The 57,671-nt window shown below is 50.4% G+C and carries 49 protein-coding genes (2 of these 49 only partly in view); 27 read left to right on the top strand and 22 right to left on the bottom strand.

Features of this window, described 5'->3' with window-relative positions:
- The 3 genes from BFC17_RS17325 to BFC17_RS17315 all read right to left on the bottom strand — a co-directional run.
- Window positions 1-622 carry the 5' portion of a maleate cis-trans isomerase family protein gene (locus tag BFC17_RS17325; RefSeq protein ID WP_070177734.1) on the bottom strand. It extends 125 nt beyond the left edge of the window, so 622 of the gene's 747 nt are visible here — the first part of the coding sequence; the start codon lies at window positions 620-622; its stop codon lies beyond the left edge, outside the window.
- 12 nt (window positions 623-634) lie between these two features.
- A complete protein-coding gene (locus tag BFC17_RS17320; RefSeq protein ID WP_070177981.1) occupies window positions 635-1,828 on the bottom strand; it encodes an FAD-dependent oxidoreductase in 1,194 nt (397 codons plus the stop codon).
- Between the two features lie 101 nt (window positions 1,829-1,929).
- Complete coding sequence (locus tag BFC17_RS17315) at window positions 1,930-3,453, bottom strand: aldehyde dehydrogenase family protein (protein ID WP_070177733.1); 1,524 nt, start codon at window positions 3,451-3,453, stop codon at window positions 1,930-1,932.
- A gap of 265 nt (window positions 3,454-3,718) precedes the next feature.
- Here BFC17_RS17315 and BFC17_RS17310 point away from each other — a divergent pair, with 265 nt between their 5' ends.
- Entirely contained in the window at window positions 3,719-4,255 is a 537-nt protein-coding gene (locus BFC17_RS17310; protein ID WP_070177732.1) for a VOC family protein, read from the top strand.
- The gene (locus tag BFC17_RS17305; protein WP_070177731.1) at window positions 4,252-5,013 is read left to right on the top strand and encodes a hypothetical protein; all 762 of its coding nucleotides are present in this window, start codon (window positions 4,252-4,254) and stop codon (window positions 5,011-5,013) included. The genes BFC17_RS17310 and BFC17_RS17305 overlap by 4 nt, the downstream gene beginning before the upstream one ends.
- Here BFC17_RS17305 and BFC17_RS17300 read toward each other — a convergent pair.
- Window positions 4,940-6,526, bottom strand: coding sequence for an alpha/beta fold hydrolase (locus BFC17_RS17300; RefSeq protein WP_070177730.1), 1,587 nt, complete (start codon window positions 6,524-6,526; stop codon window positions 4,940-4,942). The genes BFC17_RS17305 and BFC17_RS17300 overlap by 74 nt on opposite strands.
- Window positions 6,513-8,123, bottom strand: coding sequence for an FAD-binding oxidoreductase (locus BFC17_RS17295; RefSeq protein ID WP_070177729.1), 1,611 nt, complete (start codon window positions 8,121-8,123; stop codon window positions 6,513-6,515). The genes BFC17_RS17300 and BFC17_RS17295 overlap by 14 nt, the downstream gene beginning before the upstream one ends.
- 241 nt (window positions 8,124-8,364) lie before the next feature.
- Here BFC17_RS17295 and BFC17_RS17290 point away from each other — a divergent pair, with 241 nt between their 5' ends.
- From BFC17_RS17290 to BFC17_RS17270, 5 genes are read left to right on the top strand one after another with little or no spacing between them, the layout of a single operon-like run.
- Window positions 8,365-9,528, top strand: coding sequence for an FAD-dependent monooxygenase (locus BFC17_RS17290; RefSeq protein WP_070177728.1), 1,164 nt, complete (start codon window positions 8,365-8,367; stop codon window positions 9,526-9,528).
- 41 nt (window positions 9,529-9,569) lie between these two features.
- Window positions 9,570-10,973, top strand: coding sequence for an MFS transporter (locus BFC17_RS17285; RefSeq protein WP_070177727.1), 1,404 nt, complete (start codon window positions 9,570-9,572; stop codon window positions 10,971-10,973).
- Window positions 10,974-10,989: 16 nt separating this feature from the next.
- A complete protein-coding gene (locus BFC17_RS17280) occupies window positions 10,990-12,153 on the top strand; it encodes an iron-containing alcohol dehydrogenase (RefSeq protein WP_070177726.1) in 1,164 nt (387 codons plus the stop codon).
- A gap of 36 nt (window positions 12,154-12,189) precedes the next feature.
- Window positions 12,190-13,050: an isocitrate lyase/PEP mutase family protein gene (locus tag BFC17_RS17275; RefSeq protein ID WP_070177725.1), complete on the top strand. Its 861-nt coding sequence runs from the start codon at window positions 12,190-12,192 to the stop codon at window positions 13,048-13,050.
- A gap of 43 nt (window positions 13,051-13,093) precedes the next feature.
- Entirely contained in the window at window positions 13,094-13,717 is a 624-nt protein-coding gene (locus BFC17_RS17270) for an isochorismatase family protein (RefSeq protein ID WP_070177724.1), read from the top strand.
- 23 nt (window positions 13,718-13,740) lie between these two features.
- Here BFC17_RS17270 and BFC17_RS17265 read toward each other — a convergent pair whose 3' ends face one another.
- Window positions 13,741-14,523, bottom strand: a complete 783-nt coding sequence (locus tag BFC17_RS17265) for an enoyl-CoA hydratase/isomerase family protein (RefSeq protein WP_070177723.1) — start codon at window positions 14,521-14,523, stop codon at window positions 13,741-13,743.
- Window positions 14,524-14,646: 123 nt separating this feature from the next.
- On the opposite strand from BFC17_RS17265, the gene BFC17_RS17260 reads away from it, so the two are divergent.
- Window positions 14,647-15,546, top strand: a complete 900-nt coding sequence (locus BFC17_RS17260) for a hypothetical protein (protein WP_070177722.1) — start codon at window positions 14,647-14,649, stop codon at window positions 15,544-15,546.
- A gap of 102 nt (window positions 15,547-15,648) precedes the next feature.
- On the opposite strand, the gene BFC17_RS17255 is transcribed toward BFC17_RS17260, so the two are convergent.
- Entirely contained in the window at window positions 15,649-16,599 is a 951-nt protein-coding gene (locus BFC17_RS17255; RefSeq protein WP_070177721.1) for a hydroxymethylglutaryl-CoA lyase, read from the bottom strand.
- Between the two features lie 210 nt (window positions 16,600-16,809).
- On the opposite strand from BFC17_RS17255, the gene BFC17_RS17250 reads away from it, so the two are divergent.
- Complete coding sequence (locus BFC17_RS17250; RefSeq protein WP_070177720.1) at window positions 16,810-17,727, top strand: VOC family protein; 918 nt, start codon at window positions 16,810-16,812, stop codon at window positions 17,725-17,727.
- 14 nt (window positions 17,728-17,741) lie between these two features.
- Complete coding sequence (locus BFC17_RS17245) at window positions 17,742-19,022, top strand: MFS transporter (protein WP_070177719.1); 1,281 nt, start codon at window positions 17,742-17,744, stop codon at window positions 19,020-19,022.
- A gap of 64 nt (window positions 19,023-19,086) precedes the next feature.
- Here BFC17_RS17245 and BFC17_RS17240 read toward each other — a convergent pair whose 3' ends face one another.
- Together BFC17_RS17240 and poxB are read right to left on the bottom strand one after the other, a co-directional pair.
- Entirely contained in the window at window positions 19,087-21,000 is a 1,914-nt protein-coding gene (locus BFC17_RS17240; RefSeq protein WP_070177718.1) for a methyl-accepting chemotaxis protein, read from the bottom strand.
- Window positions 21,001-21,403: 403 nt separating this feature from the next.
- Window positions 21,404-23,128, bottom strand: coding sequence for a ubiquinone-dependent pyruvate dehydrogenase (gene poxB, locus BFC17_RS17235; RefSeq protein ID WP_070177717.1), 1,725 nt, complete (start codon window positions 23,126-23,128; stop codon window positions 21,404-21,406).
- A gap of 206 nt (window positions 23,129-23,334) precedes the next feature.
- Between poxB and BFC17_RS17230 the strand changes: the two genes are divergently transcribed.
- Window positions 23,335-24,681 (top strand): hypothetical protein, encoded by a 1,347-nt coding sequence (locus tag BFC17_RS17230; protein ID WP_070177716.1) that lies wholly within the window; start codon window positions 23,335-23,337, stop codon window positions 24,679-24,681.
- A gap of 93 nt (window positions 24,682-24,774) precedes the next feature.
- Here the strand turns inward: BFC17_RS17230 and BFC17_RS17225 are convergent, their stop codons facing one another.
- The 5 genes from BFC17_RS17225 to BFC17_RS17205 form a co-directional block, all read right to left on the bottom strand.
- Complete coding sequence (locus tag BFC17_RS17225; protein WP_229680917.1) at window positions 24,775-25,821, bottom strand: succinylglutamate desuccinylase/aspartoacylase domain-containing protein; 1,047 nt, start codon at window positions 25,819-25,821, stop codon at window positions 24,775-24,777.
- Between the two features lie 82 nt (window positions 25,822-25,903).
- Window positions 25,904-28,015, bottom strand: a complete 2,112-nt coding sequence (locus BFC17_RS17220; protein WP_070177715.1) for a TonB-dependent siderophore receptor — start codon at window positions 28,013-28,015, stop codon at window positions 25,904-25,906.
- Window positions 28,012-29,295: a DUF3526 domain-containing protein gene (locus tag BFC17_RS17215; RefSeq protein ID WP_070177714.1), complete on the bottom strand. Its 1,284-nt coding sequence runs from the start codon at window positions 29,293-29,295 to the stop codon at window positions 28,012-28,014. The genes BFC17_RS17220 and BFC17_RS17215 overlap by 4 nt, the downstream gene beginning before the upstream one ends.
- The gene (locus BFC17_RS17210; RefSeq protein WP_070177713.1) at window positions 29,292-30,734 is read right to left on the bottom strand and encodes an ABC transporter permease; all 1,443 of its coding nucleotides are present in this window, start codon (window positions 30,732-30,734) and stop codon (window positions 29,292-29,294) included. The genes BFC17_RS17215 and BFC17_RS17210 overlap by 4 nt, the downstream gene beginning before the upstream one ends.
- Window positions 30,731-31,453, bottom strand: coding sequence for an ABC transporter ATP-binding protein (locus BFC17_RS17205; protein ID WP_070177712.1), 723 nt, complete (start codon window positions 31,451-31,453; stop codon window positions 30,731-30,733). The genes BFC17_RS17210 and BFC17_RS17205 overlap by 4 nt, the downstream gene beginning before the upstream one ends.
- A gap of 363 nt (window positions 31,454-31,816) precedes the next feature.
- On the opposite strand from BFC17_RS17205, the gene BFC17_RS17200 reads away from it, so the two are divergent.
- A complete protein-coding gene (locus tag BFC17_RS17200) occupies window positions 31,817-32,995 on the top strand; it encodes a cytochrome P450 (protein ID WP_070177711.1) in 1,179 nt (392 codons plus the stop codon).
- Between the two features lie 152 nt (window positions 32,996-33,147).
- Here the strand turns inward: BFC17_RS17200 and leuD are convergent, their stop codons facing one another.
- From leuD to BFC17_RS17175, 5 genes are read right to left on the bottom strand one after another with little or no spacing between them, the layout of a single operon-like run.
- Window positions 33,148-33,762, bottom strand: coding sequence for a 3-isopropylmalate dehydratase small subunit (leuD, locus tag BFC17_RS17195; protein WP_070177710.1), 615 nt, complete (start codon window positions 33,760-33,762; stop codon window positions 33,148-33,150).
- The gene (leuC, locus tag BFC17_RS17190; RefSeq protein ID WP_070177709.1) at window positions 33,762-35,174 is read right to left on the bottom strand and encodes a 3-isopropylmalate dehydratase large subunit; all 1,413 of its coding nucleotides are present in this window, start codon (window positions 35,172-35,174) and stop codon (window positions 33,762-33,764) included. Before leuC ends, leuD begins: the two co-directional genes overlap by 1 nt.
- 43 nt (window positions 35,175-35,217) lie before the next feature.
- Window positions 35,218-36,153 (bottom strand): polysaccharide deacetylase family protein, encoded by a 936-nt coding sequence (locus BFC17_RS17185; protein ID WP_070177708.1) that lies wholly within the window; start codon window positions 36,151-36,153, stop codon window positions 35,218-35,220.
- Window positions 36,150-37,097, bottom strand: a complete 948-nt coding sequence (locus tag BFC17_RS17180) for a polysaccharide deacetylase family protein (protein ID WP_070177707.1) — start codon at window positions 37,095-37,097, stop codon at window positions 36,150-36,152. The genes BFC17_RS17185 and BFC17_RS17180 overlap by 4 nt, the downstream gene beginning before the upstream one ends.
- 11 nt (window positions 37,098-37,108) lie before the next feature.
- On the bottom strand, window positions 37,109-37,786 hold the full coding sequence (locus BFC17_RS17175; protein WP_070177706.1) for an isochorismatase family protein: 678 nt from the start codon (window positions 37,784-37,786) through the stop codon (window positions 37,109-37,111).
- A gap of 175 nt (window positions 37,787-37,961) precedes the next feature.
- On the opposite strand from BFC17_RS17175, the gene BFC17_RS17170 reads away from it, so the two are divergent.
- The 7 genes from BFC17_RS17170 (at window position 37,962) to BFC17_RS17140 (ending at window position 43,885) form a co-directional block, all read left to right on the top strand.
- Window positions 37,962-38,267, top strand: coding sequence for an REDY-like protein HapK (locus BFC17_RS17170; RefSeq protein WP_070177705.1), 306 nt, complete (start codon window positions 37,962-37,964; stop codon window positions 38,265-38,267).
- Between the two features lie 12 nt (window positions 38,268-38,279).
- Window positions 38,280-39,110 carry an SDR family NAD(P)-dependent oxidoreductase gene (locus BFC17_RS17165; protein ID WP_070177704.1) on the top strand — a complete coding sequence of 277 codons (831 nt, stop codon included), beginning with the start codon at window positions 38,280-38,282 and terminating at the stop codon, window positions 39,108-39,110.
- 26 nt (window positions 39,111-39,136) lie between these two features.
- The gene (locus tag BFC17_RS17160) at window positions 39,137-40,048 is read left to right on the top strand and encodes a polysaccharide deacetylase family protein (RefSeq protein WP_070177703.1); all 912 of its coding nucleotides are present in this window, start codon (window positions 39,137-39,139) and stop codon (window positions 40,046-40,048) included.
- A 2-nt stretch (window positions 40,049-40,050) separates the two neighbouring features.
- Window positions 40,051-40,884 carry an HpcH/HpaI aldolase/citrate lyase family protein gene (locus tag BFC17_RS17155; protein WP_070177702.1) on the top strand — a complete coding sequence of 278 codons (834 nt, stop codon included), beginning with the start codon at window positions 40,051-40,053 and terminating at the stop codon, window positions 40,882-40,884.
- A 48-nt stretch (window positions 40,885-40,932) separates the two neighbouring features.
- Window positions 40,933-41,451, top strand: a complete 519-nt coding sequence (locus tag BFC17_RS17150) for a MaoC family dehydratase (RefSeq protein WP_070177701.1) — start codon at window positions 40,933-40,935, stop codon at window positions 41,449-41,451.
- 62 nt (window positions 41,452-41,513) lie between these two features.
- The gene (locus BFC17_RS17145) at window positions 41,514-42,680 is read left to right on the top strand and encodes an acyl-CoA dehydrogenase family protein (RefSeq protein WP_070177700.1); all 1,167 of its coding nucleotides are present in this window, start codon (window positions 41,514-41,516) and stop codon (window positions 42,678-42,680) included.
- An 8-nt stretch (window positions 42,681-42,688) separates the two neighbouring features.
- Window positions 42,689-43,885: a CaiB/BaiF CoA transferase family protein gene (locus tag BFC17_RS17140; protein ID WP_070177699.1), complete on the top strand. Its 1,197-nt coding sequence runs from the start codon at window positions 42,689-42,691 to the stop codon at window positions 43,883-43,885.
- A 43-nt stretch (window positions 43,886-43,928) separates the two neighbouring features.
- On the opposite strand, the gene BFC17_RS17135 is transcribed toward BFC17_RS17140, so the two are convergent.
- Window positions 43,929-45,716 carry a sensor histidine kinase gene (locus BFC17_RS17135; protein WP_070177698.1) on the bottom strand — a complete coding sequence of 596 codons (1,788 nt, stop codon included), beginning with the start codon at window positions 45,714-45,716 and terminating at the stop codon, window positions 43,929-43,931.
- A gap of 106 nt (window positions 45,717-45,822) precedes the next feature.
- On the opposite strand from BFC17_RS17135, the gene BFC17_RS17130 reads away from it, so the two are divergent.
- The 8 genes from BFC17_RS17130 (at window position 45,823) to BFC17_RS17095 (ending at window position 54,369) form a co-directional block, all read left to right on the top strand.
- Window positions 45,823-46,239: a BLUF domain-containing protein gene (locus tag BFC17_RS17130; RefSeq protein WP_070177697.1), complete on the top strand. Its 417-nt coding sequence runs from the start codon at window positions 45,823-45,825 to the stop codon at window positions 46,237-46,239.
- Window positions 46,240-46,329: 90 nt separating this feature from the next.
- On the top strand, window positions 46,330-46,824 hold the full coding sequence (locus tag BFC17_RS17125; RefSeq protein ID WP_070177696.1) for a tetratricopeptide repeat protein: 495 nt from the start codon (window positions 46,330-46,332) through the stop codon (window positions 46,822-46,824).
- Window positions 46,825-47,102: 278 nt separating this feature from the next.
- A complete protein-coding gene (locus BFC17_RS17120; RefSeq protein WP_070177695.1) occupies window positions 47,103-48,332 on the top strand; it encodes a class I SAM-dependent methyltransferase in 1,230 nt (409 codons plus the stop codon).
- A complete protein-coding gene (locus BFC17_RS17115; RefSeq protein ID WP_070177694.1) occupies window positions 48,329-48,688 on the top strand; it encodes a hypothetical protein in 360 nt (119 codons plus the stop codon). The genes BFC17_RS17120 and BFC17_RS17115 overlap by 4 nt, the downstream gene beginning before the upstream one ends.
- A 168-nt stretch (window positions 48,689-48,856) precedes the next feature.
- Entirely contained in the window at window positions 48,857-50,218 is a 1,362-nt protein-coding gene (locus BFC17_RS17110; RefSeq protein ID WP_070177693.1) for an MmgE/PrpD family protein, read from the top strand.
- Window positions 50,215-51,600, top strand: a complete 1,386-nt coding sequence (locus tag BFC17_RS17105) for an MmgE/PrpD family protein (RefSeq protein ID WP_070177692.1) — start codon at window positions 50,215-50,217, stop codon at window positions 51,598-51,600. The genes BFC17_RS17110 and BFC17_RS17105 overlap by 4 nt, the downstream gene beginning before the upstream one ends.
- A gap of 2 nt (window positions 51,601-51,602) precedes the next feature.
- Window positions 51,603-53,000, top strand: a complete 1,398-nt coding sequence (locus tag BFC17_RS17100) for a phenylacetate--CoA ligase family protein (RefSeq protein ID WP_070177691.1) — start codon at window positions 51,603-51,605, stop codon at window positions 52,998-53,000.
- 4 nt (window positions 53,001-53,004) lie between these two features.
- Window positions 53,005-54,369, top strand: a complete 1,365-nt coding sequence (locus BFC17_RS17095) for an amidase (protein ID WP_070177690.1) — start codon at window positions 53,005-53,007, stop codon at window positions 54,367-54,369.
- Window positions 54,370-54,616: 247 nt separating this feature from the next.
- Here BFC17_RS17095 and BFC17_RS17090 read toward each other — a convergent pair whose 3' ends face one another.
- A complete protein-coding gene (locus BFC17_RS17090; RefSeq protein WP_070177689.1) occupies window positions 54,617-55,288 on the bottom strand; it encodes a hypothetical protein in 672 nt (223 codons plus the stop codon).
- Window positions 55,289-55,499: 211 nt separating this feature from the next.
- A protein-coding gene (locus BFC17_RS17085; RefSeq protein WP_070177688.1) for a winged helix-turn-helix domain-containing protein crosses the window boundary here: on the bottom strand, window positions 55,500-57,671 show its 3' portion. The gene runs 369 nt beyond the window's last position; the window shows 2,172 of its 2,541 coding nt (coding positions 370-2,541); its start codon lies off the right edge, out of view — the gene reads right to left on this strand; it ends in the stop codon at window positions 55,500-55,502.

The following is a 57,671-nucleotide window of genomic DNA, read 5'->3' as shown; positions in this document are numbered from 1 at the left end:
TAGCGGCCAGTTTAGCCATGGAAAGGTTAGTACCTACCTGCAAAATGGCGTCAACGCTGTCGTCGTCCATTTGCTTAACCACTTCACGGACCTGGTGGTTACTGATTTCAGCAATGGCTGTCCAGGTTGGCGCACGGAACGGATGGTCGGCCACGGCTTCGATGCCGTAGTCGCTTAAGAAGTTACGAACTTCGTTGTTGGCTACCGGGTAGTAAGGCGACAGGAATGCCACTTTTTTAATGCCACCAATGGCTTTCATGGCTTCCACTACCGAGACCGAACCGATAGACGATTGCACGCCAGACACTTCGTTAATGTTTTTCTGCCAGGTTTCAGCGCCTTTTGCGCCACCGTAGAACGTAATGGCCGACATGCCCATGACCAGATAATCCGGCTCACAGGTCATCACGCCTTTAACCGCATCCACGGTACCCTGATCGATTAACTGGGTGCCTTGTAAAAAGGTTTCATCTGAGATTGCCTGGGCGTTATCCACGATGATGCGGCTGTAGTGGTTGGTTACACCAGCCGGACGCATGGCTTCCATTTCAGGCTGCACCGTAGTGTTAGTTGAAGGGCCTAACACACCAAATTTTGCGCGGTATCCAAGTACATCAGTCATAGTGGTATCTCCTTATTTAATTGAACGTTCTTGATCAAGGCTGGCGTACATGGCCTGACGGCGCAGGAACGCTTTACGCTTAACCGGATCATCACGGGTGTCGCGCATTTCCTGCAGGCGCATGTCGTGATTTTCTTCCGGGCTGTGTTCAAGTAACTTCTTGTTCTGAATAGTTTGAGCCTGGATAAAGCTGTGAGTAACCGGGCGACGCTGACGGTCATATAACGCGAAGTTTTCGTCGTCGTGACCTTCTGTCAGGTTTTTGTAAATCTTGTCGCACAGGTTCCAGGCATCGTGGATACCACTGTTCATACCAAAGCCACCCAGCGGGTTGTTCATGTGACAGGCATCGCCTACCAGACAAACGCGGCCATGGTTAAATTGCTTCGCCACACGCTGGTGTACGCGGTAGATAGTACGGTGTTCGGTTTCAATGTCTTCGCGGCCAATCAGGTCACGGAATACCTGATTTTTCTTCTCGTCAGACAAAATGTATTCATCCGGCTGGTCCGCTGGTGCTGGCACCAGAATACGCCATACGCTTGGAACGCGTAGCAGCACCATCCACTCTTTAGGATCTGAGACATAGTTAACGTATTCCAGATCCGGGATGTAGTCTTTCAGCTCGGTTTTGGTGGATAACGTAAGGAATTTTTCCGGGTACGTGAAACCTTCAAACTCAACACCTAACCACTTACGAATAATCGAGTTACCGCCATCGGCTGCAACCAGATATTTGGCTTTGACTTTCTCGATTTCGAACGGGCCTTCAAGAGCCACTTCAACACCGTCGTCGGTTTGTTCGAAATGCACCACGCGGTGGCTGAATTTCACTTCGGCTTTAGGGTGCGCTTCGAGTTTTTCTGCCAGCATGCTGGCCAGTACGTGTTGCTCACACTGCAGGCGGTAGGGGAATTTCTCTTCGCCTTCCAGCTCAGATAAATCAAACTCCACCACTTCGCCCGATGAACGTTCACGGAAGTGATATTTGGGTGCTTTTAAGCCCCGTGCAATCAGGGTTTCTGCAATGCCCAGCTCGTCCAGCATTTCCAGCGTTGGCGGATGGAACGTTGAGGCGCGAAGATCGATTGCACAGTTAGGGCCTGCTTCACAAAGCATTACATCAAACCCCATAGTGGCCAGACGGTAAGCTGCGACCGTTCCTACCGGCCCAGCGCCGGCAACGATGACCTGTGTTGATTTCATAGTATTTTCACCTTTGTTTGTAGTACGCATGGATTCCCTTGCGTTTTCACCCGCCTGTCTGCGTAACAATACGCGCTGGCTTTTTGTTATCACCTACACGGTTACAGGCGTGCTGTAACTGCTTTGGTTTCCAGGTAAGCATCAAGGCCTTCCTGACCGAATTCTCGTCCCCATCCGGACTGGCCGTAGCCGCCAAACGGAATATTGGTACCAATGGCACCATGGCAATTAATCGACACCTGCCCGGCACGAATGCGTGCCACCAGCGAATGCGCCGTGGATAAATTAGTGGTCCACACGCTGCCTGATAACCCGTACTCGGTGTTATTGGCCATGGCAGCAATTTCATCTAAATCGGTAGTGTTAAAGCGCTGAACCGCCATCACCGGGCCAAAGATTTCTTCTTTAACAATCGCCATATCCGGCGTGCAGTTGGTAAAGATGGTCGGTTCGATAAAGTTACCTTCGCCCGCCAGCATGTTTCCGCCACATACCAGGGTCGCGCCTTCTTCGATACCTTTTTGGATATAGCCGTACACCTTGTCGCGGTGGGCTTTGGAAATCAGCGGGCCAATAAAGGTCTCAGGCTTAAGGCCATGACCAATAACAAATTGGCGCGCAAAAGCCGCAATCTGCTCGATGCATTCATCGTGAATGCTCTCATGAATAAAAATACGGGTACCGGCCATGCAGTTCTGGCCTTGCAGGAAAAATGTGGCCATGGCCACGCCGGGTACCACCAGCGAAAGGTCGGCATCAGGCATAATCACAACCGGCGATTTACCACCCAGTTCCAGCGAGACTTTTTTGAGGTTGCCCATGGCGGCTGCAATCACTTTGCGACCGGTTGCAGTAGAACCGGTAAAGGAGATTTTGTCGACCTGAGGATGCTCGGCCAGATGCTGGCCAGCGTCATAGCCGTAACCATTAACAATATTCACTACGCCCGGCGGAAAACCGGCCTCAATAATCAGTTCACCCAGCAGTAAAATAGACAGCGGCGTTTCTTCTGATGGCTTAACCACTACGGTACATCCGGCGGCCAGCGCAGGCGCTAACTTAAGCACCGCAGTAGAAATGGGTACATTCCAGGGCACAATTTGTCCGGCCACACCCACCGGCTCTTTTACCGTATAAGTTAAGGCTTCGGCGACTTCGGTAATATGCCGTGGCGGGTTGGTGGTAGTGCCTTCAATACGCTGGGCAGCGCCAGCGTAATAATCAAACATCTCTGAGATATTCTGAATGGTCAGCGCCGAGATAAAGCGCGGCATCCCGTTATCGAGAATTTCGAGTTCGGTAAAGGTTTCAGCATGATCTTCGATTAAGCGCGCCAGTTTGGATAAGTATTTGGCCCGCTCAAAGTGAGAAAGCTTTGACCAGGGGCTGATAAACGCGGCATTAGCGGCCGCAACGGCTTTGTCGATATCAGCCTGATGGCCAATCGCCACGGTGGCAATTTTTTCGCCGGTAGCCGGATCGAAGGTATCTATTGAATCGCCCTGCTCGCCCGCAACCCACTCACCGTTGATCAGTAACAGGTGCTCTTTGGCCAGGTACTCACGAGTTACTTCGCTGACAGTTGCCACCGACGAAAAACCCGGTTCAATAGGATTTGCTTGCATTCGACTCTCCGACATTCTGGTCTGCCAGCACTTTTCAAAAAGCGCAGCAGACACGCATTGATTGGAGAACCTTATAAGCAATAAAGCCATACCACTATGACAAAAGTCAATCACGCACCGGATGACGATATCGTGGTTAAACGGCAATTAAGTCATGGCGTTATTGAGTAACATTCCTTCGCTAAGTTGATAATTATCATAGCGACAGCAAGTTATTCTTTGCGTAAATAACCAACAACAGTTGGAGAAATCAGGAACCGAAGCAGTGCAAACGCCAGCCATTACGACACCACTGTCTGCACTAATACGCACCACGTTATTTGTGCGCGACCGACAGCGGGCTAAGGCGTTTTACGTAGCGCTGGGGTTTACCGAACTTTATTTTGAAGGTGTGCTGGAACACCCTTCAGCCAGCCTGGTGCTTGGCTTTACTGAAGTCAGTCCTTATCCGGTAACAATTCTAAAAGTACCGGGCCCGAATATGGGCATGCTGGGTTTATTTGAACTGCCACACAGTACCGCTGCACAGCCACCTAAAACGGGGGCAGCGCAAACGGGTGAAGCGGCACAGATTTTTTATGTTGCTGATTTTGACAGCGTACTGCCGCAGCTAAAAGCAGCAGGCGCAAGCTGGCTTCCTGAGCCGATAACTTTTGAACTTGGCCATTTTAAGCATCGCGAAATTTGCCTGCGCGATGCTGATGGCTTTTTATTGAACTTAATAGAACGCAATCCAGAGGACCAGCATCTAAGCGGCCCTGAGATGCCATTTACTCCCTTAGATGGGCTTATAAAACCATGACGACATTAGCATTAAACAGCCGCGTTACGCGTGGCACTATTGGTTACCGAAACCACCGCGACGAACTGGTAGGCAAAGAGCAGTTCGCGATTAATTATGGTCAGCACGGCATGACACTGGATGCCCGGTGTGAGTTGCAGGAATATGCATTACAGCGCCATGTCAACATTGCCATGAACGATCGCTGGCTACCTACCCATGGCGACTTAAGTCTCAAACGTCAGCGTAAATTTTTGCTCAACAGCGAATTTGCCGTAAGCAATGAACAGATTAAAATTCATAACCAGCGCGCTGGCGAACAAAGCATAGAACAAGCCATCCCCAATACACCGGGAATTAAGCACCTTGGCCTGCATCCGTTACAGGGCGATGCATTGATTACCAAACAACTGCCTAACATCCTGCGCGCCAATAAGTATTACTCTATTCCGGCGGTAACCAATTCTGTGTCTGAAAATGGAGTGGATGATAAGCAGGCCAGCCTGCTCAATATCGCGGTTGCCTATAGCGGTATTGAGCCAGTGAAAGTGGCAGCCGGGCAGTTTATTGCTCGCCGTTACAAGCTTTGCTGGCATCCAAAGTGGCCACCCGCCTATTTGTGGACCATGGTAGACGAACCGATATTCTTAAAGATGGTATGGCCCCAGGTGCCTTACTGGTATGAGCTGATGGAAGTCGAAAAGGCTACGCCTGCAATGCCTGAAGCAGCCAATGCCAGTCGCCTGCCGACTCATCTGATTCAACAACTTGCGGGGTAACAGGACTCGGCAAGTGGTTGTTGGTCAGCGCCAAATCTTTTAACTGGGCGTTGGCAACCCTGGCGCTAATCAGACTATCGAGCATCCGCTGCTGCAGTAATGCAGGCGTGATGGATTCAACCATGGGCAACATGGTGTTTTCACTGTGACACTGCCAGGGCGAAAACAGCGTTTTGTCCCGTTCCCAGTACCAGGCTTTTAGCAACTGTGTGCCAGCAAAATCCACAGTGAGATCCGGAACAACGGCGGTATTATTTCTGCCAACGCTAACCAGTTTGATTAGCGTAATTTCGCCTTCAGCAGCCAGCAGCGTGGCATACCCCTGGCTATTGCCCATCGCTATAATAGCGCACTCGGTTATCTCGTTAGCTGCCAGCAAACCATCCAGTGCATGACTAATCACCCGCGCTTCGCTACCAAAGTCGTCAGACATTCCATGCCCCGGCAAATCTGGGGCAATTACAAAATAATCCTGAGCAAGCAAGCTGATTAACGGGGTATAGCGGGCAGCACTTTGTCCGATATCATGCAGTATTAAAACGGCGGGCTGGCGATAGTCACCCGCAGTAATATAATGAATCGCACCAGAGCCCAAATTGAGGAGTTGCCTGCCGCTGCGACATTTATCGTTACCCGCCAGCGGGATTGCCAGCCCGCAACCGGTGCCATGGGCTCTGGCAAAGGCGGCCGTTGCAAGTGGAATATCGCTGAACTCAGCAACTACCTTTACCTCTGTAGAGTCAGCTAGTGGCGGGTAAAACGGCACATAGTGCACCAACGCGTCTCCCTCAGCCACAACTAACAAAGTGGGTACGGTTAAGCGGGTTAAATCCGGTGTAATGTCGTAATCCAGTACGGCACGGTAACCGGTTTTGTAGTGCTCACCTGCTCGCAGTATTTCCATCGCGCTTTCGTGCATCTCATCAATACTGGCAGGCCAGTGAATACGGGTTGCCGGGCTGCGCCGATACCAGGGGTAATAGCAGTGTTGGTCGCGAATGCGCGACCAGACTCTGGGTAAATGGGAGCCTTCCCAGTCGGGTGCAAAATCAGGAAAGTAATTTGCCACCAAATCATCTCGGGTAGTCTGATCGTTGATCAATATCCCGTTGGCGACTAATGCGCTGATTTTATGCGGGTAACGTGCTGCAAAGCGCACTCCGAATATAGCCCCGGAATGACTGCCAAATACAGTCGGTTTATGCAGACCCAGCGTATCGAAAAGAACAGCCAGCGCATCGACAAAGTCGTCAATACCGGCGTTCGTGTTCGCCAGTGGATCAGAATAACCGTAGCCTGGTGTGTCCGGAGCAAATACAGTGAAGTTCGTCGCTAACTGACGAATCATGCCAATCAGCTCGGCCGAGCTTTTCGGCGACTGGTGAATCAGCACAATCGGCGGACCGCTGCCCGCGGTACGATAATGCACCAGGCGCGAGCCCACCTTCACAAAACGGCGCTGCACGGTAACTTTATCCTGTGCAGCAATGTTGTTTGCGTTATTTTTTGCCAAAACCCAGATTACCCGGTGCGATGATACCGTTAGCATCGGCGGCCTTTTTCAGGCTATTCAGCAGTTCGTTGCCGGTTTCATCCAACCGTGAAAGGTAAGGATAAGCTTTGCCCAGCTGGAAGTTAATTGCACCGTGTTTTACAAACAGAGCAGTCATGTCGTCTTTAAGTTTATGAACGTAATGACGAGCCTCTTTGTTCGCGGCGTAACGCGGTAACTTAGCCAGGTAATCAGCGGGTACTACCTCTTTGTGATAAGGGGTAATTTCATCCGGCCAGTAGATTGCAATTTCGTACAGGAAGCCAGAAGACCCGACGGTAGCAAACATGCCGCCATACCATACACCATGTTTTTTCATATCCGCTTTGCGCGCCGCATAAAACTGTTCCAGCTCGGCGTGAAAGGCCTTTACCTGCGAGTGCGGCAAAATACCATGCAGCGGCACCCAGCGTTCACCGGCCGGGCCTAAGGTGTTATAAAACGGCGCAAAGGGCATACCGCGAACCACTGCCGGTACTGTGGCAGGGATTTCCTGCCCCAGTGACTGGTTGATCTCGCGAATACGTTGCAAACGGCTTTTCGCTTCAGCGTCGCTTACCCCTTCCACGATGTAGTGGGTCATGTAAGGCGTCTTACTGATAACACGTCGGGCAGATACGGCCGCGCTGACTAATTGTTTTACGCCTGAGAGCAATGACGGTGAGCTTTTAAGAATCGACAGCGCCATTTTAATCGACTGACCGGCTTTATCCTGACGGGCAATTTGCCCCTGTGATAACGCACCATCCAGCGCAAAATGGGTATCTTCCAGACGTTCCTGAGAGATAAGACGCATGGATTCATGCATGGCTTCAAAATCGTTAAACGCAAAGGAGATAGTCTGGTGTGACGGGCGCTGGCGAATCAGCGGCAAGGTAATTGATACCTTGATGCCTAACGCACTGCAATCACCGGTAAACAGGCCGGTTAAATCCGGGCCGAAGAACCGACAAAACGGTGAACTACCAGCGGCCGCCGAACCTGTGTTCAACACCTCTCCGTTACCCAGCACCACGCTAACCGACTGCACATTCTGGGCGGAAATACCATGGCTGCCAGAGCCGTGGGAAATGGTATTTTGTGATACTGAGCCACCAATAGTGGCATGCATGCCAGAGAATGGTCCCCAGAATGGTGTACGCCAGCCCTTAGCATCCAGCGTTTCTTTCAGCTGCGCCCAGGTAACCCCGGCTTCTACCGTCACATAACCGTCTTCTTCATTGAGCTCGGTAATGTGGTTCATGTGGCTCATATCCAGCAACACCTGATTACTGGTAAGCGGCAGGTAACCATCGGTATACGACGCGCCACCGCCACGCACAGATATAGCCAGACCAGCGTCGTTACAGAATTTGACCACGGCCTGAACCTGTTCAACTGATGTTGGCTGAACGACTGCCAAAGGCGTACTGAGCTTGCGATAAACATCAGTATGAATATGCTGCGATTCTGCCGGCGCTAAAATGCGCTCAACCCCAACCAAAGCCTGTAATGCTGCAAATTTTTCAGCGCTGTTGTCTGTTTCGACTGCCGGCGAAACGGCCACATTATTCGTCATAGCTCAACCTGTTTTCATTTGTGTTTTTGCACGACTTACTGCGCGCTTACTGTGTGATAGTGAGTCGATATTGCGGGCTTTAAAACCCTCGACAGCTACCCCGCGATGACAGCAAACATACTACTTTGCATCCCGCAAAGTCTTTGACAATTGTCATGGCTGACGGGCCTTGGATATGGAGACTTAGTAAGCACAAGATTTCCCTGTGGCGTGTCGCCGCGGATCAAGAAGGACAGTTACGATGCAAAATTTAACGATTGCTGTGGTGGGTGCCGGTATCGCTGGCTTAACTGCGGTTAATGCTCTGGCCAAGGCCGGTCACAATGTACACCTGTTCGAAGCAGCACCTGCTTGGGGCGATGTGGGCGCAGGTATTACCCTGGCACCCAATGCGATGCGCGGTTTGGACTATATTGGCGTGGGTGAAGAAGTTGCCAACACCGGCGTTGAGCCCACCAGCCAGAACATCAGCCACTGGGAAAGCGGTGAAACGCTGTTAACCGTGGTACGCAGCAACACCAAAGAACAATACGGTTCGGCCTATGTCTATATTCACCGTGCCGATCTGCACACGATTCTGGTAAAAGCCGCTGAACAAAACGGCGTGACCATTCACCTTAATAAACAGCTCGAAACGGTTAATACCGATGGCGAGCAAGCCAGTATTGTATTTGCCGACGGCGAAACCTTCGAAGCCGATTTAGTGATTGGTGCCGACGGCCTCAAATCCAATACCCGCAAGCTGTTTAAAACCCAGGCGCCACACTTTACCGGCCACATTGCTTATCGCGCACTAGCACCGGCCAGCCCGGCGATTCAGGCACTTATCGACCAGCCTGGTATGCACATTGGCCCGGGCAAAATGGTAGTGCGTTATCCGCTGCGTAAGGGCGATATTTTAAACCTGGTGTTCTTTACCCGTCAGGAAGGCTGGGAAGAAGACGGCTGGGCCATTACCGCGGATATCGACGAGCTTAAAGGCCAGTTTGAAGGCTGGTGTCCGGATATCCAGACCCTGCTTAACGAAGTCAAACCCGGCACCGTGTTTAAGTGGGCGATTAACGCTCACAAACCATTACAAGGCGGCTGGTCTAAAGACGCTAAAGTGACGCTGATTGGGGATGCAGCTCACGCCATGACACCATTCTTAGGTCAGGGCGCTGCAACCGGTATTGAAGACGCCGTGATGCTGAGCCGTGTGATCACCGACGCTGATTCACTGCACGAAGCGCTTGAGCGTTACGAAGCCGCACGCTTTGAGCGCACCAGCTTTATCCAAAAAGAATCCAACGAAAATGCCGACCGTCTGCAGGGTGAAGAATCCGAAATGTACGGCCTTGGCAATCTTCGTAACGAAGAAACCCTGGGCTTATTCAGCTACGACTGCGTGACCGAAAAAGTATAACCAGACAGAGCAACGTCACCGTCGCCTAGGAGAATAGCGCTATGACACAAGTTACCGATGTACCAGCAACGCCCATAGAGGATACCGATAACGATCGGGTGCCGATTAGTATCAAACTGCTGTTTGGTTCAGGTCAGATTGGCGCTCAGTTGTTTCGCGACGCACCGGCTGCGCTGCTGCCGCTGTTTATGACCACCATGCTTGGCGTATCTGCCTGGGTGGCTGGTATTGTTGTGCTGATCCCCAAGCTGTGGGTGATTTTTTGCGACCCTATGATGGGCGTTTGGTCAGATAAACTCAAACCCCGGTATGCGCGCCGCCCATTTCTGGCCATTGGTGGCTTGCTCACCGGTCTAGGCTTTATCGCGCTGTTCAGCTTTAGTGAGTTTAGCTCGCCGACCATGGCAGCTATTTCCATTGGCGTGATTTTCCTTATTGCTTCCACCGCCTTTAGTGCTTTCTCAGTACCTTACCTGGCGGTGGCCTCTGAGCTTTCCACTAATGCCCACGAACGTACCAAGGTACTGTCGGTGCGCATGATTTTTGTGGTGGTTGGCGTGATCATGGGCGTAGGTTTAGCCCAGCCACTGGTATTTAAACTGGGCGGCGACGCCGCGGCCTGGCAAACCATGGCAACCATTTTTGGCGTGATTTGTATTGTTGCGATGCTGGCAACTGCCTTTGGCGTGCCACGCAACTACGGTCAGGCCCAGGCTGATGACCCACGTAAGCTGTTCAGCCGTTTTTCTTCGGTACTGGATAACAAACCCTTTGTTGTCCTGACCACCACCTACTTTGTGCAAACCATTGCCCAGGCCTGTGGCTACACGGTAGTCGGTTTTATCTTTTTATACGCGGTGGGCGATATCAGCATGCTGCTGCCCTTTGTGATTGTTATGTGCTCAGGCTCTATTTTAAGTCAGCCAATGTGGGTCAAACTTTCCAGCAAATGGGGTAAAGAAAAAGCCTTCTGGGTAGCCTGTATCGGCTGGGCGCTAGTCACCATTACCTGGCTGTGGGTAGAACCCGGCGACGACGTATTGTTTACCCTGCCGTTTTGGGGTGACATGGCAACACAGCACTTTTTAGTGATGTGCCGGGCTATCTTAATCGGCTGCACTAACGCGGGCTTTGCGGTACTGATTTTCTCACTGCTGACCGACACCATCGACAAACAGCGCCGCTTAAAAGGCACCGTGGATGAAGGGCTGTTCTCTGGCTTTTTCTCGGCTACCGAAAAACTCGCTTTTGCTATCGGTCCGGTACTGGCTGGCTTTATTTTGAGTATGACCGGCTTTGAGTCTTCAACCGGTGGCGCTGTAGCGCAAGATGCCTCAGCCGTGCGCGGTATGGTGCTGGTGTACTCCGTAATCCCAACCATCATTATGGCGGTTAGCCTGGTGATCTTTACCCGTTACGCCCGCGCCCTGCGCGAGATGAAATAAGCCAGAGGAGCGATTTATGCAAAGCTTTGTTTATACCTCGGCACATAAGATTGTTTGTGAAAACGGCGCGGCCGCTAAACTGGCCGAACACTGCGCCGCGCTAAACATCAAAAAGCCCCTGTTGGTTACCGATAAAGGCTTAATTCAGGCAGGCATTATCGAGCCAGTACTGGCTGGTCTTAGCGCCGAAGGCTTTGAGCCAGTAATCTACAGCGATATTGTGGCCGATCCGCCGCAGTCACTGGTCGAAGCCGCCGTCGATAACGCTAAGTCACAAGGCGTGGATGGCGTCATTGGTTTGGGCGGTGGCAGCAGCATGGATGTGGCCAAGCTCATCGCGATTTTATGCACCGGCGAGCAGCCCATTACCGACATGTATGGAATTGATAACGTTAAGGGCGGACGCTTACCACTCATTCTGATCCCGACTACCGCTGGTACCGGCTCAGAAGTCACGCCCATTTCGATTATCACCACTGGCGAAACCACAAAATCCGGCGTGGTGTCAGCGCAGCTGTTACCTGACATTGCCATTCTGGATGCCACCTTAACGGTAGGCTTACCCGGGCACATTACCGCTGCAACCGGTATTGATGCCATGGTGCATGCTATCGAAGCCTTTACCAGCAAGGTGAAGAAAAACCTGTACTCAGACATGCTGGCCAAGGAAGCCCTGCGCTTACTTAGCCAGAACCTGCTGACCTGCGTGAAGGACGGCAGCAATCTGGAAGCGCGCAGCAAAGTGCTGCTTGGCGCAATGCTTGCCGGACAAGCTTTTGCCAATGCCCCGGTAGCGGCCGTGCATGCATTAGCCTACCCCCTTGGCGGTAACTATCACATTCCTCACGGTTTAAGTAACGCACTGGTGCTGCCTTTTGTGCTGCGCTTTAACGCCGAGGAACCATCTGCTGCTGCGTTATATGGCGAGTTGTTGCCCTGCATTTGCAATCACGCGCCAAGCGGCGACAGCCAGATCGACTGTTTAACCTTTATCGAGACCATCGAAGCGTTGCTGCGCGATGTAGCACTGCCGCGCAACCTGGCAGCCATGAATATTGACGAAAGCGATCTGCCTAAACTGGCTTCGGAAGCCATGCTGCAGCAACGCCTGCTCGTTAACAACCCGCGTCCGGTTGCCGAAGCCGACGCGCTAGCCATTTATCAAGCGGCCTACAGCTAAGTTAGCGCCGCCACACTTCAAGTTAGGAATTACACGATGTCCAGAGGCATTTTACGCGAAAAGATTGAGAAGGGTGAGTTTGTTTTCGCCCCGGGTATTCAGGATATGATCACCGCCGTGGTCGCCAACAAAGTTGGTTTCGACGTGGTTTACGGCACCGGTTACTGGCTAACGGCCTCAGCTTATGGCCTGCCAGACGCGGGCCTGGTGAGCTTTACGCAAATGCTCGACCGTATGGAAACCCTGGTGAAAACCAGTAACGCTGCGGTAATGGCCGATGCCGACACCGGCTTTGGTGGATTACTGAACGTGCATCACACCGTGAAGGGTTATCAGGAAGCCGGCGTTGCGGCTATCCAGATTGAAGATCAGGAATTCCCGAAAAAATGTGGCCACACCCCGGGTCGTCGCGTAGTACCAGCGGCTGACATGGTTGAGAAAATCAAAGTAGCCGTGGATGCCCGTACCGATCAGGACATGATGATCATCGCCCGTACCGATGCCCTGCAAGCCGAAGGTTTAGATGCGGCGATTGCCCGTTGTAATGCCTACCGTGCTGCGGGTGCCGACATCATCTTTTTAGAAGCACTGACCAATGAAGAAGAAATGCGCCGCGCCTGTGAAGCCGTTGATGCACCAATGATGGCTAACATGTCTAACGGTGGCTTAACGCCAATGTTCAGCGCCGACAAAATGCAGGATATTGGTTTTAGTGTCGCCATTGCACCGTCTTTACCTTCGCTGGCCGCAGCCAACGCTGTGGAAAAAGCGCTGATTGCCATGAAAGAGCAAGGCAGCCCGCAACCTGAAGGTGTGCCAATTAACGACTTCAAGGAATTCTGTTCACTGATCGGCTTTGAAGATGTATGGGCTTTCGACAAGAAATGGGCACGTTAAGCCACTGGCTTAACGATACCTGCAACCAGCGAGCAGACGTATTATGAGTGACAATTTAGATGCAAATTACGCCGGTGTGTACAACAACCGCATCGGCTTTGGCAAAAAGCCCGCGCTAGTATTAATCGACTTTGTGGAAGCGTATTTCGACCCGGAGTGTGATTTGTATGCCGATGTAGAAGATGAACTGGCCTCAGCCATTCGTCTGGTAGAAATTGCCCGGGCTAAAGGCATTCCGGTGATTTACACCAATGTGGTTTACAACAAAACCGGCTTTAACGGTGGCCGCTTTTTCCAGAAAGCCAAACCACTGCGCCACATGGTAGAAGGTTCTCCGTTAGGTGCCTGGGCGAAAGGGCTGGCTCCTGCCGAAAATGAACTGGTGGTTTCCAAACAATACCCCAGTGCCTTTTTTGGTACCTCGTTGTCTTCGACCTTAACGGCGGCAGGCATTGACAGCGTTATCTTAACCGGTCTGACAACCAGTGGTTGTGTACGCGCTAGCTGCGTGGATGCGTGCTCTTACGGGTTTATTCCGATTGTGGTGGCCGATGCCTGTGGTGACCGACACGAAGCCCCGCACAATGCCAACCTGTTTGATATGAACGCCAAATACGCCGATGTGGTTTCAGAGCAGGAAGTGTCTGAGTACATGAACTCACTGTAAACTGATAACCTGGGGTTGAGTATTTAACCCCAGGTAAATTTGGCCGCGCGTTTATCTAAAAATGCCGCCAGTCCTTCCTCGCAGTCTGCGCTGCTAAACGCATCATCAAACAGCGTTAAATATTCACTTTCACTTAAATCGGTCACGCCTTCTAACCCGGCCAGCATGGTTTTAATACCGCGTATGGCAGACTGGGAATTTGCTGCAATGGTGGCAGCCAGCTCATCTGTTACCGTCTGCACATCGTCGGTGGTTGCCAGCTTATTGATAAAACCACACGCCAGAGCCGCCTGGGCAGATAAACGCTGGCCGGTAAACAACAACTCTTTGGTTTTGGATGGTCCCACCAGCGCCAGCAAACGCCGGGTATCACGGTGACTGTACAACAAGCCGAGTTTGGCTGGGGTAATGGCAAAGAACGCTGACTCCGCAGCAACCCGCATGTCACAAGCCAGCGCCAGTCCACAGCCGCCGCCAACACAGGCACCTTCAACCATAGCGATGGTCGGGCGGTTTAGCATTTCCAGTTTTAACTGGGTTTGCATAATCTGCGCGTTACTGGCTTTTAAGGCTTCGCTGTCACTGGCAAATCCGGCAAACTCTTTTATATCGGCCCCGGCACTAAAGCAGCCGCCACTACCGGTAAGCACCACAACCCGCACTTCAGGGTCTTGCTCAACTTCGCACAACAGCTCATACAAACGCAGCCACATAGCCTGGCTCATGGCGTTTTTGCGCTCCGGGCGATTAATACAAATCGATGCAATATTATCGTGAATACTGAGCGTAACGGCGGAGTCTGTCATAGCGTGTTTCTGCCTGTAAAAATAAACGAAATAATGGATGCTGCATTACCCGTAGAAAAGGCTAGCACCCACGACACAATATGATATATTTATATATCATTATGATGTTAAAAGCTACTTCCTATGCCCCACACATCGACCAGACTGCAACAGCACAGTGGCTTCACCGCTACCCTTATCTGCCCACAACTTGAGCCGGTTTTAGCTGCCTACCAAACGGTGTTTAATCTTGAAGCCGGTGCAATCAGCACGTTATCTTCACTGATTACAGATGCCTGGAACAAACCGGAATTAGCTAACAAACGTTACACGGTATTGCGCAATCATGCTGGCGAGCCCTGGCTTAGAATCATTGAATTGCCAGACGCCACTACGCCTATTCCGGTCAACTATTTTGGCTGGATGGCTTTACAATTAGGTATTAACAATCTTTCTGCCATTTTACCGGAACTGGTTAAACACGATTTTCATATCATCGGCGAACCACTGTTTCAGGATCTCGGCCAGCAACTGGAGATATACCAGTGTATCGGTCCGGCCGGTGAAGTACTTTACCTGGCCGATAACCAGCAACTCTGCCATGTACTGAGCAGTAGTGCCTACCGACACAACAATTTGCTTATGCCGGTGCTTGCTACCAGTAATCGCCAGCACAGTGCCGATTTTTATGCCATTTTATCCTCAACGGCCAGGCGCTATCGGGACAGTCGTTTAACCGTGGTGAGTCGCGCACTGAATAAATCCATTGATTCAACCTACCCGGTTGCCAGCATACCCTTTGGTAACAGCAGTATTCTGGAAATCAACGAAATTAAGGCACTCTCGTCCATGCCCTCCGCACCTCAGCCACTGCCTTCCGGATTAGGTATGCTTACCCTCAACGTGTATGACCTTAGCCTGATAGCTAACCTCACCTACCAGCAAATCTACCGTATCGAAGACGACTTTTACCAGGGACGACGGGCGGTATTACTGCAAGGGCCGGAAGGCGAATGGGTGGAGTGTATTGAGCAGCAAATGTAATTTTGACTCTACACTTGGCAAAGATTATGAAATTAACCGAGACTAACGCATAAAACAAAGAACCGAAGTAACATCACCTCGGTTCCCTATCGATGGTTTGCATTAAACCTGTGGCGTCGCCATGGTAAAGCCTTTTGGCAGGCCAGCATCCGGCGTAAAGCCATACAGCTCTACATCTGCCGGTAAGCTGTCGCGCAGGATCTGGCGCGCCTGCATCAGTCTTTCAAACTGAATACCAGTTTTAAGGCCCATGCCTTCCAGCAGGAAAACCAAATCTTCGGTAATAATGTTACCTGATGCGCCCGGCGCAAAAGGACAACCGCCAATTCCCGCCATGGACGAGTCGATGGTGGTTAAGCCTACTTCAAGTGCTGCCATGACGTTTGCCAGACCCTGACCACGGGTGTTGTGCAGGTGAATACCAGTGAGCTTGTCTTTACCCACAGCTGCCCAGATACCTTTGGTCATCGACGTAACCTGATTAGGCGTACCAAAACCCGTAGTATCGGAAATACCCACTTCGTCGCAACCGGCTTCAATCAGTTGTTCTGCAATGCTAATCACTTTGGACTCGGGAACGTTACCTTCCAGCGTACAACCAAAGGCGGTCGACAAACCCCCTTCAAATACAGGACGCTCATCAACTGGCAAGGTATTAATCAGCTCACGAATCTTACGCACTTCATCCAGCATTTGTGCATGAGTACGGCGCACGTTCTTAAGACTGTGGGTTTCAGATACCGAAAGTGGAATAGTGATTTTATGCGCGCCCGCTGTTACGGCACCTTCTGCGCCGCGGTAGTTAGGCACCAGTACCGCTACGGTTAAATCAGGAATGCTACGGGCATAAGCCACCAGCTCGGCCGTATCTGCCAGCTGTGGCAAAATTTTAGCCGGTACAAAAGAGCCCACTTCTATTTCTGGCATGCCCGCCTCGGCCAGCGCGCTAATCCAACGCTTTTTATCTGCAGTGGCCATAATGGGTTTAATACTTTGCAGGCCATCACGGGGGCCAACTTCGCTGATTTCGATATCAATATTCGCAGCTTTCATGGATATAACTCCTGACAAATTTTATTGTCATAACATTATATCATTTGAGCGATAAAGGAAAGGCTTTGCAACTGAGAAAATCCAGCTGGCGCTTCGTCGTATTATGACGATTTTATCTTGCATTTTTGAATTTATTGTTATAACTATATATCTTTAAGGATGACGTCATTGCCTCGGCTCCTGCGCAGGCAAACTGGTGAGTGATACCCCATGAAACAGCCCGACACTGCTGCTCAACTCGAGGATCTCTATATTAAAGAGATCGTTATTGCGACTGCTGACTATGCCGCCGCAACAGCGTTTTGGTGCGAGCAACTGGGCTATCAGCAAGTAAATCAGCAAACCACCACAGATCCCGCTTTGCTGAAACTCTGGCAGGTCAGTGCAGAACGCATCGGGCGTCGTGCGCTGTTGGGCTTAGCCAATGCTCACACCTCGATACACCTTGTTGAAGTAATCCAGCCCGCCTCACCACTAAAACAACACGCAAGTAATCTCGACGCCATCCCCAAAACATTAAACCTGTTAGTAAAAGATTTACCCAACCTATGGCTGCGTCTCAAAGAGGCCGGCGTAACCATGAAGACGGACTGGGTAGAATACGAGCAGGATGGCCGTCGTTACCGCGATGCTCACATTACCGGGCCTGATTACACTGGTATTGGCCTGTTAGAGGTGCTGGATGAAGAATACCCGGTAAATCACCTGGGTATTGGTGAACCCGCCTCGTTTACCTGTACTATTGAAGATATCGCCACAGAAGCGAACTTTTATACCCAGCTTGGCGGACAAAAAGTGCTGGACGAGCACTTTTGGGGCCAGGCTATCGAAAAACTCGTTGGATTGCCTCCTGGCGGCAGTCTACATATGCAATTATTTGGACCGAGGACAACCCATTCACGGATTGAGTTAGTGAGTTACGGTATCCCCATGACATCGCACTATGAACGCGCCCGCTTTCCACATACCGGCGCTTTATTTACGCATATTGCCAGCGGTGCATTAACTCCGACTCTTCCAACAGACGGCGATACCGAGCTCACAGCGGTCAAAGTCTGGAATACCCCTGTACAGATGGCTCGCCTGCAATCCCCCGCGGGAGCCACTGTGTTAGTCTGTAAAGAATAAAAAGGTAACGCATCATGCAAACAGGCAAGCAAGAATTTAAACGGGGCTGGCAAATTATATTTGCTTCCTCCATCGGCATTGGACTGGGTTTATCGCCCGTGCCGTTTTACACCATCGGCATGTTTGCCCCCGAGCTGGCTGCCGAATTTGGCTGGGGCTTTGGTGACATCATGATTGGTATCACGGTAATGACCCTAACGGTATTGCTATCGAGCCCCCTGGTGGGCGGTTTGGCTGACCGTTTTGGTGTACGTCCGGTGATCCTGGCATCAATCGTACTGTTTTCTCTGGGCTTTGGCACCTTTGCCCTGGGTAACGGTTCTTTGCTGCTATTTTATTTTAGCTGGGGGCTTATTGCGGCCGTTGGTGCGGGCACGCTGCCCATCACCTGGACCCGTGGTGTGAATCTCTGGTTTGAAAAGAAAAAAGGTCTGGCGCTTGGTTTAGCGTTAATTGGTACCGGCGTGTTTGGCTCGCTAATTAAGCCTTTAACTGCGTTCCTCATTGCCGAGCTGGGCTGGCGTGGTGCTTATGTGGTTATAGCCGCTCTGCCCCTGGTAATTGCCTTGCCAATCGCCTATTTCTTCTTCTACGAATCGCCTGATCATAAACAAAAAACCGAGGTAGCCACCGACGTAAAAGAAGAAACCGGCATGACCATGGCACAGGTATTCCGCGACCGTCGTTTCTGGACCATCTGCATCGCCATCATTCCGATTTCCTTTGCCCTGGGCGGTCCGGTACCCAACATGGAAAACCTGCTGCTAAGCAAAGGCTTCGATAAAGCTGCCGTGGCCGGCATTGTGCCCATGATCGGGATTTCAGTTTTAGTGGGCCGTACTTTAGGCGGCTGGTTAATCGACCATTTCTGGGCGCCGGGTATTGCGTTTATTCTGTTGTCATTACCCGCATTGGCTTGCTGGATGCTTACCGCTGACGAACTCACTACACTCACCGCCCTGTTTGCCATTTTCCTTATTGGCTTTGCATCGGGTGTTGAGTACGACCTGCTGGCCTTCCTGATTGCCCGTTACTTTGGCATGAAGTCTTACTCCACCATTTACGGCTTTATCTATGCCACCTTTGCGCTGGGCGCTGGTGTTGGCCCCATGGTATTTGGCATTATCTACGACAAAACCCAGAGTTATAACAGTATCCTGTTGTTCTCGTTGGTGATCCTGTTGGTAGGAGCCGCCATGCTGCTAACGCTGGGTAAATACCGGGAGTTTGGTAAAGATGACCCCGCGCATACCGAGGAATCTCTGGGCTTTGCGCCCGCAGAACAAGCGCAATAATTCGGCCACTCCTCATTTTCCGGCCAGTACTTTATACTGGCCGGTCTCATTTGCTGCTGAAGGCTTATACTTTAAACTTACCAATTACGGTAAACATTTCTTTGGCTGAGTTAGCCTGCTCTGCAGCCGCGGTGCTAGCTTCCGACGCAGCACGGCTGCCCTCAATAGACAGTTGATTAATCCCGGCGATAATTCTATTCACCTCAGCGGCCACTGAGCTTTGCTCTTCTGCGGCGCTGGCTATCTGTAGATTCATCTGCGCTATTTCGCTAACCAGCTGCACAATATGCTCTACACTTTCGCCCGCTTCCTGACTGTGTTGAACGGTTAACCCTATCTGTTCGTTACCAGACTCAATAGTACTGCGGGCTTGCTCCGATGCCGCTTGTAGTTTTGAAATCATGGTATTGATTTGCTCTATCGACGATTGCGTGCGCTGGGCTAACGAACGCACTTCGTCTGCCACCACGGCAAAGCCTCGTCCTTGCTCTCCCGCTCGGGCCGCTTCTATTGCCGCATTAAGTGCCAGCAAATTGGTTTGCTCTGCGATCCCTCGAATAACGTCCAGAATACCACCGATATTCTGACTATCCTGATTGAGCGCAATAATGACGTCAGTGGCGTTTTTCAGGTTGTCACTTAATTTATCGATTTCACTAATAGTTACACCAATCGTGCTAACCACCCGTTTACTCGACTGTTCAGCTTCCTGCACTTTATCGGCGGCAACGGCCGTACTCGACGCAATGCCCTGAATAGATGATTCCATTTGGTCAAATGCAGTGGCGACTTTAGTTGTCTCATGTTGCTGTGTGTCAACGCGCTGCAGTGTATTTTTATTGCGCTCTAGCGCCGCGTCGGCCCGTTGAGAGATTAATTCCCCCGACGAGGCAACGCTACGGAAAATATCCTGCAAAACTCCAAGAAAGCGATTTATTCCATTGGCCAGATCGCCAATTTCGTCTTGTCGTTGCATATCTAACCGATAGGTCAAATCCCCACCGGCGTTGGCCAATCCGTTAATGCGTTTTTGTAACTCTTTTAGTGGCGTGGTAATGGACGTGGCAAACACCAGTGACAGCACTATGGCAACCATTACTGCAAACACCAAAACCATGATAATTTGTAAAATACTCGAGGAGATAGCGTCTATCGTCATGCTATTGACCTCGTGGTTCCAGTTGCGCAGGCTATCGAGCAGCGTCCTCATGTCTTTTTCTATTTGTACTTGCAGTGTTCTGATTTCGCGAGAGTTGGCAATATACTGCTCTGCAATGTCTCGAATTTCACCATTTGCGCGGCGCGCGGCCAGCGCATTTTCAAGCATTGGCGTCCCTTCCAGCAGCACAATAGCGCGATCAGACGCCGCATCAAGTTCATTGATAAAATTAATCAGTTCGTCGGCTTTTTCCAGGTTGCCAGAGAGCTCGCTGAACATCAGCCAGATCTTGTAGTTATTATTAGTGTGTAATAATGCATCACGTATCACCTGCCCCTCGAACGTGCTGACATTTTGCCGGGTTGACTCATCTGCCAGCATATCGCTCATGGCATAGATAAATTTGTTCGACTCGCCCATGGATGCGCTAACTACTGCCTCCATAGATGAGACAAGTTGCGAATTTCTGTCAAACAGACCATTAATCTTTTCAGCGTTTGCCCCCGATGATTTCAGCAAGGTATTCATGCCGGAACCGGCGGAATCACTAACAGCACGAATTTTTTCCTGGGTGTCGGCAAATTGCTTAATCACCGCAGCAAAACCATTATGAGAATTAATGTAGCGGTCAACGGCCAGGGTAAGTGAAGACACCTCTTCCGCCAGCTCACTGCTTAAACTCAGCTCTTGTTCAGCATTGTTGATGGAAGACTGATTACGCAGATATAAAAAAACAACGATCAATAGGATAAGAATAAAGAGGATAACCGGTGACAGCAGCTTCGCCCTTACACTAAATCCGGATAACAATGACGTCATAGTACAGCCAACTCCTTCGTGAGTTTTACTAAAACATGCTGCACCAGTTGGCCATTAAACGGATTTAGCTACGACAACGTATCGCTTTTCACCTGTCAGGCAAAAATTACTTCTGTAGTTTGGGGAGCCACGCCTATCAGCCTTTGTCAGCATCACTTTTACATTGGCTTATGCTTAACGGCAGCGAGTCGGTTTTGCCATTATTAGAATTGCACCGACCTGCTACATAGCCAAAAATCTTCAATGACGCCTGGAATATTGAAAGTAAGCACCTTTTAAAAAAATATTACTGCGTCAAAGTCTTAATGAAAGAATAGCAGGGATCCTATGTTCCACCAGTTTCTGCCGATGACGATACCAATAAATTCAAATCGCAAAACCAAAGGGAAGCCATTACCCGGTTTTAACGCAGCAAGTTAGTTTTACCCAGTTCGATTAACTCACTGCCTGCGCCATTGATAATGGCTTTTAACGCGTACAAACCAAACCCTTTTGCCTGGTCAAGTTTGATATGCGGCGGCATGGCCAGTTCCTGCTTAGCCGTTTTCACCGACAAGACGTAAGGCCCTTCGCTGTTTAACATACGCTCGACAGCTTCTTCCAGCTTGTGCGGATCGTCAACATATTCACTGTTGATACCAGCCCCTTTGGCCAGCGCGGCAAAGTCCGGGTTATCTAGATCGGTATTGTGAGAATAAAAGCCCGCGGCTTTCATTTCCATGGCCACAAAGCCCAGCGAGCGGTTATCAAAAATGACGATTTTCACCGGCAGATTCAACTGTTTTAAAGTCAGCAAATCGCCCATTAGCATGGAAAAACCGCCGTCACCGCACAGCGCCACGACCTGGCGTTTATCATCTAAACTTTGTGCGCCAATAGCCTGAGCCATGGCGTTGGCCATAGAACCGTGGTTAAACGAACCCAGTAAGCGACGCTGACCGTTCATAGTAAGGTAACGCGCAGCCCATACCGTTGGCGAGCCCACATCACAGGTAAAGATGGCATCATTAGCTGCCTGCTCATTAACCAGGCGGGTAAGGTACTGCGGATGGATTTGTGTAGAATGACTGCTGGTTTTCGCCAGCTTATCCAGTCCCTTTCGGGCATCCTGATAATGCGCCAGCGCCGACATTAAAAAGTCGTTATTTATATTCTGGTCAAGCATTGGAAGCAGGTGTTCGATGGTTTCTTTTACCTGCCCCTGAATACCATAATCAATATCCGCATGGGCACCCAGCGCCGAAGGATTAATATCTACCTGAATAATGGTGGCATCATCAGGGTAAAATGGCCGATAAGGGAAACCACTGCCTAAAATCACCAGGGTACTGGTGTTTTCCATCACATGATAACCGGAAGAAAAGCCAATCAGGCCGGTCATACCAACATCATAGGGGTTGTCGTACTCAACAAATTCTTTACCACGCAGTGCATGCACAACAGGCGCATTAAGCTTTTCGGCCAGCGCCAGCACCTGCTCGTGAGCGCCTTTGCAACCAGCGCCGCACAGCAACGTAATATTATCGGAAAGGTTTAAGATCTCAGCGACAGCTTTAAGCGAGTCCAGCGGCGGGGTTATTTCCGGTAACGCGGGATAACGCCAGTGCTCTTTAGGCTGCGCATCAACCTTTTGCAGTGCCACATCACCGGGTAACACCAGCACCGCTACATCCTGTTTAAGAATAGCCGTACGCATGGCCACATTAAGCATGTAAGGAAACTGCGCCGGGTTTAATACCTGCTCGCAATACACACTGCATTCAGAAAACAGCATTTTGGGATTGGTTTCCTGAAAATAACCCGAGCCAATCTGGTCAGAAGGAATATGGCTGGCAATAACCAGCGTAGGAATTTTATTGCGATGGCAATCATACACACCGTTGATTAAATGCATGTTGCCCGGTCCACAGGAGCCTGCGCACACCACCAGCTTGTCGGTTAAGTGCCCTTCAGCACCGGCGGCAAATGCCGCCACTTCTTCGTGGCGGGTGCCCATCCACTTAATCGCCTCCTGGCGTTGCAGCACATCACTGATACCATTTAATGAATCACCGGTAACACCCCAAATACGTTCAACCCCGGCAGCCGACAGCGTTTTGACTAAATATTCCGCAATGGTCTGACTCATGTTCTTTCCTTTTCACTTTTGAGAAGACAGAAAATAAAACTGTTAACGAACAAGAGAATAGGATAGCGTTAGGCAATAAGTGACAATAAATACTGCAGTTTGACTAGCGTTAATCAGAATCGTTAACTATTAGTCATTTAAACGTATGAATGCGACAAAAGTTTTACCGGTTGTCGCAAAAATGTGCGATTAGTCGATGTATAGATATGAATAAAATTAAAATAAATGGAATATCTAATGACGCAGGGAAAACAGCACCAAAAAACAGAAAACGAATCTTTAGCTTAGCGCTGACTTTTGCGCTGGTTTTGGGCTATTACCTGACACATGATCAGGAGCTCAACTCCGCAGTAAAAAGCATCAGGGCAAAGCATAATATTCCCGGTCCCATCGAAAACAATGGCGAAGTTTACCGTTTAGGTATGCGCGCGGACTTTGCCGATGATCCCTATCAGGTTGGCAAAAACATTGTCGAACAAGCCAGACAGCAGGATGGTGTTATCTCCGATGATGTCATCGATGCCGTTTATCCGGCGCATCAATGGTTAGCCGAAATTCCGGTAAATGAACGTACCTCGGCACTATTGTGTAATTTATGGGATCCCGCGTGTTTTGATTTTATCTGGCAACACAGCGAGCAAATCGATGCGCTTTACCAAAGGTATCAGCCCTATGTGGAACGCTTCGAGGGACTGATGGCCTATGACACTTTCATTCCGGTAAGCAAACCTGCCATATTAACCCGATATCACTTTAGCGACCTTGATTTATTAGCGCTTAGAATTATGTTACTGCGCACCGTTGCGCTGGTGAAAGACGGACAAACAGAAGCTGCCGCCCAGAAACTTGCCGCACTCCTGCGTTTTCAATCACAGCAACTGATTATTGTTAACGAAGCCGTTTCCAGGGCAATTGCCATTGCAGAATATAAATTCAGTCTGGATACCGCCGCATTCCTGCTCAGTAAAACACCCGAATCGGCTGTCAACGACTGGCAGGTAGTTTATAACGCACTGACACCGTTTGACCGGAACACGGTTAACATGACTTCGATTTATGAAAGAGAGATAGCCATCTATGCCAACGACCTGGACCATCTCCTGCACGACACGCATAAAAGTGCCGGTACTGGCCTGTTCTCATCGCTCTATCTGCCGCTGTTCTATAAACCGAATAAAACCCTTAACACGCTTTATGCCTATACACAGCTGGTATCTAATCAGATGACGGTTGAAAATGGCCGTTTTGTTATCCGCAATATCGACCAGGAAAAACAAGCTTTGCTGGGGTTTTCCCTGAACAATTATATCGGTAACCTAGTCATAGAAACGGCGGTACCAAAACTTATTCATCTGCAGGAAGCCATGCATGAACTTAACTATTTGCAGCGCCTATTTCGGTTGATCTATAACGCCAAAGTGACTGACGACCCGGCCCAATTGAATTCCATCGTCAGCCCCTATACTGGCGAAGAGGCATTTATTAAACAGTCGCATCTTTGTCTTGCCGGTGACGGCTCGTTGAATGACGACATTTGTTTGTTCTTTGAATAAACACAAAGCCAAACAAAACCGCTTTATCGCTTAGCGCCATTCCGGCAACTCAGCCGGGATGGCAATGGCAATTACATAACGTTGCTTGCAGCCTTAGTTAACCAACCCCACAGCCACAGGCGACTCACCTTTTTTGATTGGTGGTGTTTCGTTAATCATCAGTACATTACCTTTAACTGGCGAGGTAATGGTCTGCACTAAATTGCCGAAATAATCGGTTACCTGACCCAGAGCCTGCCCTTTTACCACCTTGTCACCTGTGGTAACCAGGGGGGTAAAGAAGCCGGTAAATTCGGCATCGACATAACTGACCTCATCATAAACCACCGCCTGCTGATTCAGCATTACTTTGCCCGGCAGCATCCCTAAAAAATACAGCGCATTACGCGCAACATTAAGGGCATAATCAATAGAGGCTTCATCGCGCCAGCCTAAGTGGCCAATTTCGGTGGTTAAGCCTGGTTTGCCGCGGGTCATTGCAGTATTGGGAAATGAAATAGAATTAGCCGGATCACGCGGGCGATCGCCATACATGATGATGTGCTGCATACCGCTAGCTTTGGCAAATTCAAAAGTCAGGGCATCTAACTTAGCATTACCAACAAAAGGCGAATACACGTGGTTAAGCAGTTTCTGGTTAGCACTGCCGGAATGCATATCAATAAAGTAATCGGCCCGACTAATGAATTCACGGGTCAGTAACTCAGCGAGTCGTTCGGTGGCTGTACCGCTTTTACTGCCGGGAAATTCGCGATTCAGGTTTTTATTATCTTTAGGGTTAAGCGCCAGCATCCGGCCGTGAAACCCATCCAGGTTAGCCAGATGGACAATCAAAACTGTCCCCTGAAGTTCGGCCGGATTGATTTCCTTAGCCAGTTGCTGCAAAGCAAACATAGAAGGAAACTCATCGCCGTGAGTACCCGCGGCTAAAAGTAAAACCGGTCCGACCGCTGCACCATTGATTACCGTTACCGGTAACTCAATATCCCCTTCCGTGGCAATGTAAGACAACTTGCTACCAACTGGTACAGAGCTCCCCAGTAATTCCACCGCTTTTTTCTCTGTAGCAACAGTGTTAAATGAACTGGCAAGCATCAAAAGTAAAGCCATACCTATTGGACGACTGAAAATAGACAGCATAAAACGTATTTTCCTGATCTTAAGTTAAAACAAGAAAACCACCGGCAGTGCGAGCTTACCGGTGGTTTGACTTAATGACAGATTAAAAAGCGTAACGCACACTCAACCTGGCATTACGGGGTTTACCCGGCTGGGTCCACAATGCTGAGTAGGAATTATCGTAGTATTCTTTATCCAGCAGGTTATCAATGACCAACCGGGCAGTTAGTGAAGGAGTTAACTCAATCACGCCAGAGATATCCACCGTGGTGTAGCGCGGAAGTTTGTAATCAGGTGCTACCGCATCGCCAACCCGCTCGCCAACATGAGTAACTCCCGCGGCTACACTGGCAGGATAACCAGCCAACGACAGCTGATGTTGCAGCGTTAGATTAAACGAATGCTCAGGCACGTTCACCAAAGGTGTTCCAGCCGCAATTTCGACGCCCCAGTCCGGATTAGTCACAGTATTTTGGGTTTTAGCATCAATGTAGGCGTAGGAGAAAGTCAGCACGGTAGCGTCGGTAATTACCGTGTCTAAATCCATTTCCACACCACGACTTTCCACTTCTCCTATGGCAATGGTGCCACCGTTCACCGGATCGGCCGCCAGAATGTTAGACTTATCGGCATGGAAGATGGCCAGGGTGCCAGTGAGAGATTCATCGTTAGTGGCAAATTTCACACCGCCTTCATAAGACTCGCTTTCTTCCGGCTCAAAGGCTTCACCGTTGTTATCCACCCCACTGTTAGGGCTAAAGCCTTCCGAGTAACTTACATAAAACGACAGGTTATTGTCGGGAATATACACCGCGCCAAAACGAGGGCTGGTAGCGGTTTGATCCTGCGTTACGGCACCATTAATTTCTTGCTTAAAATCGTCAAAGCGCAGCCCGGCGAGTACTTTAAACTGCTCACTGACATCAATTTGATCCTGCACGTACACACCGTAGGACAGCTGGTGCTCCTTAGAGTCGACTAATACGCTCACGTCCGGCGGCGTCTGACCGTATTGCGGGTTAAGCAGGTCCACCGAGTAAGTGGTATCGCCTGTGCCCCAGGCTGTACGCCAGCGACTCATCTGCTGGTGATAGTCGTAATCGTAAGCATCGGCGCCTAGCAGAATATGATGGTTAAACGTGCCTGTTACTACTTCGCCGCTTAGCTCAACGCGGCCGGATAAATCGGTAGTGTCGTAATCGCGATACCGACGCTGGCGCGACAGAGTGGTGCCATCTGTATACAATAACTGACGACCAGCCGAAAGCTCAGGTTCGCTTGAAAACCCTTCAAAAGATGAATCGCGATAGCTGATACCGCCGTTGATACTCCAGTTACTGTTTAACTGCGACTGAACAGAGAGCTGATGGGCAATACCGTCGATTTCCATCGGGCCGTCGGCCGGTTCGCCATAATAGGTCTCAATTGGTACTACGCCAAACTGATTGTTTGGAATGGAAATACCACGGTCGAAGTTAGCTTCCTGATCGATAATCTCCAGTTCGTAGAAAATGTGCGTCTCGGCACTCAGGTTATACACTACCGACGGCGTAAAGAAGATTTTTTTGCTCTGCACTGTATCGCGGAAACTGCCCGCATCCTCATAGGCACCATTGGCCCGAAACGCCCAGTCAGCGCTGATAGCGTTCGTGAAATCGCCTTCTAAACTGTACAAATCATAACTGCCTGCAGTAGCCTCAACGTATCCTTCTTCGGCAAACTGCGGCTTTTTGGTAATGATATTAATAGTGCCGCCGGGTTCTCCGCGCCCGTATAGCGCTGAGCCCGGGCCTTTAAGCACTTCGATGGCCTGAATACTGGACGCATCACGTTTGCCGCTGAAGCCACGCCCGGTATTAAAACCGTTAACCAGATAACCCGATGGGCGGTTGCCATCGCCACTAAAACCACGAATAGCAAAGCTGTCCCACAGGCCACCAAAGTTGTTCTGACTGGCAATACCACTGGTAAACTTGAGCGCACTTTGTAAATCGATAATGCCCAGGTTGTCGAGTAATTCGTCAGAAATCACATCCACTGACTGCGGCAGTTCTTTTAATGGTACGTCGCCACGATAAGCCTGACGTTGCTTAACCACAGAGATGTGTTCAAGATCGGCATCCTCCGCGGTTTTGGTTTGGGCGCTAACGTTGCTGTTAAGTCCGGCCAGTACCGCCAGGGTAATAACCGGTTTTAAAAAGTATTGCTTTGTCATTGACTACGTTCCAGGTAATTCTGCGTATTATAATTTGGGGTAAATTGTGGACGTTCGGCTAACGACGCTGCACTGTAAGGCGTGCCGTTGAACAAGAACGGATAATAAAACTCGCGTAAATCGGCATGAAAAGCTCTTATCTCACGCTCGTACTGCCAGGCTGCTCTGGCGTCAGTCTGCGCCCAGTTAGTAAGTGCTCGCTGTAACAGCGCCGCTGGTGATAGAAGAGCTACCCAACCAGCTGCGGCATAACGTTGTTCGGCTACACGTTGATAAGCGCGGGCTAAAGGCAAGGCTTTTTCGTCACCCACCTGCTGGAAAGCGTAATACCACTTCCATTCAAACAAGCTGTTGGTCTGGGTTTTGCCCTGCCACTGAGGATGTGAGGCGACAAACGCGTCCATCGTAGTTTCATGAGGTAAGTCCCAGGCACCATTTACCGCTTCGCGTTGGGTCATCAGGATGTCGCCGCCCTCAGGCCCGTGATAGGCCTGTTCAATCAGGACATCACCTACCGCAGGCACAATAAAGGTGGTTGATAACCAACCGCCCAGCAGCAATGAGGCCAGCACGGGTGCAGCAAAGTTAAAGCGCGATACCCAGTAACAGATCGCGGCCCAAACCAGCAAATACACCAATACCACCGTACTAACCAACAGCATTTGGCCAATCGGTACGCTATTGGCGACTGCCCCCCCAACAAAAGGTATGCTTAGCGCCAGCCACAAGGAAAGCACAATAAAACCGGCACGCAGCGGCCACAGGCTGGCCGGCGTTCTGGCGGTGACAACCAGAAAATCATGGCGACCGGCGGCTCGTTCGGCAGCACGTAAATCATGTAACAACAAAATCAGCAGCAGCGGTGCAAACACCGCAATAACAAAGGTAAAGTCAATTTTACCGGCCAGCGCCAGTTCTGGATTTTGCGTATCTGACTCGTGGATTTGCCCCTCCAGGGCCAGCATTCTGATGCGGTGTTTCCACGGGTATACATCGCGCACGCCCAGCGCAGCGAAGGCTAAAGGGGCAGGCGGCGCATAAGTTAAATGAAAGGTATAATACGCAATATAGCCGTAATCATTGTGTTTATGGGTGACTTCCTGACGGTCTGTTTTGTCACCCTCAAGTAGCCGCCCGATGGTCGTTTGCTGCTGGGCAACCTCAACCGTGCCGGTCCACACAGCGAACAAAGACAACGCAAACCCCGCCAGTAATAACAGGGGCACACTTTTCTTACGTAAAACAAAGGCGGCCTCGCGACGGATATCTGACCAACTCATACTCGTCTCCCCGCAATAACGATACAGACCAGCAGCACTGCGCCAGCGAAAAACAGCTGCACTAAAGCCATCACACTGTTGGCAACACGCTGCGGTGCCGATAGTGGTGTAAAATGAAAGTCTTCCAGTATCTGCCAGTTATCAGCACTGACCGTAGCCGCCTTTTTGGCCGCTGCACTTTGGTATTTGTTGGCATCCTGCTCAAGCGTCATGCCTTCGGCATGGAGCTTATTAAGTGACTGCACAAAATCGAATCGCACCGCTTCGGCTTCGCGCATAAAGCGCTGATAATTTTCTAAATCGGTACCGGCCAGCTTCATTGAGGCGTTCTGAATGGCAATCATAGGCGAGAGCCAGCCGAAACTGCGGGCAATCAGCGCCTGGGCTTGTTGCTGCGCCATACTTTGCTCGGCAAATTCAGTTAGCACTTTAGTGAGATCGGCTTCTGATTTTTGCGCCACGATACCGCGAAAATTAATCGGCAGCTGTTTTACAGAATCCACGTCGTACTGTGCCAACAGATTATCTTTGAGTGCTTTAAATGCCGGATCACTGGCGTTATGACCATCGCCCATTTCACGCAACTTTTTAAGTACGGCGAAATCGGTTTCCAACTTACCCGGCGACGCCTCCAGTACACTGGCTGAATTACTGGCGATACGCGGTACCACCAAACACAGCAATACCCATATGGCAATCAGGCCACTAAAGCTGGTGCTATTAGTACTGGCCAGCGTTGATACCCATAATACAATGGCGCACCAGACCGCCAGATACAGCAGGTAACTCAGCAAGAACATAGCAACCGGCAGCACAGCAGCGCCTTGGGCAAGGGTAACCAGTCCACCAATGATTAACGGCATTAAAACCACCAATCCGGCGCCCATTAAGGCAATACCTTTTCCGCCAATGAGCACCAGAGGTGATACGCCCTGTACTTTAAGAAAGTCCAGCGTGCCGGCTTCACGTTCGCGGGTCATCACACCAAAACCCAGGATGATAAGCAGTAATGGCGTAAGCAGTTGCATCACAAACGCTGGCGTTAGGGTACCCAGCCAGGTTAAGCCGCTGCTTTGCTTCTGGTCGGCAAAAGTCGCGCCGTTCTGACGGTGACCTTCAAGAAAAATGGCATTGCCGGTAAACCCGTCAATACCGGGATCCAGCGCTGCCAGTGGCGGTGGTGCGCGAAACAAATAGTGGCCGTAATGCACCATACGATGAGGGTGACGGTCAGGCTGATCTTCAAAGGCTGTTTTCGACTCAGACTGCATATGCTGGCGCTGTTCAGTGGTGTGCGCCATGGAGGCCTGGGTGACCCAAACCGATGCAGCTGCAAGTGCCAGGGCAATCACAAATACCGTTTGAGCCAGACTAGAGCGCCGCCAGTAACGCCACTCATCACGGGCAATGGCTAAAATAATACTGCTCGGGCTGCTCATTTCAGTGCACCCTGAGCAAACGCCGTATGCACGGTTTCAGAGTCGATATTGCCGTTTTCGGGCGCATCAAACATACCGACAATTTCACCGTCGCGCAGCAAACCAATGCGGTTAGCCACATGGCAAGCCCCGTAGACATCATGGGTCACCATTAAAATAGTGGCCCCCTGGCTGGCCAGTTGACTCACCAGACGATTAAATTCGTCAATCGCAACAGGGTCTAGTCCGGACGTCGGCTCGTCCAAAAACAGAATGGGCGCTTCGCGCAAAAGGGCCAGCGCAATGGCCGTTTTCTGCCGCATCCCTTTGGAATACCCGCCCAATGGCGAGTGCCAGGCCGACTCTTGTAATGCCACCCTTTTGAGCGCGTTAGCAATGTCTGATTCAGCAGCTGGCTTTCCAGACAGCGATAAAAAGTATTCGATATTCTCAACGGCAGTAAGATGCCCGTAAAGCATGACTGATTCAGGCAGGTACGCGACTTTTTGGCGCACAACGGCCGGATCGTTATGCACGTTTACACCATCCAGCTCAACACTGCCGGACGTCGGTTTCATCAACCCCAAAAAGGTTTTAATGGTAGTAGATTTACCCGCTCCATTACCGCCCAGCAACGCCAGAACTTCACCTCGCCTGGCACTAAAAGACACATTTTTTAAAATCTTTTTTGCTCGCACATCAACACAAAGATTGGAGGCAAGAATCACTACTTCAGACATGACGCTGGACCCATTTGATCAAAACACACATTAGAGATGTTATATTATAACAACAAAGAAATGTTATATTATTACAATATATAAATGGTTGACCAGTGGAATCTGCAATATTGGGTTTGTTTGCTTAGATTTCCGGCAATCAGTCCCGCACAAACAAAGACAGTCTCAAATAAAGTATAAAACCCTTACAATATTCAGTGGAGAAAATCCAAAAACCTCCATTTCAATAAGCATTCAGATCAAATCTCATTCAAACTTTGTATTGCAACATTACAAAAAACTTTCATATTGGCGCTGAAGTCCGTAATATCGACATTATTGAAACGCACCATTAACATATGAGTAACACAACAGGAGAGCCCAATGACTAGCTCAGAGAAACAAGCCTGGTGTCCATTTGCTGCTGAGATGAATCTTGATCAGCGTGCCAGTTATGACAAGTTGAGAGATAAACAGCCTTTTGCCAAGGCAGAAAACTTTGGTTGGACTGCACTGCGTTATCAGGATGTGTTTGATATCATGAAAAACCCTGATGAGTTCAGTAACGCCACCGCATGGGCTGCCATCGACCCAAACCTGACGCCGGATCAAAGGGCTATTCCTCTTGCACTGGATCCGCCTGAACACACCGAATATCGCAAACTGTTACGAGAATTATTCTTACCCAAGCGTGTCAATTTATACGAAGGGCAGGCCCGCGATAAAGCAGGGGCTATGATCCAGGCCATGGTAGACGCCGGCAAAGCTGATGCAGTGGCTCATTTTACTGATCCCTACCCGGTGCGCTCCCTTTGCGCCTTTCTTGGCTGGGATGACGATAACTGGCAGAACATCAAACGCTGGTCCCGGGAATTAACCAGCGCTCGTGCTGCCGGAAGGCAGGAAGAAGCTGACGCCTTATTCACCATGTGGCGCGGTTACATCGACAAGGTATTACAACAGCGCAAAACAGCACCTAAAGAAGACGTGACCAGCTGGCTGATAGAATTAGGTCAGGATGGCGAGGTGCTTAATGATGAACAGATCATTAGTATTCTCAGACTATTATTAGTGGCAGGCCACGGCACCACTACCAGTGCACTGGGCAATATGATCGAATATCTTGCATTGCACCCGGAAAAACAACAGCAGCTTCGGGATAACCCCAAAATCCTGCCGAGCGCGATTGAAGAGATGTTGCGCTATGACAGCCCGCAGATGGTAATGCCTCGTCGCACTACCTGCCCGGTCGATGTTAACGGGCAGCACTTTGAAGCCAATGAAAGTATCTGGTTAAACTTCTTAGCGGCCAATCGCGATCCAGAAAAATTTCCGAATCCTGATGAGTGTAACTTTGAACGTCGTCCAAACCAGCATATGGCTTTCGGTGCTGGTATTCATACTTGTCTCGGGGCGATTTTTGGCCGCATGGAAGTGAGAGTCGGCCTTGAAGAATTGTTCGCCAAAACGTCCTGGTTTGAGATGGCTCCGGATGGTGAACATGAAAGATCGAACTTCCCTCATAATCACCCGACCAAAATGGACATTATTTTTCGTTCGTAAATTGGCTGGGACGAGTCCGGTTGTAATGACCGGGCTGTTTTCTGCGTAATAGTGACAAAACGACACAGCCGGCACTGATTTTGTGTTGGCGTTACACCAGAATAAAGCGAGGATCAGCGTTTCCGGCAAACCACCTGAAACGCTGAAAACATCTATAACCAGTGACGCTTTGCGCCATCTGCCTGTTCAAAACGGCTGATGTCGTCTTCAAATGTCAGGGTTAAGCCAATGCTGTCGAGGCCTTTTAACAGCATTTCTTTGTGGCCTGCTTCAATCTCAAACTTAGCCTGCGCGCCAGAGAAACTGGTCACGGTTTGCTGCTCAAGGTCGATAGTCAGCTGATGCACCTGTGGGTTCTCTTCTACTTCGGCGGCCAGCGACTGCACCGTTTCGTTATCCAATACCACTGGCAAAATGCCATTGCGCACACAGTTCTGGTAGAAAATAGCGCCAAAGCCCGGCGCGATGATCGCGCGAATACCGTATTCGGCCAGCGCCCACACCGCATGTTCCCGCGATGAGCCGCAACCAAAATTGTTACCGCCAAGAATAATAGTGGTATTAGCGTACTCCGGTTTGTTCAGTACAAAATCCGGATTGGGCTCCCGGGAGTCTGGCAACACATAACGCCAACTGGCAAACAGGCCCTCACCCAGCCCTTTTTTAGATACCAGGCGCATTTCGCGGCTGGGGATAATGGCATCAGTATCGATATTAATGCGCAGCAGTGGCGCACTTACGCCGGTATGGCGAATAAACGGGTCCATTAGTTCACCTCCGTAAAGGTTCGTGGATCGGTAATGACGCCATTAATGGCACTGGCTGCCACGGTTGCCGGGCTGGCCAGGTGCGTGCGCGTACCCGGCCCCTGGCGGGATTCAAAGTTACGATTACTGGTAGATAGCACTCGCTCCTGGGCACCGAAGTGTTCGCCACCGGCAAAGAAACACATAGAGCAGCCGCTTTCGCGCCATTCAAAGCCAGCTGCTTCAAATATTTTATCCAGCCCTTCGCGCTCGGCAGCGGCTTTCACCTGCTGTGAACCCGGCACGCAAATGGCCTTGATACCGGCAGCCACTTTGCGGCCTTTTAGAATGCTGGCCGCGCTGCGTAAATCTTCGATACGCGCATTGGTGCATGAGCCAATAAAGGCGTTATCGATTTTAAGGCCGGCCAGGGCATCACCACTCGCCAAGCCCTGATAATCCAGTGCGCGTTGGGCGGCGGTTCTGGCATCGTCCGACGCTAAACTTTCCAGCGCCGGAACAGACTGACTGATCCCGGCGGCGTGTTGCGGGCTGGTTCCCCAGGTTACCGTTGGCTCAATGTCTGAAGCGTTAATGACAATCTCTTTATCAAAGGCGGCGTCGCTCTCGGTCACTAGCGATTGCCAGTAAGTTAATGCTTCATCCCAGTCTTTACCTTTTGGTGCATAAGTGCGTCCCTCCAGGTAGTCATAGGTTTTCTGATCCGGTGCCACTAAACCGGTAAACGCGGCAAACTCCACCGCCATGTTGCACAGGGTTAAGCGGCCCTCAATGGATAAGTTTTCCACTGCGCTGCCAGCAAATTCGATGGCGTATCCGGCACCGCCGTTAGCACCGTACTGACCAATCAAATGCAAAATCATGTCTTTAGCAGTAACGCCTGCACCCAGTTCACCCTCGAACACCACGCGCATCAGTTTAGGTTTATTGATGCGCAGGGTTTGGGTGGCCATGGCGTGCTCAGCTTCAGACGAGCCAATGCCCCAGGCGGCTGCGCCCATGGCGCCCTGGGTACAGGTATGGCTATCCGGGCACACCAGGGTAATACCCGGTTGCACAATGCCCATTTCCGGGCTGATTACATGGGCAATGCCCTGTCTGTCATCACCGATATCAAACAAGGTAATGCCCGCCGCTTTGGCTTCTTTACGAGTGGCCTGGATAAAGTTTTTACCTGACGGCATGACGGTGTCATCACCACGGCCGGGAAAGGTATCCACGATATGATCCATGGTACAGAACACACGCTCAGGATGACGCACTTTTCGGCCCGCTTCGGCCAAACTTTGTAGCGCAATGGAGCCGGTACGTTCGTGTAAAAAGATACGGTCGATATAAATAAGGAACGTGCCATCCGGTAAGGCTTTCACCAGATGGGCATCCCAGATTTTTTCAAACAGGGTTTTAGCCATTATCTTGCTCTCAAGGGCGGCAGGCTCGCGCCTGCCGAACAGGTTAGGGTTGTTGCTGAGTCTGCTGTGACCAGACTGTCAGAATGTCTGATGCGCTGGCGCTCCACACGCCATCCAGACTGGTAATGTGGGCGAGTACGCGCTCTAGTTGACCAATGCGGTGCGGCTGGCCCAGCATCCAGGGGTGGATATTAAGAGCCAATAAGCGCCCGCCTTGTTCACTGGCTTCACTCAGCAGAAAATCGCTGGCATCCATAATCTGCTCTGCGTAGCTGTCTTCGCTGTGCAGGTTATTATTAAGAATAAAGAAATCGTCCAGCTCATTAGACAGCGGCATGGCGGTAATCGCGCCAGCAGCCGTGTTAAAGGCATAAGGCATATCGTCATTTACCCAGTCGCACATGTACTCAACGCCATGCTCTTTGAGCAGTGTTGGCGTATTGGCAGACTGCAAACGGCCCGGGCTTAACCAGCCGGTTACCGGTTGCTCAAAACGTTCGCGCAGGGTGTTTAAGCTGTTGGCTACCCATTGACGTTCTTCATCAATGGCCACTTCACCATGGTGAATCATATCCATCTGCCAGCCGTGGCCGAGTACTTCGTCGCCACGCTCTTTGATCATGTCCATCAGGTAGGGCGCGCGTTCAACCATCACGCCGTTAATGGCGATAGTGGGTTTAACGCCAAACTTATCCAGCGCTTTAAACAAGCGGTAAATACCAATGCGGTTACCGTAATCGCGCAGGCTGAAATGGCGCAGGTCCGGGTACGGCATTTTCATCCCGCCAGGCACGCCGGTTGGGTTGCTACGCTGATTAAGCGGAAAGAAGTCGATGTTCAGGTTTACCCATAAGGCCAGCTTTTTGCCATCCGGCCAGCTTATTGCCGGGCGGTCTGTCAGCATCGACCAGTCGTACAACTCGTGATCCATGCCGTAGCTGCGCTGCGGGTATTCAAGATAGGATTTATCCAGACTCATTTTTTCATCCCCCCTTGTTTGGCGGCGATGTCAGCAACGGCTGTATCGTACTGATTTTCAATAAAGTGGCTGGCAATTTCGCGGCCGGTGGTTACCCACACATCGGAATGACCGGTAATGTATTCCAGCGCTTCTTCAAAGGCTTTCATGCGGTGCGGGCAGCTCACCTGATAGTTGTGAGTAGGAATACACATAATGGTGCCGCTTTCTGCGCCCTCTTCTAACAAGCGGTCGAAGTTGGCTTTAATCATTTTGCCGTACTGACGCGGCTCTACCTTATTTACCACGTAGGCAATGGTGTCGTTCATTTCCAGTGAATAGGGAATCGATACAAACTTCTTGCCCGAACGGGTATGAATTGGCGTTGGCTGGTCGTCGTGGAATAAATCACAAGTATAAAAACCGGCGTCATCACCAAACAGTTCGGTGCCCACTTCGGCAAATAGATCGATGGTATCGTCGCTGTGGGATAGCGCCGGCGCTAAGTAGCCCGCGCATTTCTGGCCGGTATGTTTATAAATCGTTTCGATGGAGTCGCGGATCATCTCGCGCTCCTGCTCGGCACTCATGCCGTAGGTATAACGCGTGTTATAAATGCCATGACTGAAAAACTCCCAGTCGCGCTCTTTACACAGCTCGATGATTTCCGGGTGGTGATCACACAGCGCAGTAGACAACGAAATAGAGCCACGAATGCCGTATTTTTCCAGCAGCTTCATCTGGCGCATATGGCCAACGCGGTTACCGTAATCACGGATACCGTAACCGGCAATCGACGGATAAGGGCCAGGCCAGGCTTTGCGGTGCGGATTAGCCGGCGGATCCAGTTCGTAAAATTCAATGTTGGGTGCTACCCAAAAGGCTACTTTCGCGCCGTTGGGCCAGGTAATTTTTGGCCGGTCATGATAGGGCCAGTAATCGTAATAACCGGGATCGGTTTTCATAATATGGCTCCTTACTTCTGGCCGTCTTTTTGACCATCTAAATATTCAAACACTTCCTGCACATCCAGTACGTCAGCGTATTTGAGCGACAGATCGGTGAGGTTGGCAAAGTGATAACTCTCGTGCTTATCCGCTACACACTCTTCCGGCACAATGGTGCGGTAGCCGCGGGATAAACTGTCTACAGCGGCGGCGCGGATACAGCCCGAGGTTGAGCCACCGGTTAAAATAACGGTATCTACCTGATGCCATACACATAAGCTTTGCAGCTGGGTTTCAAAAAACGGCGACGGCATTTTTTTGCAGTAGAACACGTCTTTTTCGCGATCCACCACTAAACGGTCGTCCAGCTCTGAACGCTCGCTGCCAAATTTAATGTTTTGCAGGCTGTCCGGCGTATCAGTACGGGTGCCCCAAATGCCAGCATCTTCGCCGGATTCCATGTAGGCCACGTGGGTCCACACCACCGGCCAGTTCAGTTCACGAAACTTCGCAGCCAGGGTATTAACGTATTCCAGCTGGCGCGGGTCGGTTTCGTAGGCGGTCTTAAACAGATCTGTCCGGGTGTACGCCTTTTGCAGGTCAATGTTGACCAGAATCGCTTTATTACCAAAGCCAAAGCGCTTTCGAGCCGGATTGGCTTTTACTTCAGCGTACAGTTCGCGGGCGGTTTTATTAGAAAGCTCCATTGTGACTCCTCGGTATGGACAGATTCAAACGCAGATAAAAAACTAACGACATAACTATAAGACAAATATCACTCAAATAGCAATTGTTATATTGACATATCATTCATACAGAATCTAAGATAAAGCCAACTTAACTTAAATTGCCATTGATGGCAGCTTACACGGGAGAGTGACAATGACCACAATAATTGTGTTGTTTAATCTGCGCGAGGATGCGGATAAAGACGCCTACGAAAACTGGGCGAAAACCACCGATCTGCCTACCGCCAGCAAACTGCCTTCCGTAGACAAGTTTGAGGTTCTGCGCACAACCGGCCTGTTAGGCGGTGGCGATGCGCCTTACCAGTACATTGAAGTACTGGAAATTAACGATTTAGAACAGCTTGGCAAAGACGCTGCGACCGAAGCCATGCAACAGGTTACTGCTGAGTTCGTTACCTTTGCGGATAACCCGCAGTTCATTCTGACTGAATCTATCTAAGCAGGGCGAATCATGAGTATGTATGCAGATTTAGCCGGCAAAGTAGCAGTAATTACCGGCTCCGGCCGTCGCAAAGGCTTAGGCGAAGCCATCGCGTGGCGCTTAGGTAAAGAAGGCTGCAAGATTGTGCTGGCCGACATTGGCGCGGCCAAAAACGAATACCTGCCAGAAGATGCCATCGGCACCTCAGCAGAAATGGAAGCCATTGCCAGCGAGATGCGTGAAGCCGGAATCGAAGTGAAAACCGCCGTGTGTAACGTGCTGGAAGAATCCGACGTGGAAGCCCTGGCTAAAACCGCAAAAGACACCTTTGGCAGCCTGGATATCTGGGTAAATAACGCCGGTGTGGGTTATTTAATGACTGCGCTCGTTGATACCAAAGCCGAAGAATGGGACACCGTATTAGGCGTAAACCTGCGCGGTGTGTTCTTAGGCATTAAACACGCCGGGCGCATTATGCAGGCCCAGGGTAGTGGCCGCATTATCAATATCGGTTCCCAGGCGTCTAAATCCGCTTTTGCTGAAGCCGGTGCTTACACCACCTCTAAACATGGCGTGGTGGGATTAACCCGCGTAGCCGCCAAAGAACTCGGCCCCCATGGCGTTAACGTCAATGCGGTATGCCCCAACCACGTTACCACGGGCTTAGGTGCCTGGCAGAACCAGCGTTTTGCCGGTGGTGATATGGATAAATACATGGCAGACATGCGCGCACGTATTCCGCTGGGTCGTCCTGGTTTACAGGAAGATACCGCCAAAGCCTGCGCTTTTTTAAGCTCTGAGCAATCTGTTTACGTTACCGGCGAATGCATGAATGTGTCCGGTGGCGAAGAGTATCACTAAGTTAACGCGCAGCGGAGTAACCCCCCATGAGTAAAACAACCCTATGGCCTGATGATGCCCGCCTCGCCCTTTCCATCGTGGTTAACGTGGAAGAAGGTTCCGAGAGCAATATCCTGGATGGCGACAAAGGCCCGGAGTTGGTGGATGAGCTGGGTCTGGCGATTAAAAAGCCCATGCGCGTGCATATGAACGAGTCGAACTACGAGTACGGCATTAACGAAGGCTGGCCGCGTATTCACCGTTTACTGAAAAAGTACAACATTGCGGCCACCTTTACCGCTGCGGCTGTAGCGCTGGAGCGTGCCCCACAGATCGCTAAAGTGATCAGCGAAGAAGGCCACGAAGTGTGCTCACACGGCTATCGCTGGAAGCACCAGTTTATGCTGGATGAAGCCAAAGAACGCGAGCAAATTCAAAAGGCCAGCGACAGCATGTTGCTGACCACCGGTATGCGCCCGAAAGGCTGGTTATCCCGCTACCTGCATACCGAGCATACCCGCCGCCTGTTACAGGAAGAAGGCTTTAGCTATCACATGGATGATGTGTCCCGTGATGAGCCATTCTGGGGCCGCGTGCCGGGTAGCGAAGAGCCAATGGTGATCGTGCCTTACGCTATCGACAGCAATGATATGAAATTCTGGACCGACCCGGCCCACTCACCTTCTGAGTGGCTGGAATACGCCAAAGACAGCTTTGATGTGCTGTACGAAGAAGGCGCAGAGCAAACCCGTATGATGAGTTTAGGCCTGCACCTGCGCATTATCGGTCGTCCCGGCCGCATTGGCGCGCTGGAAAAGTTCCTTGAGCATGTCTCATCCAAGCCGGGCGTATGGTTTGCCACCCGTTTACAGATTGCCGAGACCTTTGCTGAGCAGCATCCGGATAAGCAAGTCACGCTCTCTTTGCGTGACAAGCAAGAACTGGCGCAGGAGGCATAACTATGAGCTCACGCCGTTCGCTATTGTTTGTACCCGGTACCCGCCCCGAGCGCTTTGATAAAGCGCTGGCCAGCGGTGCGGATGTAATCTGCATCGATTTGGAAGACGCCTGCTTACCGGACGAAAAAGCCGGTGCCCGTCAGGCAGCGCTGGATTATATCGCCGCCTCTGACAACCCGGCATCTTTAGTATTGCGGGTGAATTCACCGCGCACGCCATACGGTTTTGAAGATATCGCTGCCATTATCGCCCGCGACGATTTGCCTGCACTTACCCTCATGTTGCCGAAAGTGGCCACCGATGTGGATGTACAAATTATCGATCAGGCGCTGGCACACAAGTCTGTTGAACTGATTGCGCTGATTGAATCGGCCGAAGGTGTGGGCAATGCAATGGCAATTGCCAAAGCCAGTAAACGCCTGGTAGCGCTGATGTTTGGCGGCGGTGATTTATCTGCCGAGCTGGGCACCACCCTGGACTGGGAGCCAATGTATTTTTCCCGTTGTCAGCTGGCCGTTGCCGCGGCCAGTCAGCAACTGGAACTCATCGATGTGCCCTACCTCGATGTTCGTAACGACGAAGGCCTGGCCGCAGAAAGCCTGCGCGTAAAAGCGCTCGGGTTCACCTGTAAGTCAGCCATCCACCCTAATCAGGTGGGCATTATTAATAACAGTTTTACCCCCTCAACCAGCGATATCGCAAGGGCCCGCAAAATCGTTGCTGCTTATAAGCACTGTAACGGTGGCGCGCTGCTGGTAGACGGCAGAATGATTGATCTGCCCTTGGTACTGGCCGCCGAACGCACCGTCGGTATCGCAGAAAAACTCGGGCTGTAACGCAGTAGCGCACATCCGAATAGCTATTAAAGAATTGGAGAATTAACCATGTCACAAGGCTCGAAACAAGTTGGCGAAAACCGTTACCGCGAAACCTTTGGTCGCTACCTGGAAGATTTTAAAGTAGGTGATATCTACGAGCACCGTCCGGGTCGTACCATTACCGAAACTGACAACACCTGGTTCACCCTGCTGACCATGAACACTCACCCAATGCACTTTGATAAAGAGTACGCCAAGCACTCTGAATTCGGTAAGTGTATTGTTGCCAGCCCCTTCACGGTGGCACTGATGGTAGGCATGAGCGTGAGTGACGTATCGCAAAAAGCCATTGCTAACCTGGGCTGGGACGACATCAACATGACCCACCCACTGTTTGTTGGCGACACCCTGTACTGCGAGTCAGAAGTCATCGACAAGCGTGAATCAAAGTCACGCCCTAATCAGGGCATCGTTACCGTTCGCACCACTGGCTTTAACCAGGACGGCGTAAAAGTAAGCTCGTTTATCCGTAAAGTGCTGGTAATGCGCGAAGGCAACGATGCCGAAGGTAAAGCGAACTATTAATTGCTAAACGGCTTGCCAGCAGGCGGGCCGACGATAACAACGAATTTCAGGCGGAGAAAACCATGAGCTGGACTGCAGAAGACGAAATTGCCATTCTAGATACCATCGATAAGTGGATTGAAAACGATGTAAAACCCATTGCTGATGAGCATGACCAGGCCGACGAATACCCACATGCGCTTGTTGATCAGATGATTGAACTGGGCCTGTTTGGTGCCACTATTGGTGAAGAGTACGGCGGTCTTGGCCTGTCGGCGTCACTGTACGCGAAAATCGTGGTCAAGGTGGCCGGCGCGTGGATGGCACCATCGGGTATTTTTAACTCACACCTGATCATGGCCTCTGCCATTGAACGCTCTGGCAGCGAAGAACAAAAGCAAGACTGGTTACCACAAATGGTTGCCGGTGAACTGCGCGGTGGTATCGCGCTGACCGAACCAAACGCCGGTACTGATTTACAGGCTATCCGCACCCGTGCAGTGCGCGACGGTGATGAGTATGTCATCAACGGTGCGAAAACCTGGATCACTAACTCATTAAACGGTAACTGCTTACTGTTACTGGCCAAAACCGACCCGGAGGCTCAGCCACGCTACAAAGGCATGAGCATGTTTATCATCAAAACCAAAGATGAAAACGGTAATCCGCTGCCTGGTTTAACCATTAATAAAATGAAAAAGCTGGGCTACAAGTCCATTGATACCTGCGAGCTGACCTTTGAAGATTTCCGCATTCCGGCATCCTGCCTGTTAAAAGGCGAAGGTGAAGGCTTCTTTATCACTGTAGGTGGTCTGGAACTGGGCCGTATTAACGTAGCAGCCCGCGGTGCCGGTATTGCCGAAGGCGCGCTGAAGCTTGCAGTGCGTTATGCACAAGAACGTGAATCCATGGGCAAAGCAATCTGTCAGCATCAGGCTATTCAGCTCAAACTGGGTGAAATGGCATCTAAAGTAGAAGCTTCTAAACTGCTGATTGAACAGGCGGCCAACAAGTTTGACGCTCACGAACGCTGCGACATGGAAGCGGGTATGGCCAAGTACTTTGCTACCGAAACCGGCGTGTTCTGTGCCAACGAAGCCATGCGTATTTTTGGTGGTTATTCTTACTCCATGGAATACCCAATCCAGCGTTACTACCGTGATGCCATGCTGATGTGTATCGGTGAAGGTACCAACGAAGTACAGCGCATGATCATCGCCAAACAGCTGATTGAGCGTAACAAGATATGAGTACGGGAATGAATAAGCCGGCACCGCTTAAGGGCATCCGCATTATTACCGTGGAACAATACGGCGCGGGTCCTTTCGCGTCGATGTTCCTGGCTGATCTTGGCGCCGAAGTCATCAAGATCGAAAACCCGGCAAGTGGTGGCGACATCGCGCGTAAATCCGGGCCGTTCTTTTTGGGCGACGATGACAGCTTATTCTTCCAAACCTTTAACCGGAACAAGAAAAGCCTGAGTCTTAACCTTAAACACGAGGCCGGACGCAAGATTTTTCATGAACTGGTGGCCTCTGCCGATGCGGTAATGAATAACCTGCGTGGCGATCAACCAGCCAAGCTTGGCCTTGATTACGCCTCGCTACAATCGGTCAACCCAAAGATAGTATGTGCTCACTTATCCGCCTACGGGCGGGATAACGAGCGCGCTGGCTGGCCGGGTTATGATTACCTGATGCAGGCCGAAGCAGGCTTTATGGCATTAACCGGTTCACCGGAAACCCCGCCAACCCGCTTTGGTTTATCCATGGTGGACTTTATGACCGGCGCTACGGTATCCGGCGCGCTGTTAGCTGCGCTGGTTGGCGTACTTAAGCACGGTGAAGGCCGCGATGTGGACGTAAGTTTGTTTGATGTTGCCCTGCAACAGCTTACCTACCCGGCCACCTGGTATTTAAACGAAGGTTATACCACCGAGCGTATTGGCCGTTCTGCCCATCCATCCACCGTGCCTTGTCAGCTTTATACCTCTAAAGACGGCTGGGTATTTGTAATGTGCATGACCGAAAAGTTCTGGCAATTAATGATCGAAGGCATTGGCAAGCCGGAGCTGGGTGAAGACCCGCGCTTTGCTACCATTAAGGACCGTCAGAGTCAGCGTGCTGAACTTCAGGCCATTCTGGATGACGCTTTTGCTGCGCAAACTACCGACCACTGGGTACAGTTGTTCGGCGGTAAAATCCCCATTGCCCCGGTGTACGAACTGGATCAGGCACTGCAAAATAACTACGTAGCGCAGATTGGTATGTTGCAGCATTTACCCCATGCACAGAATCCGGATATGCGCGTTGTTGCCAGCCCGGTTAAGCTGGATGGCGAGCGCCCTGATGGTAAAGCTTGCTCGCCGCTGGGCGCGGATACCGATGATATTCTTTCATCACTCGGTTACTCTGCCGAACAGGTATCAGAACTTAAAGCGCAGGACGCTATTTAATTCTGCCTGTTTACTGCGCTGCCTTAACACTTCGGCAGCGCGGTTATTCTTCCTCAGGTTGCGCCAGCGGAAAGGTTAAGGTGAACCGGGTAAACTGCCCTAACTGCGATTCACACTCAATCTTGCCGCCAAGTCGCTGCACAATATTGTAAACCACCGACAAGCCTAATCCGGTGCCTTCGCCTACGCCCTTAGTGGTAAAAAACGGGTCATAGATTTTTGCTTTTACTGCTTCAGTCATGCCGGGGCCGTTATCACGCACAGTCAGCTTCAGACCATCCGCGCTTTCTTCGGCACCAATAGCAATCTCCGGCGTTTCGGTACCGGCATCCACTAACGCCTGCAACGCATTTTTAATCAGGTTAATCAGTACCTGCTCCATTAACCCTGCATTGGAATAAAAGGCTTTATCAAAACGGATGTCCTGCTTAACAGTAACCTTATCGGCCAAATCGTACCTGAGCATTTTAAGCGTGTCAGACAGCACAACAGAGATATCAATTTTTTCTTTTTGCCCTTCATAATTGTGGGAAAAGGAGCTTAAATCGGTAATGATATTCTTAACCCGCTGCAAGCCGTTAAACGAGTCAGCCACGATGGCGCGAATATCTTCGAGAATAAATTCAATACCCGCCTGCTCTTCAAATTCAGCAAGATGCTGTTTTAGGGCGGTGGCTTTTTGGTCCTGCTGAATATCAATAGAGGTAAGCAATTCCGACTGCATTTCCTGCAGTTTAATTATGTTATCCAGATAACTGTCCATTGAGGTAAAGTTACTGATCACAAACGACAGCGGATTATTAATTTCGTGGGCTATGCCCGCCGCCATGCGCCCGATACTCGCCAGTTTTTCGTTATGGGCCAGTGCCTGTTTGGTACTTTTTAATTCCAGTAAGGTATCTTTTAAGCGGGTGTATTGTTTTTTAAGACTGGACTCGGCCTGCTTACGCTCCAGCAGCACCGTAAGCTGTTCGGCAGCTTTGTTGATAATGTTAATCTGCTTCATGGAGACCCGCGCCATTTCGGCTTCCGGGATCAGGAAAAACAGCAAGCAGATAACCCGGTTATACACCACAATGGGAAAGGTGAGGTAACTACCAACCGATGTTTCAACGCGGGCTAACAGCGCGTCTATCTCACCGTTATCCTGCAGCAGGTTTATCTGCGGCTTTTGCTCAGCAATGGCCTGAGATAAACAGGCCGGCAGTTGCCCGTTTGCCACAATCGCCTGCATCTGTTCGGCTAAATGCTTTTGCGATGTATCGCGGTTTCTCACCCGGTAGCGGGATTCCATTTCGATATAAATTTCAAAATGACAGGCAGCATGACAAAGCTTAGCCAGTGTTTCAGCAAAAGTGCTTAATAAGGTGGTGATATTTTCATCTGCGCGGGAAAAGCGGGTAATACACACCAGCATTTCGGTTTCGGCATCATGCTGACGGTAGTTGTTTTCGATATAGCTAAAAGTGTCCAGCTCGCGGTTAAGCACGCTGCGATTAAACTGATGTCTTGCCGGATCCGCCGTCAGGCAGGCGTTAATCTGAAACTCTTCCAGCCAGGCCACTTCATCGAGTTGCTGGGCCGGGTCGTGCAGCAGTACAATACGGGTGTCGCGGTTAGCCATGCCCTCGCGAACATACCGGGCTATCTCCTGCCCCAGATGAATATCGTCATCGCTGCCAATACACAGCACAACCATCGCGGGTTTATTATTGCGCAATTTTTTACGCCCGTTGCGCAGACTGTTTATCGTCTCATAGGTTTGCCAGTGCTCAGGCAAATACCCGCTTACATCGCGACTTTGGGTTACCACATAAATGGGATTTTCCATTCGTTCACCACAAACTGCTGTTTGGAAATACTCTGCTATAGTTGAAGAATAGGCAGCAAAAGTCGTATCCGCAAACTCGCGGAAAATGCACCTGGGAGGAGTTTAAATGAGTTTGGTCAGACTGGTTTATTACAGCCGGGCATCCCGTGAGATGTCGCTGGCGGATCTTAAATCGATTCTGGAAGTAGCGCGGGATAACAACAGTGAGCTTGAGGTGTGCGGCATGCTCGCCTACGAAAAGCAGTATTTTATTCAGGCGCTGGAAGGCGAGCGCAGTGTAGTTAACGAACTCTATCTGGATATTGCTGATGACCCCCGCCACGACGAAATTACTATTATCAGCTATTCCGATATTACCAAGCCCTGTTTTGAAAAGTGGAAGATGGGCTACGCCGGCAGCAGTGCAGAGTTTCATAAATTACTGTCAGAACTTGGTCAGCACGAATTTAAGCCCGACAAAATGACAGCCGATCAGGCCGAGCAATTTTTACGGCGTTTAGCGTCGCACCAGTCAACCATCTAACGCCATGACATAGTCTTACTCCCAAGGAAGTATTTTCATTTGATTTACAAATCAATATCATTTTACTAACAATCTGACAGGGATATCATTATGACATCAGCGAAAACCGCGTTACTCTTTGCTACCAGCCTTACTGCATTTACCACTCTGGCCGGGCAGCCGTTGCCAGCGCCAACCGCATCCAGTGAACTCAGTTACGAGGCTTACGTTAGCAGCACTAAACCCATTAAATGCTTGTACGGTTATGCAGCAGAAAAGGTGGGTGACCATGATGCCGCTATCGCCATCTTTGAAGACTGTATTGAACGGTTTAACAGCGTGTATTCCATGATCTGGCTGGCACAAATTTATGATACCGGCGTAGGGATCCCACGAGATGAAAGAAAGGCTACCGCGTTAATGCGCCGGGGCGCACTGACTGATGATGAAGCAGGTTACTCAGCACTGGCAAAATATCACTATGGCATTGCGCTTATCGAAGGCAAAGGCACCGCGGTAGACCGCACCGCAGGCATTAACTGGTTAAAGAAAGCCAGTGCCGCCGGCGTGGAAGAAGCGACTTCCTACCTAGACACTCTGAACTAACCAAACATATCTTAACAAGCCTTCTGCGGCGGCGGGTCGAACTTGTTTTCGCCCCGCTCACCTCACCTTTTATCTTGTTCGCTGTCCTGATAAACCGGTTTTAGCTATAGTAATGACAATTTAAAACACCATCTGTGTGCGCAAAAATTGCGTTTAAAAGCAATGGAAATTGTACAAAAAAGCAGTAAATGATATTAACCTATATCAATATGACTTTATTTCTTTTATAGTAATCTTATTCCATCTTTTAGTCGCAGCAAAACCACAAGGAGTTGCTTATGAGCAGTAACCGTAAAGTCCTACCTACCTGGGACAAAGTGGGAAAACATGCGCTTTTCCCCGAAGCCAAACATGACGAAATTGCCCGCTTTAACTTTCTGGCCAATCTGAACAATCATTTGTCTGGTCAGGTTTTACCTGGTGTAAAAGAAGCTTACGAACAAAACGCGTTACCTGCGTTCAGAGCAGAGCATGGCAGAGAGCCTGAGTCACGTCACGAAGTACGTGAGATGATGAAAAAGCAGCCTTTCTATCAACTGTGGAGCGCACTGCGCCGCAGCACCATGGAATGTCGTCAACAGGCCGGACGCTCACTGGTTCTGCGTCAGATTGACCGGATTAATGCCGCCGCTGCCGAATTAAATAATGGCGCAGAAACTCTGGTACTGAACCCGGAAACGCAAATCCCGGATTACGTTACCGTGGTCGATACTCACTGTATGCCAGGCAGCTACCACACTTCCGTAGTGGAAGGTGATGTAAGCGCCGGGGCAAACTACGACAGCGGTTTATTTGTTACCACGGTAGGCCAGCTCGGCTCGATGACCGATGGTGGTGGCCGCGCCATTTGTGACTGGCTGAAGAAAGATCACGCTGACTTTAAACCTAAGCGTATTCTGGATATTGGCTGTACCATTGGTCACAACGTTGTACCTATTGGTCAGGCCTTCCCGGATGCCGAAATTATTGCCATTGATGTGTCTGCACCGGTACTGCGTTACGGCCATGCCCGCGCGAAGTCACTGGGCGTGAACAACATCACCTTTATGCAGGTTAACGCCGAAGACTTGTCGCAGTTTGCTGACGAAAGCTTTGATCTGATTACTACCAGCATGGTGTTGCACGAACTGTCTGCCCAGTCTATGCCGAAGATCCTGAGCGAAATCAGCCGTCTGTTAGTACCCGGTGGCTTATCGCTGCACCTTGAGCAGCCGCAATATTCTGGCCGTCCGGTATTTGAGCAGTTTATCCGTGACTGGGATACCTGGAACAACAACGAACCGTTCTGGGGTGCGATGCACGATGTGGATTTAGTCGGCATGATTGATTCTACCGGCCTGCCTTCAGACTTACAGTTCTCGGCAGCGGTCACCGCCAAAGTAGATGAATCTATCTTCCCGAAAACCGAAACTGGTGATAAGACCGAAGACTACGGTCGCGCCGCCGCCTGGAACGTATTTGGTGCGTGGAAACCCGCAGAAGCAGCTAAACAGGAGTCTGTAGCATGAGTGTAGATTATATTGCCGATGCCGGCCGTAAAGCCAAAGGCCAGCGCCCTTACTTTCTGGAATCAGCGCAAACTGAGCAACTGCTGAATATCACCATGGCGATTGCCCAGGAGCTGGCGGTAACCCGCGAGCGTATGGACACCATCGAACGCCTGCTGGAAGCCGGTAACGGTGTGACCCGAGAAGCGATTGAAAACTACAAACCGGATGCCGCAGCTGCCGAGCAACGCCAGACCTGGCATCAGGAATTTATCTCGCGCATCCTGCGTATCGTGCAGCAAAGCCGCGAAGAGATCACTGAAAACACCAACGGTCAGGCCGATATGGAAACCGTAGTGAGTCAGGTTTCTCAGTAATCCCCGTTTTATAGCTTTCCTGAAGCCCTCGTACTGAGGGCTTTTTATTGCCTGCAAGCACCTGTCATCAACGCCCGTTTAAGATAAAAGCCGGTAGCCTATATTGATGTTTACCGAATAATATGTATTATTGTTATTACATTATACTTTGATTGGTTTTTCAGGCTCATGGCAACCACCTTGCTAACCGAACTCGTTCCGTTATTAAAGCGTCCCGTTAGCGACGAGGATCGCCTGCGCGCACGCCTGCATACTCTCGACTGGCTCGGCTGTGCTGTGCTTGGTGCTACCACTGAAACCGGCAGCAGGCTGGTCGCGTTGCAAAAAAGTCTGAGCAGCAGCGGCCACATCAGTTTAACCGGTGGCGGTAAAGCGGATTTACAAACCGCGCTGTTGTACAACGGCGCACTGGGTAACATTCTGGAAATGGATGATGTGCATCGCACCTCGATTTTGCATCCTGGGCCGGTGGTGATCCCGGCGGCAATTGCCGTTGCCCAGCATATTGGCGCTACCCAGGAATCACTGCTTAACGCCGTGATTGTGGGTTATGAAGCCATGATCCGTATCGGCCGCAGCTTTGGCCCCGCGCATTATCAGTTCTGGCACAATACCTCTACCGCAGGGGCTTTTGGTGCCGCCGCTGCCGCCTGTGAATTGCTTAAATTAAACGACTCACAGTGGATCAGTGCCTTAGCCAATGCCGGTACCCGCACCGGGGGCCTGTGGCAAATGCGCCATGAAAGCACCCAAAGTAAACAATTACACAATGGCTGGGCAGCCCTTACCGGTGTGCAGGCCGCAATGGCTGCGCAAGCCGGTATCGAAGGCCCTGCGAGTTTGCTGGAAGGAAAGCAAGGCCTGTTAGCAGCCACAGCTGAAGGTGGTATTCCGGAAGCGGTGTTAAGTGAAGCTGATGCGCCCTGGTTACTCTGGCATTGCAGCTTTAAACCTTGGCCGGCCTGTCGCCATACCCATCCGGCTATTGACGCGGCGTTAAGAGTGGATATTCCAGCGGCTGAAATCGAATCGGTCACATTGGAAACCTATGACGACGCGCTGCGCTTTTGTGATAACCCTAATCCACAAACCGAGCTACAGGCAAAGTTCAGCTTACAGCACGCTATCGCGGTGACACTGCTGCGAGGCGAACCAGCGCTTGAAGATTTCAATGCTGACAGCCGTAACCACCCTCAACTGGTTGAATGGCGCGATAGAATATCAGTGCGTAGCAGCCGCGTTCGACAGTTAGCGTATCCCAATGCTTATGGTGCAACACTCACGCTTTCGCTAACCAACGGCCAGCGCAAGGTTATTGAGGTGGATGATGTACTCGGCGATCCAGGCAATCCCATGAGTACCGGGCAAATTATTGCTAAAGCCAGCAGCCTGTTTAAAGCGGCCGGTGTTTCGCTAAACCACCAGCAGGATTTAATGAGTGTATTAACCGAACAGGATGATGCGCTATGGATTGACGCGCTGGCCGATGCGTTGCCTTCTCTGGCTGCCACACAAGAGGCTGTACAATGAGTCAGTCATCCCTAACGCAACTGGTTGATTATGCTCTGGCGCAGCGCTATGAAGAGCTTGATGCCCGCACCGTTAACGCACTTAAAACTTTTATTCAGGACTCCTTAGGTGTAGGCATTTGCGGTGCCCGCGTACCGTTTGCGCAAAAGTTAAAAGGCCTTTGTAAAAGCTGGGGGCAAGGCCAGGACGCCCAGGTATTTAATACCGGCGAATGGATGACCGCGCCTTCTGCCGCCATGATTAATGCCTGGCAGATTCATAATCAGGAATTTGACTGCGTGCACGAAGCCGCCGTTGTGCATCCCATGGCCGTCATTCAGGCCGTGCTACTGGCATTCAGCCAGCGCAGAGGCAATATAACAGGTCAGCAATTTATCACCGCTGTGAGTGTTGCAGTGGATGTAGCTACTACCATTGGCAGCGCAACCCGTTCGCCCTTAACCTTTTTCCGCCCGGCCTGGTGCGGTGCACTTGGCGCAGTATGCGGGATGGCCTGGTTAGATGGTCTTAGCAACGAACAAACCCAACAAGCCCTTGGCATTACCTACAGTATGCTGGGCGGCACCATGCAGGCCCATGTGGAAGGTACATCCATGCTGGCTATGCAAATTGGCGTGGCTGCCCGCAGCGCGATTAACGCTTATGACTTAGCTGCCGCTGGCCTTGATGGCCCGGTAGATATTCTGGATGGCCCCTTTGGCTTTTTCTCACTGATTGAGCGGGAGTCAGACTTCCCCGCAGCCATGCAGGAATTGCTCAGTGAGCACCGCATTAATCAGGTATCACACAAGCCGTTCCCTACCGGCAGAGCCTGTCATGGTGGACTGGATGCCTTGCAGGTTCTTATCAGCCAGTACGGCGTTAAAGCCAGCGATATTGATAAAGTTACCCTGTTCGCACCGCCGTTGATTAACCGCTTAATTGGTCGGCGACCCACGCCAGAAATGGCCGTTAGCTATGCCCGATTATGCTTTGCCTACAGCGCTGCGACCTTATTTATTGATGGGGATGTAGCGGTAGATTGTTACGACGAGCACAAACTGCGTAACCCCGAACGCCTGGCGCTGGCCGAAAAGTTTGTTGTGGTGCTGGATGACAACACCGACCCGAATGCCATGAGCCCCCAGCGCATTGAAGTGGTGTTAAACGATGATCGCGTGTTGCAACACGATATCCCCAATACATTAGGCAGCCCGGCACGGCCGCTTAGCCGCGAACAACACCTGAATAAATTTATCCGTTGCTGTAAAGCTGCCCCACAGCCGCTTAACAACAGCCAAATCCAGCAATTAATCGAGACCACCGATGCGCTGGATACCCTGAATAATATCGACCTGCTGCTCCCACTGAGTGTGCCGGGTGACAGCCCCGAGGAACAATGATCATGACCTACCCCACTTATTTTGAAACTTTTGATATTAAAAAGATGCTTGCGGACTATCCGATTGGTGATGCGCTGTGGCAAAAATTTAAAGGCATGAGCCGTGATGAGCTGTTTGCCATTCAGAACGAACGCTTTAAAAAGGTTATGGACCGTGCCTGGCAGGTGCCGTTTTATCAGCGTCACTGGGGTGCAGCCGGGGTTGAGGCAGGCGACATTCAGAGCCTTGAAGATATCGCTAAGCTGCCGACCTATTCAAAATCAGACTTAATGAAGAGCCTGGAAGAACACCCGCCACTGGGCGATTTTAGCGGTATTAACACCTACACTAAGGAAACCCGCCCATCGATGGTATTCCATACCACATCAGGCACCACCGGCACACCACAGCCGCTGATGTTCGGGCCGTATTCCCGCGAAGTACAAAACTTGCTGTTAGGCAGAACCTATCGCTTCCAGGGCTTACCGGCGGGCTCTACCGTACAGTCCTGCTACGGCCACGGTATGATCAACGGCGGTCACTACATTCGTGAAGCGCTGATCCACTTTACCAATGCGATTTTCCTGTCGGCAGGTACCGGTATTGAGACCCGTTCAGTGCAACAGGTTAACCTGATGCGCGACTTTAACGTTAACGTACTGGTAGGCTTTGCAGACTACCTGAAACGTCTGGCTGATGTCGCCAAAGAGCACGGCATTGAACCGGGCAAAGACATTAAGATTGATATGATTTCCGGCCATTTTGGTCAGGAAGGGCGCGAAGTGATTGCCGAAGCCTGGGGCGGCCCAGAGCTGTTCGACTGGTACGGTATTGGCGATACCGGTGCGATTTCTGCGGAAGGCCCGGATCATGATGGTCTGTACATCTGGGAAGATGCCCAGTTTGTCGAAATCCTCGATACCGAAACCGACGAAGTGCTAAGCGGCGAAGGCGTGTTTGGTAATCAGGTGGTCACCTGCTTATTTAAGGATGATATTTACCCGATTATTCGCTACAACAGTAACGACGTAACGGAAATCATGCCTTACAGCAACAGCCTGGACCTGCCGTTCCGCCGTACCCGCGGTTTTATGGGTCGTTCAGACAACATGGTAAAACTGCGTGGGATTAATATTTACCCTACTGGTATCGGCCCGATCCTGGACTCGCATAGTGCTTTCGCTGGCGACTACATCTGCGTGGTAGAACGTGATGCCAGTGGCCGTGACGAAATGATTGTGCGTGCCGAAGCCAAACTGCACGGCGAACAGTTGCATAACGAAATGAAAGCATTACTTAAACAACGTCTGGGCATTGAAATGCAGGTTGAGTTAACCGAACCGGGCTCACTGGCAGCCCTTACCGGAATAGACAGCCGTCAAAAGCCAATCCGTTTAATCGACAACCGTTTCAAGAAGTAAGCTGATGACCACCGAACAGCGCGCACTATTACTAAAACAGGATGCCACTACTCAGGCTAAGGCGCTTGTAAGTGGCGACATTACCGCCAGCGATTTGCTTGAACTTGCGCTGGCAGCAATAAGCGAGCAATCGGCGCTTAACTGTTTTATCCATATTGATAGTGAGCAGGCCAAAGCGGCAGCCGCGCAAAGTGATGCGCGCTATGCCAAAGGCAAACCGCTAAGCGCTGTTGATGGTCTCATCGTCGCGGTAAAAGACAATATCGACGTGGCAGGCATGCCTACCACAGCGGCCACGAATACCGTGCTACATCAGCCAGACACCGATGCACCGGTTATCGCAGCCCTACGAGCGGCTGGTGCGATTATTCTTGGCAAACTCAATATGGACGAACTAGCGCTGGGCACCGGGCATAATTACCCGCACCATGGCCAGTGTTATAACCCTAACTATCCGGAGTTAGTACCGGGCGGCTCAAGCGGTGGTTCTGGCGCAGCAGTGGCTGCCGGGCTTTGCTCTATGGCGCTGGGTACCGACACCATGGGCAGCGTGCGTATTCCGGCCGCCTGTAATGGTCTGGTGGGCTTAAAACCTACGTATCTTGCCATCAGCAACGAAGGCAGCGTGCCATGCAGCCAGGCCCTTGATCATATCGGGCCGCTATGCCGTTCATTGCGCGACCTCGACCTGTGGTTGCCAGTGCTTTATTCAGCAACCAACTGGCAGCATCGCAGCGAAAGCCACCCTGTGCCCTATTTGCCGCAGCGACCTAAGAACCCCGCCTTAAGTATCGTCGTGGTGTCTAATTTAACAGAGCTGGTCAAAACCAGTGAAGACGTAGTAAGTGCCTACCAACACATTACCGAACAGTTACAACAGGATGGATACCGGGTAATTAAGCAGCGTCTTGATTTTAATCCCGGTAAGCTACGCCGCGCCGGGTTAATTACCGTAGAAGCCGATATTACCTCTGCACTCTCAACCTTTGGTGCGAATACAGAAACCGATGTTTCCAGGGGCGTGCAATCTATGCTGGGTTGGCTGGCAAAACAGCCGCCGCATATGGTGTCAGACGCACACAACAGCTTACGCACTATCGGCAATGCTCTACGCGCGTGGTTGTGTAATAACGATGTACTTCTGCTGCCAACCATTTCCGAACCTGTGCCGAAAGTAACGGATGCGCCACCAGCAGGTTTTGCTGATTTAACCTCACTGGCCAATGCCGCTGGTATGCCCGCTATTTCGATTCCAATTGGCCGCGACAGCCTGCGCCGCCCCATGGCCATACAATTGCTGGCACAACCCGGACACGACGCGTCACTGCTCGCCGCAGCGAAGCAATTACAGCCCCTGCTGACTGTTTGATAAATAGTTTCGTCATCCCCGAATTTGCACAGCAAATATCGGGGATCTCCCAAACCAGTTAATAAACGTGATACAGCCTTATTAGTGTTTTTGTCATCCCCGAATTTGCGCAGCAAATATCGGGGATCTCCCAAACCAGTTAGCAAACGTGAAACAACCTTATTGAGGTATTCAGAATGTTAAGGAGATACCGGATAGCCCTTACAGGCCTTCCGGCATGACGGGATGTTTTGGTGCCGGAAATCCCCTAAAGAACTTCCAGCGCCACGGATTGTTTTTGAGGACGTCGTCTATCCAGCAACCGACCACAAAAACCAGCCGCGATTAACCAAAGTATGATGAGTTCAGGCTCAGATACCGCAGCAGGCGACTCAGCTACTGGTCCCAACAGCTCAGGCCGACTTATCTCATCCACAAAACTGGCCTTTGTCCACTTTCCAGTTGGTGGGAGACCATGAGACGCATGGAATGCCGTATAATCTACTCCGGGTAATATGCCCGCATTCCATGATGCGCGGGAACCATTACCTATTGTGACAATCCAAAAATCCGGATCCAAAGCACTTGGGGAAAAGTGTAAGGAGTTGATTGTGGTGTACCTAGGGCTAATATCTGCGTTGTCACCATCTAATCTACCAATCAGGAATTGTTCCCTGTTAATCCCCTCCAGCGTCGTGTCGGTATAGGTAGTAGTGCCGTTTGTCCAACTAAAGTAACCCACAAAGTCCTGGGAAATGTCCGCCATCTCAAAATAGGGGCTGGTGTGGTACCAATTAATATCGTCCCAATCAACCCAAACGGAGCCAGATAAGTTCCAGCCCCCAACGCTCGAACCTCCTACATCCATCTGTATGAACGCCGCTTTACAGGTATTCATTGATATCATTGCCCACAACAGGCCTAAAAGTATCAGTCTCATCAGTTCTCTCCATAGTCAAAATTGAGACGTCTTTTAAGGGCATAACCAGTCCCTTGAACAACGCCAAACAGGTATCGTGATGGAAAAAATAAGAGATGAGGGCCTGAAAACTCCTGCTAAAAACCTAAAAAAAAGCTAAAAAATTCGCGATGGGATTTTTTTGTTTTTTTGAAAAAATAAATCTAGGATATTGATATTATTATATTTTGTCTTAGTTATTTAACAGATTTTGATATTGACGGCCGTAGTAACTGGCTAATAAACCATGTTGAGCTTGTTGTTTATTGACTTCGACTTGCCATTGCTCACTACTCATATTGGAGTGAGTTAGCAGCAGCGTTAATAACTGATAAGCCACATGTTGAGCATCATTATTCTCAATGAGTTCTACGAGCTGTTCCCTGATGGCGGTGAGCTTATCTGATGAGGCATGCCGGTAATAGGTCACTACCTCTAACGCAGAAATTAATACCTCTATTTCATCTGGTCTCAGGCTTAAGGCTTGCTCTATGGGTTGCAGAGTAGCCTCAAGCGCATTGTCAAATTTCAGCCCCGCGCGGGCTTTTAACATCTGATTTGTTGCGCGTATTTTATAACCATCAGCAGCCTTTGCATTTAACTCAATGGAATGTGCGATCCAGCCATCAATCTCGTTAAGCATGGATATAGCTGCTTCTTTCCGGTTATATTCGAGATACATTCTAACCGTTATCTGCGCACATAAAGACATGGTATGCCAGGTGCTGGCTAAATTGCTTTTTAGCTCATGACCTTTTGAGGCGATGGCAACGCACTGTTGTCCCGCGCTAATTGCGTTCCCGCCTGTGGCAAACTCTTCAAAATGTTGGTAGTAAAACATATTCATTAAATTGAAGTGTGGCCAGATATAGTCTGGCTGACTTAGCAATGCTTGCTGTGCATATTCTATCCCCTGTTCGGTGAGCCTCATCGCGCTATTCCCTCGCGAGAGTTCAATTTTGGATAAAGTGGAATTGAGGGCTGCCAGATTGTTGTAGACCTGCTGCTTTTTTTCGGCATGCTCTAACGCTTTGGCGTAATAACGCCGAGTATTCGCCAGTGCCTCTTCATAGGGTTCATACTGGCTAGCTAACCATTTTGTCAGACTTTGGTAAGCATTGCCGATATTGTTGTAAACATTATATTGGTCGGGCTCCAATGCGATGGCTTGTTCGTAATGCTCAATACTTTTTTGCAGCATTGGCAGATGCTCTTGACCAATCGACAGCAGGTAACTCGCGTAAAATTTGTAGAGCCGCCCCAGGCTATGTTGCAGATTGGCGTTTTGAGGAAACAGCGTAATGCTTTCCTCTAATAGAATGATAGCTCTTTCAAAATGGGGGACGGGAGATTGCCCTTTGCGCGCAACTGCTACACCATAGCGGCGCAGGGCAACGGCATAATTGTTTGTAAAAGTAGAGTTATCCGGGTAAATCTTTCTGGCTTTTTCACCAATAGCCTGCACCTGTTTGAATGCTTCCTCTGGATCTGAGTCGTAACGTAACGCATCCCATAATTGATAATTCCACAGGTTTAAATTCTGACTCAATAGGGCTTCATCATCAGAAGCTCGTGCTAAACCCTGTTCGACATACTTTCTACCCAACTCTAAGTAGGCTAAGCGCTGACTTCGGTCTTTAACCGAAGCCTTCGCCATAAACAGATACCATTCGGCGGGTTTACTCAACAATGAGGGATTCGCACTTATTTGCGATAACGCTACGCAGGCAGGTTCCGCTTGTGGTGCGATGGTTTCAATGTTGAGTAAAATATATTTTTCATAAAGCGCAGCAACATCGAGATAACTATCACAACGCGCTATGTAAATCGCCTCTTCTTGTTCAGATACCGCTTCGATACTAAAGGGAATTTCATTAACGATTAATCGCGATAGCATTTGAATAATGTCTTCACGATTAGATTTAAACTCGTCCACCGAGGTATCCACAATTTGCGAAAAGACGTGTAATCCGCTCTGGCCATCAATAAGTTGCAAAGTGAGTCTTATCGCCCCCTCGCTTTGCCGAATACTGCCCTCAATAAAAAAGCGGCTATTCAGCGCCTGCGATATTTGTTCCGGTCCAAGCGCCTCTTTGTTCACCGTGGCCGAGATAGTTTTAGACACCACTCTCAACGCCGGATAATTAGCCAACTGATGTGTAAGTTCTTCGGTGAACGACAGCGAGGAATTGAGGATCTCTGAGTCGCTGCTGAGCGTTTCTACGGGTAGCACGGCGATAGTTTGATCATAGTGATCGGGCGTTTGCGATTGATACCAAAACAGACCCACAACACAGATCAATATCCCCACCAATATGCTAAAGGGGATGGTTCGTCTTTTTGAGTTTTCGTGTTGTACAGGGCT

The organism is Marisediminitalea lipolytica, from assembly GCF_001758465.1.
GTDB classification, from domain to species: domain Bacteria; phylum Pseudomonadota; class Gammaproteobacteria; order Enterobacterales; family Alteromonadaceae; genus Alteromonas; species Alteromonas lipolytica.
Note: the sequence above shows the minus strand (reverse complement) of the source record. Positions and strands in the feature narration are given on the sequence as shown.

Coding starts and splice junctions, on each gene's coding strand:
- BFC17_RS17160 (WP_070177703.1), top strand. CDS start 39,137: ATGAGTAAAACAACCCTATGGCCTGATGATGCCCGCCTCGCCCTTTCC.
- BFC17_RS17280 (WP_070177726.1), top strand. CDS start 10,990: ATGCAAAGCTTTGTTTATACCTCGGCACATAAGATTGTTTGTGAAAAC.
- BFC17_RS17215 (WP_070177714.1), bottom strand. CDS start 29,295: ATGAGTTGGTCAGATATCCGTCGCGAGGCCGCCTTTGTTTTACGTAAG.
- BFC17_RS17260 (WP_070177722.1), top strand. CDS start 14,647: ATGCCCCACACATCGACCAGACTGCAACAGCACAGTGGCTTCACCGCT.
- BFC17_RS17145 (WP_070177700.1), top strand. CDS start 41,514: ATGAGCTGGACTGCAGAAGACGAAATTGCCATTCTAGATACCATCGAT.
- BFC17_RS17115 (WP_070177694.1), top strand. CDS start 48,329: ATGAGTGTAGATTATATTGCCGATGCCGGCCGTAAAGCCAAAGGCCAG.
- BFC17_RS17130 (WP_070177697.1), top strand. CDS start 45,823: ATGAGTTTGGTCAGACTGGTTTATTACAGCCGGGCATCCCGTGAGATG.
- BFC17_RS17255 (WP_070177721.1), bottom strand. CDS start 16,599: ATGAAAGCTGCGAATATTGATATCGAAATCAGCGAAGTTGGCCCCCGT.
- leuD (WP_070177710.1), bottom strand. CDS start 33,762: ATGGACCCGTTTATTCGCCATACCGGCGTAAGTGCGCCACTGCTGCGC.
- BFC17_RS17200 (WP_070177711.1), top strand. CDS start 31,817: ATGACTAGCTCAGAGAAACAAGCCTGGTGTCCATTTGCTGCTGAGATG.
- BFC17_RS17315 (WP_070177733.1), bottom strand. CDS start 3,453: ATGCAAGCAAATCCTATTGAACCGGGTTTTTCGTCGGTGGCAACTGTC.
- leuC (WP_070177709.1), bottom strand. CDS start 35,174: ATGGCTAAAACCCTGTTTGAAAAAATCTGGGATGCCCATCTGGTGAAA.
- BFC17_RS17155 (WP_070177702.1), top strand. CDS start 40,051: ATGAGCTCACGCCGTTCGCTATTGTTTGTACCCGGTACCCGCCCCGAG.
- poxB (WP_070177717.1), bottom strand. CDS start 23,128: ATGAGTCAGACCATTGCGGAATATTTAGTCAAAACGCTGTCGGCTGCC.
- BFC17_RS17230 (WP_070177716.1), top strand. CDS start 23,335: ATGAATAAAATTAAAATAAATGGAATATCTAATGACGCAGGGAAAACA.
- BFC17_RS17270 (WP_070177724.1), top strand. CDS start 13,094: ATGAGTGACAATTTAGATGCAAATTACGCCGGTGTGTACAACAACCGC.
- BFC17_RS17220 (WP_070177715.1), bottom strand. CDS start 28,015: ATGACAAAGCAATACTTTTTAAAACCGGTTATTACCCTGGCGGTACTG.
- BFC17_RS17290 (WP_070177728.1), top strand. CDS start 8,365: ATGCAAAATTTAACGATTGCTGTGGTGGGTGCCGGTATCGCTGGCTTA.
- BFC17_RS17205 (WP_070177712.1), bottom strand. CDS start 31,453: ATGTCTGAAGTAGTGATTCTTGCCTCCAATCTTTGTGTTGATGTGCGA.
- BFC17_RS17140 (WP_070177699.1), top strand. CDS start 42,689: ATGAATAAGCCGGCACCGCTTAAGGGCATCCGCATTATTACCGTGGAA.
- BFC17_RS17185 (WP_070177708.1), bottom strand. CDS start 36,153: ATGAGTCTGGATAAATCCTATCTTGAATACCCGCAGCGCAGCTACGGC.
- BFC17_RS17105 (WP_070177692.1), top strand. CDS start 50,215: ATGAGTCAGTCATCCCTAACGCAACTGGTTGATTATGCTCTGGCGCAG.
- BFC17_RS17305 (WP_070177731.1), top strand. CDS start 4,252: ATGACGACATTAGCATTAAACAGCCGCGTTACGCGTGGCACTATTGGT.
- BFC17_RS17320 (WP_070177981.1), bottom strand. CDS start 1,828: ATGAAATCAACACAGGTCATCGTTGCCGGCGCTGGGCCGGTAGGAACG.
- BFC17_RS17285 (WP_070177727.1), top strand. CDS start 9,570: ATGACACAAGTTACCGATGTACCAGCAACGCCCATAGAGGATACCGAT.
- BFC17_RS17210 (WP_070177713.1), bottom strand. CDS start 30,734: ATGAGCAGCCCGAGCAGTATTATTTTAGCCATTGCCCGTGATGAGTGG.
- BFC17_RS17120 (WP_070177695.1), top strand. CDS start 47,103: ATGAGCAGTAACCGTAAAGTCCTACCTACCTGGGACAAAGTGGGAAAA.
- BFC17_RS17245 (WP_070177719.1), top strand. CDS start 17,742: ATGCAAACAGGCAAGCAAGAATTTAAACGGGGCTGGCAAATTATATTT.
- BFC17_RS17135 (WP_070177698.1), bottom strand. CDS start 45,716: ATGGAAAATCCCATTTATGTGGTAACCCAAAGTCGCGATGTAAGCGGG.
- BFC17_RS17100 (WP_070177691.1), top strand. CDS start 51,603: ATGACCTACCCCACTTATTTTGAAACTTTTGATATTAAAAAGATGCTT.
- BFC17_RS17165 (WP_070177704.1), top strand. CDS start 38,280: ATGAGTATGTATGCAGATTTAGCCGGCAAAGTAGCAGTAATTACCGGC.
- BFC17_RS17180 (WP_070177707.1), bottom strand. CDS start 37,097: ATGAAAACCGATCCCGGTTATTACGATTACTGGCCCTATCATGACCGG.
- BFC17_RS17090 (WP_070177689.1), bottom strand. CDS start 55,288: ATGAGACTGATACTTTTAGGCCTGTTGTGGGCAATGATATCAATGAAT.
- BFC17_RS17110 (WP_070177693.1), top strand. CDS start 48,857: ATGGCAACCACCTTGCTAACCGAACTCGTTCCGTTATTAAAGCGTCCC.
- BFC17_RS17095 (WP_070177690.1), top strand. CDS start 53,005: ATGACCACCGAACAGCGCGCACTATTACTAAAACAGGATGCCACTACT.
- BFC17_RS17265 (WP_070177723.1), bottom strand. CDS start 14,523: ATGACAGACTCCGCCGTTACGCTCAGTATTCACGATAATATTGCATCG.
- BFC17_RS17175 (WP_070177706.1), bottom strand. CDS start 37,786: ATGGAGCTTTCTAATAAAACCGCCCGCGAACTGTACGCTGAAGTAAAA.
- BFC17_RS17275 (WP_070177725.1), top strand. CDS start 12,190: ATGTCCAGAGGCATTTTACGCGAAAAGATTGAGAAGGGTGAGTTTGTT.
- BFC17_RS17250 (WP_070177720.1), top strand. CDS start 16,810: ATGAAACAGCCCGACACTGCTGCTCAACTCGAGGATCTCTATATTAAA.
- BFC17_RS17170 (WP_070177705.1), top strand. CDS start 37,962: ATGACCACAATAATTGTGTTGTTTAATCTGCGCGAGGATGCGGATAAA.
- BFC17_RS17125 (WP_070177696.1), top strand. CDS start 46,330: ATGACATCAGCGAAAACCGCGTTACTCTTTGCTACCAGCCTTACTGCA.
- BFC17_RS17240 (WP_070177718.1), bottom strand. CDS start 21,000: ATGACGTCATTGTTATCCGGATTTAGTGTAAGGGCGAAGCTGCTGTCA.
- BFC17_RS17225 (WP_229680917.1), bottom strand. CDS start 25,821: ATGCTGTCTATTTTCAGTCGTCCAATAGGTATGGCTTTACTTTTGATG.
- BFC17_RS17295 (WP_070177729.1), bottom strand. CDS start 8,123: ATGACGAATAATGTGGCCGTTTCGCCGGCAGTCGAAACAGACAACAGC.
- BFC17_RS17150 (WP_070177701.1), top strand. CDS start 40,933: ATGTCACAAGGCTCGAAACAAGTTGGCGAAAACCGTTACCGCGAAACC.